This window comes from Kitasatospora sp. NPDC097605 (genome assembly GCF_040302725.1).
Taxonomy (GTDB): Bacteria; Actinomycetota; Actinomycetes; order Streptomycetales; family Streptomycetaceae; genus Kitasatospora.
The window spans coordinates 1-57,671 of record NZ_JBEOSF010000050.1 but is presented as its reverse complement, the minus strand read 5'-3'; the positions used below and the strand labels follow the sequence as shown (position 1 = coordinate 57,671).

Here is a 57,671-nt window from a genome sequence, read left to right as displayed (position 1 = left end):
GGAAGTGCTCGAGGCCCAGGGTGAGCCCCGGCGTCTCCACGACCTTGCGCACCCCGAGCAGGATGCCCGGCATGAAGCTGCTGTGGTGCAGCGAGTCGTGCCGGATGGTGAGGGTCTCGCCGGTGTCGCCGAACATCACCTGCTGATGGGCGAGCAGGCCGCGCAGCCGCACCGCGTGCACCGGCACCCCGTCGACGTCGGCGCCGCGGGCGCCGGGCAGGCTGTGGGTGGTCGGGTCCTGCTGCGGCGGGCGGCCGGCCTCCGCGCGGGCGGCGGCGATCAGCTGGGCGGTGCGGGTGGCGGTGCCGCTGGGGGCGTCCGCCTTGTGGTCGTGGTGCAGTTCGACGACCTCGACCGACTCGAAGTACCTGGCGGCGATCTGCGAGAACTTCATGCCGAGGATCGCGCCGATCGAGAAGTTCGGGGCGATCAGCAGGCCGAGCTCCGGTGCCTCGTCGAGCCAGCCGCGCACGGTGGCCAGCCGCTCGTCGGTCCAGCCGGTGGTGCCGGTGACCACGTGGATGCCGTGGTGCAGGCAGTAGTCGAGGTTGCCCATCACCGAGTCGGGGTGGGTCAGCTCGACGACGGCCTGGACCCCGGCGTCGGTCAGCTCGGAGAGCTTCGACTCCCGGCCCAGGGCGGCGACCAGCTCCAGGTCCGGGGCGGCCTCGACGGCCTTGACGGCCTCGGAGCCGATCCGGCCCCGGGCGCCGATCACGGCGACACGCAGCGTCATGGTGAGAAGTCCCTTCAGGCCAGCAGGTCGGCGAGCTTGGCGGCCCGCTTGTCGTTGATCGGGCCGATCAGCGCCAGCGACGGCCGGTACGCACCCAGCACATCACGGGCCACCTCGTGGACGTCGTCCAGGGTCACCGCCGCTATCTTCGCCAGCATGTCGTCGACCGACAGGTGGTGGCCGTAGCTCAGCTCGGCCTTGCCGATGCGGTTCATCAGCGAGCCGGTGTCCTCCATGCCGAGCACGGTGGAACCGGAGATCTGGCCGATCGCGCGCCGCAGCTCCTCCTCGGTGATGCCGTCGGCGACCACCTTGGCGAGCTCCTCGCGGCAGATCCGCAGCACCTCCTCGACCCGCTTGGGCTGGCAGCCGGCGTAGATGCCGAACAGGCCGCTGTCCGCGTAGGAGGAGGAGTACGAGTACACCGAGTACGCCAGGCCGCGCTTCTCCCGGACCTCCTGGAACAGCCGCGAGCTCATGCCGCCGCCGAGGGCCGCGTTGAGCACGCCCATCGCCCAGCGGCGCTCGTCGTGCCGGGGCACGCCGGGCACGCCCAGCACCAGGTGGGCCTGCTCGGTGGCGCGGTTGAGCACCTCGACCCTGCCCGCGGTGCGCAGCGCCTTCACGCCGCGCCGGGCCTCGGCGGGGGCGGCCTCGGACTTGGCGAGCAGCGGCGCGAAGGCCTTCTCGACCTGCCGGACGACCTTGCGGTGGTCCAGGTTGCCGGCCGCGGCGACGACCAGGTGCTCGGGCTTGTAGCGGCGGTGGAAGAAGTTCGCGATCTGGTCGCGGGTGAGCGCCCGGACGGTCTCCTGGGTGCCGAGGATCGGCCGGCCGAGCGGGCCGGTACCGAAGATCACCTTGGCGAAGAGGTCGTGGACGACGTCACCCGGGTCGTCCTCGGCCATCGCCATCTCCTCCAGGATGACGCCGCGCTCGGCCTCGACGTCCTCGGGGCGGATCAGCGAGCCGGTGAGCATGTCGCAGACCACGTCGATGGCCAGCGGCAGATCGGTGTCGAGCACCCGCGCGTAGTAGCAGGTGTTCTCCTTGGCGGTGAAGGCGTTCATCTCGCCGCCGACCGCGTCCAGGGCGGCCGAGATGTCCAGCGCGCTGCGCCGCTCGGTGCCCTTGAAGAGCAGGTGCTCCAGGTAGTGGGTGGCACCGTTGAGCTGCGGGGTCTCGTCCCGCGAGCCGACGCCGACCCAGATGCCGAAGGTCGCGGAGCGCACCGTCGGCAGGGTCTCGGTGACGACGCGCAGGCCGCCGGGGAGGACGGTGCGGCGCACGGTTCCGGCGCCGTCCGCGCCCTTCAGCAGGGTCCGGGTCGTGCCGGGGCGCTGCGTCGCCGCCGAGGCCTGGGCCACGGGGGTACCTCCGTAGATGAAGCGGTCCGTCGAGAAGCGGTGGGGACAACAGGGTGCGGCCCGCACGCCGCTGGGGGCGTGCGGGCCGCGGGGTTCAGCTAGCGGCGCTTCACTCGGAAGCGGCCTCGGCGTTCTCCTCGCCCTCGATGACCGGGATCAGCGAGAGCTTGCCGCGCGGGTCGATCTCGGCGATCTCGACCTGCACCTTGGCGCCGACGCCGAGGACGTCCTCGACGTTCTCCACGCGCTTTCCACCGGCCAGCTTGCGGATCTGCGAGATGTGCAGCAGACCGTCCTTGCCCGGCATGAGCGAGACGAAGGCGCCGAAGGTCGTGGTCTTGACCACGGTGCCCAGGTAGCGCTCGCCGACCTCCGGCATGGTCGGGTTGGCGATCTGGTTGATCGTGGTGCGGGCGGCCTCGGCGGCCGGGCCGTCGGCGGCACCGATGTAGATGGTGCCGTCGTCCTCGATCGTGATCTCGGCGCCGGTGTCCTCCTGGATCTGGTTGATCATCTTGCCCTTGGGGCCGATGACCTCGCCGATCTTGTCCACCGGGATCTTGATGGTGATGATGCGCGGCGCGTTCGGGGACATCTCGTCCGGGGAGTCGATGGCCTCGTTCATCACGTCGAGGATGTGCAGGCGGGCGTCGCGGGCCTGCTTCAGCGCGGCGGCGAGCACCGACGCCGGGATGCCGTTGAGCTTGGTGTCCAGCTGCAGGGCGGTGATGAAGTTGCGGGTACCGGCGACCTTGAAGTCCATGTCGCCGTACGCGTCCTCGGCGCCGAGGATGTCGGTGAGGGTCACGAAGTGGGTCTCACCGTCGATCTCCTGGGAGATCAGGCCCATGGCGATGCCGGCGACGGCGGCCTTCAGCGGCACACCGGCGTTCAGCAGCGACATGGTGGAGGCGCAGACCGAGCCCATCGAGGTGGAGCCGTTGGAGCCCAGCGCCTCGGAGACCTGGCGGATGGCGTACGGGAACTCCTCGCGGGTCGGCAGGACCGGGAGGATGGCCCGCTCGGCCAGCGCGCCGTGGCCGATCTCGCGGCGCTTCGGCGAACCGACGCGGCCGGTCTCGCCGACCGAGTACGGCGGGAAGTTGTAGTTGTGCATGTAGCGGCGGCGGGTCTCCGGGGAGAGCGTGTCCAGCTGCTGCTCCATGCGGAGCATGTTCAGCGTGGTGACACCCAGGATCTGGGTCTCGCCGCGCTCGAACAGGGCCGAGCCGTGCACCCGCGGGATGGCCTCGACCTCGGCGGCCAGGGTGCGGATGTCGGTGACGCCGCGGCCGTCGATGCGGACCTTGTCCTTGATGACGCGCTCGCGGACGATCTTCTTGGTCAGCGCGTTGTAGGCGGCGCTGATCTCCTTCTCGCGGCCCTCGAACTCGGGCAGCAGCTTCTCGGCGGCCAGCGCCTTGACGCGGTCCAGCTCGTTGTTGCGCTCCTGCTTGCCCGGGATGGTGAGGGCCTGGGCCAGCTCGTCCTTGACGGCGGCGCTCAGCGCGGCGAGCACGTCGTCCTGGTAGTCCAGGAAGACCGGGAACTCACCGGTGGGCTTGGCGGCCTGGGCGGCCAGCTGCGACTGCGCGGCGCACAGCACCTTGATGAACGGCTTGGCGGCCTCGAGGCCGGCCGCGACGACCTCCTCGGTCGGCGCGTCGGCGCCGCCCTCGACCAGCTTGATGGTCTTGTCGGTGGCCTCGGCCTCGACCATCATGATCGCGACATCGCCGTCCGGCAGGACGCGGCCGGCCACGACCATGTCGAAGACGGCCGACTCCAGCTCGCTGTGGGTCGGGAAGGCGACCCACTGGCCGTTGATCAGCGCGACGCGCACGCCGCCGATCGGGCCGGAGAACGGCAGGCCGGCCAGCTGGGTGGAGGCGGAGGCGGCGTTGATGGCCACCACGTCGTACAGGTGGTCCGGGTTGAGCGCCATCACGGTGACGACGACCTGGACCTCGTTGCGCAGGCCCTTGACGAAGGACGGGCGCAGCGGGCGGTCGATCAGGCGGCAGGTGAGGATCGCGTCCTCGGAGGGCCGGCCCTCACGACGGAAGAACGAGCCGGGGATGCGGCCGGCGGCGTACATCCGCTCCTCGACGTCCACGGTCAGCGGGAAGAAGTCGAAGTGCTCCTTCGGCTGCTTGGACGCGCTGGTGGCCGACAGCACCATGGTGTCGTCGTCCAGGTAGGCGACGGCGGAGCCGGCGGCCTGACGGGCCAGGCGGCCGGTCTCGAAGCGGATGGTACGGGTGCCGAAGGAACCGTTGTCGATCACGGCCTCGGCGTAGAACACGTTCTCTTCCACCTGGAAGATCTCCTCTTTCGTACGTCTCCGGGAGAGCGTCCCCGCGCATCGCCTGCGTGTACGACCCTGAACGGTCGGGCCGGTCTTCGATCGAAGCCTCCGGTGCGCCCCGCTTCGATGGGCGGGGCCTCCGGCGGCCACTACCGAGGACCGGCGCCTCTCGGCCGGCCGGGTCCGGACGGGGCGGTCCGCGTCTGGACGCTCTCTCGGATGCGGGCGGCTTCCGTTTGAAGCCTTCGTCCCGCGGGGGGTTGGGTCCTGCTGCCTGAGTGGCGCGCTTGCGGCGCCATCACCCGGCATGCCCACAACCCTACGGTGCAATCCTCGGCCACCTGGGGAGGTGCGCGCGAGTTGTTATGCCCGGTCGTTGCCTTCGGACGCCCCGGTGGGCGCCCCGGTCATTCGGCCGCGGCATACGCGCGAGGGGCGGCTCCCCGGTGTGGGGAGCCGCCCCGAGCGGCGTTCTCAGCGGGCGCCGCCGGCGGCACCGCGGCGGATGCCCAGGCGGTCGACGAGCGTACGGAAGCGCTCGATGTCCTTCTTGGCCAGGTACTGCAGCAGGCGGCGGCGCTGGCCGACCAGGATCAGCAGGCCGCGGCGCGAGTGGTGGTCGTGCTTGTGGGCCTTGAGGTGCTCGGTCAGGTCCGAGATGCGGCGGGAGAGCATGGCCACCTGGACCTCGGGGGAGCCGGTGTCGCCCTCCTTCTGGCCGAACTCGGCGATGATCTGCTTCTTGACGTCAGAGGCGAGAGCCACTGCAACTCCTTACGAGGTGATACCGAGCGGTCCTGGTCTACGGCACAGGACTCTGGGAGAACTCGGTGTCGTGACGGGCGCGGCCGCCGGTCGTCACCCCACCCAGGGGCGGACACACGGCTGCGCTCGGAGGCCAAGCGTACCAGTGCCGCCGGCACGGGTGGTCGGCGGCCCCGGCGGGCGGGTCAGCCGGTGGCGCCGCGGACCAGTCGGTAGACGTCGAGGACGGCCAGCACCAGCGGGACCAGCGCCATCAGGGTCAGGCTGTCGACCAGGTCCAGGATGCGCCCCCAGAACGGGGAGACGCCGAGCCGGGGCACCACCAGGGCGATCGCGGTGAGCACGGCGGCGCCGAAGGCGATCGAGGCGGCCAGCCAGATGGTGCGCAGGTCGGCGCCGGTGGAGCCGATGCCGGCCCGGAGCACGAACTGCGGGGTGCGCAGGGAGAGGCCGACGATCAGCAGCGACAGGCCGAGCAGGCCGGCGATGGTGAGGCTGAAGACCTGCGCGCTGTAGCGGAACAGCCGGGCGCGCAGCATGGCGGCCAGGCCGAGCAGGAGGGCGAGCAGCTCCGGGTAGGTCTCGTCGGTGAAGCCGAGCACCGCGCAGGCGCCGACGATCACCGCGGCGCAGCCGCCGACCAGACCGACCAGCACCTCGTGGCCGCGGCGGGCCTGGTGGGCGATCCGCTCGTACTGGACGAGTTCGGCGCGGGCGGCCTCCTCGTCGTGGTCGCGGCCGCGGGCGCGGGTCTGGCCGGGGGCGCTGTAGCCGACGGGCAGCCGGGCGAAGCGGGCGGACAGGCCGGGCAGGAAGCCGATCGCGGCGACGGCGGCGACACCGGTGACGGCGGCGATGTGGTTGGCCGGGGTGCCGGGCAGCAGGACGGCGGCGAAGGTGGCGAGCGCGCCGGCCGCGGCCAGGAAGGCGGCGGCGACGAACAGCGAGTCCCGCTCCGGCAGCAGGCCGACCAGCAGGACGGCGACCACCAGCACGGCGACGCAGCCGGTGAGGAACTGCAGCCGACCGGGGCCGTCCAGCGGGCCGCCGGTGGGGGCGAGCACGCCGCTGCCGGCGATCAGGGCGTGCGGCAGGGCGCCGAGGCCGAGCGCGAGGCCGGCCCAGGCGTCCCGGTAGACCCGGGCGCGCACTCCGGCGAAGGCGGTGAGCACGACGGCGACGACGCCGGAGAGCACGCCCGGCAGTCCGTGCATGTCGTGGCGCAGGTCGGAGAACCAGAGCGCGAAGCCGAGCAGGGTGAGCAGCACGCCGGTGCCGATGAGGCCGAAGGCGCGCATCAGCTCGGGGCTCCAGAACCGGCGGTCGCTCTCGCCGGCGGTGGCGATCGCGTCGGCGACGTCGTCGTAGACCGCGGGCGGCAGCGACTCGGCGAACGGGCGCAGGCTGAGCAGGTCGCCGTCGCGCACCTGCTGGGCGGCGAGCGAGCGGCCGCCGTCGAGCACGGTGCCGTCGCGGCGCACCAGGTGGAATCCGGTGGGGACGCCGTCGGGCTGGGTCTGGCCGGAGAGCCGCAGCACCTCGGGGTAGACGTCCGCGAGCGGGACGTCCTCGGGCAGGGCGACGTCGATCCGGCTGTCCGGCGCGACGACGGTGACCCGGCAGAAGCCGGTGGTGGCGGGCGTCGTCATGCCCGCACCTCGTTCGCTCGACGCACTGGGCGCTCCCCCTTGGTGACGGTGCCGCGGTACCGGCGGCTGGTCGGGCTGGCTGTCGCGCCGGCGCCGGCCGGGCGGAACCGGCCCGGCGGGGCCACGAGTTGGCGCGGCGTTACCCTACCCGCTCGGTTCGTGTCCGGCCCCGTGGAGGGCGGGCGGGTCCGCCGGGCCGGGGTCCCAGTAGGATCGGCCCCCTGCGCAAGGCGGCGGGGGCGGCGCGCGCCTCCCCTGGTGCCTGCGGTCGGCGGAGCGGGGGCGGCGTCACACGGGGCGCCCTCACCCGTACGTATCCAGTGGCGTGAGGGCTGATGCCGTGGTGATCGAGCGAAGCGTTCGTGGTCGGGGAGTGGGGCGCGCATGGGCGTGATCACCGTCAAGCGGCCGCCCCGGGCCTATCCGCCCGCGGTGCCGGACGAGCCGGTGGAGCTGGTCGCCCCGCCCGAGCTGCCCCGGTCGGGCGGCGAGGACTGGGTGATGAGCATCCTGCCGATGCTCGGCATGGGTGGATCGGCGGTGTTCTTCTTCTCGCCGGGCGCCCAGGCCCCAATGAAGATCATGGGCGGTCTGATGATCGTCTCGACGGTCGGCATGGCCCTCGCGCAGATCGTCCGGGCCCGCAAGGGCGGCTCCTCGGCCACCGCCGACGAGCGGCGCGACTACCTCAAGTACCTCCAGCAGATGCGCCGCCAGGTACGCCGGACCGCCGAGCGCCAGCGCGGCGCGCAGCTGTTCCTCAACCCCGAGCCGGACCAGCTCTGGTCGATCGTCGCGGACGGCCGCCGGCTGTGGGAACGGCGCTCCGGGGACGCCGACTTCGCGCAGATCCGGGTCGGCCGCGGACCGGTGCAGCTGTCCACCCCGCTGGTCGCGCCGCAGACCGCGCCGATGGACGAGCTGGAGCCGCTGTCGGCAGCCGCGATGCAGACCTTCCTGAAGGCCCACGGCACCCTGCAGGACCTGCCGTTGGCGATCTCGCTGCGCGCCTTCTACCACATCACGGTCTGCGGGGACCCGGACACCGTCTACGGCAACGTCCGGGCGATGATCGCCCAGTTGACCACCCTGCACTCGCCGGACGACCTGCTGATCACGGTGGCGGCCGCGCCCGGCGCGGTGGACGAGTGGGAGTGGACCAAGTGGCTCCCGCACAACCAGCACCGCAAGGAGAGCGACGGCGCGGGTTCGCGCCGGCTGATCGCCACCGGCCTCGGCGAGCTGGAGCTGCTGCTCCAGGACGAACTGGCCGGCCGTCAGCGGTTCGTCCGGGACGCCGCGCCGGCGCCCGACCAGCCGCACATCGTCGTCGTGATGGACGGCGCCTCGGTGCCGCACGAGTCGCTGCTGGCCGGCGCCGAGGGCGTGCACGGGGTGACCATCGTCGAGGTGGTCCCGGGCGACCTGGACGAGCCGTCCGGGCACCTGATCGTCACGGTCTCGCCGGACGAGCTGGTGCTGCGCTCGGCCTCCGGCGCCACCTACGCCGGCCTCCCGGACACCCTCTCCGCCTGGCAGTCCGAGGCGCTGGCCCGGCAGTTGGCGCCGTACCGGGCGTCGGCCGGCGGTGACGACGAGCCGCTGCTGTCCAACCTGGACTTCACCGACCTGATGAACTCCGGCGACCCGGGCTCCTTCGACGTGGCCCGCAGCTGGCGGCAGCGGGCGCAGCACGAGCGGCTGCGGGTGCCGATCGGCGTCGGGGCCGGCGGCGAGCACGTCCACCTGGACATCAAGGAGGCCGCGCTGGAGGGCATGGGCCCGCACGGCCTGTGCGTCGGCGCGACCGGCTCCGGCAAGTCCGAGCTGCTGCGCACCCTGGTGCTGGGCCTGGCGATGACGCACTCCTCGGAGACGCTGAACTTCGTGCTCGCCGACTTCAAGGGCGGCGCGACCTTCGCGGGCATGGCGGACATGCCGCACACCTCCGCGGTGATCACCAACCTGGAGGGGCAGCTCACCCTGGTCGACCGCATGCGGGACGCCATCGAGGGCGAGCTCAACCGGCGCCAGGAACTGCTGCACCGGGCCGGCAACTACGCGAACATCCACGAGTACGAGCGGGCCCGGGCGGCCGGCGCGGCGCTGGACCCGCTGCCCTCGCTGGTGCTGATCATCGACGAGTTCTCCGAACTCCTCACCGCCAAGCCCGACTTCATCGACATGTTCATCCAGATCGGCCGGATCGGCCGGTCCCTCGGGGTGCATCTGCTGCTGGCCTCGCAGCGCCTGGAGGAGGGCAAGCTGCGCGGTCTGGACACCTATCTCTCCTACCGGATCGGCCTGCGCACCTTCTCGGCGGCCGAGTCGCGGGCGGCGATCGGCGTCCCGGACGCCTACCACCTGCCGCCGGTGCCGGGTGTCGGCTACCTGAAGTTCGGCACCGACGTGATGGAGCGGTTCAAGGCGGCGTACGTCTCCGGGCCGTACCGGGCGCCGGGGCAGCAGCGGTCCACCGGCGGCCGGCTGGTGACCGCGCGGCCGGTGCGGTTCACCGCGGCCGAGGTGCCGGTGACCGAGCCGCTGGTGCAGGAGGTCGAGCCGATCGTCGAGGAGCCGGACGACGCGCTGGCGGACACCGTGCTGGACGTGTTCGTGCAGCGGATGGCGGGCCAGGGCCCGGCCGCGCACCAGGTGTGGCTGCCGCCGCTGGACGCCCCGCCGAGCGTGGACCAGCTGCTGCCGCCGCTCCAGGCGACCGCCGAGCGCGGGCTCACCGCGCCGCAGTACGGGGCGCTGGGCCGGCTGCGGGTGCCGGTCGGCATCGTCGACAAGCCGCGCGACCAGAAGCGCGACATCCTCGACCACGACTACGCGGGGGCGGCCGGCCACGGCCTGGTGGTCGGCGGGCCGCGCTCCGGAAAGTCGACGGTGATCCGCACCACGGTGGCCTCGTTCGCGCTCACCCACACCCCGCTGGAGGTGCAGTTCTACCTGCTGGACTTCGGCGGCGGCGGCTTCCAGTCGCTGCAGGACCTGCCGCAGGTCGGCGGGGTGGCCGGGCGGCTGGACGCCGAGAAGGTCCGCCGGATGGTCTCCGAGGTGCACGGCGTGCTGAACCGGCGCGAGGAGCTGTTCCGCTCCACCGGGATCGACTCGATCGGCACCTACCGGGCCCGCCGGGCCTCCGGCGCGCTGCCGGAGGAGCAGTTCGGCGACGTCTTCCTGGTGATCGACGGCTGGAACACCTTCAAGCAGGAGTTCGAGGCGCTGGAGCCGGTGATCGGCGACATCGCCCAGCGCGGCCTGGGCTACGGCGTGCACCTGATCGTCACCGCGGCCCGGTACGCCGAGGTCCGCCCGGCGCTCAAGGACCTGCTGCAGAACCGGACCGAGCTGAAGCTCGGCGACTCCATGGAGTCCGAGGTGGACCGCCGGGTGGCGCAGAACGTGCCGGCCGTCCCGGGGCGCGGCGTCACCGCGGACCGGCTGCACTTCCTCACCGGCCTGCCCCGCCTCGACGGCTCCGGCTCGGTGGAGGACCTGCAGAACGGCGTGGCCGGGCTGGTCTCGGCGGTCGCCGGGGCGTGGACCGGCCCGCGCGCGCCGCAGGTGCGGATGCTGCCGGCGGTGCTGGACGGGCACGCGCTGCCGAAGGGCTTCGAGCACCCGGAGCGGGGCGTCGCGTTCGGCGTGGACGAGGCGGAGCTGGCGCCGGCCTTCGTGAACTTCGAGACCGACCCGCTGTTCATCGTCTTCGGCGACACCGAGTCCGGGAAGTCCGCGCTGCTGCGGATGCTGGTCAAGCAGATCACCGAGCGGTACACCCCGGACCAGGCCGGCATCGTGGTCGGCGACTACCGGCGCGCGCTGCTCGGCGTCGTCCCGCCGGAGCACCTGGTGGAGTACGCCGCCGCGCAGCCGGCCATGTCGAGCGTGGTCGAGATGCTGCGCGGGGCCTGCGCGCGCCGGCTGCCCGGGCCGGACGTGACCGCCGAGCAGCTGCGCAACCGCAGCTGGTACAGCGGCAAGGACATGTTCGTGGTGGTCGACGACTACGAGCTGGTGGCGACCTCCTCGGGCAATCCGCTGGCGGCGCTCGCGGAGTTCCTGCCGTTCGCGCGGGACATCGGCCTGCGGGTGATCGTCGCGCGCAGCGCGGGCGGCGCCGGGCGCTCGCTGTACGAGCCGTTCATGCAGCGGATGCGCGAGCTGGGCGGCCAGGGCGTGCTGCTCTCCGGCAACCGCGACGAGGGCCCGCTGCTGGGCAACGTCAAGCCGCAGGCGCTGCCACAGGGCCGGGGCGTGTACGTCTCGCGCCGGGTGACCAGCGGGCAGATGGTGCAGACGGGCTGGCTGCCGGCGCCGTAGGCCGACTCTCGTCACGGAGCGTGACCGAAGGGGTCGGGTCCTCGGATCCGGCCCCTTCCGGCGTCCCAGGTGCCGAAACGTTACCTAGATCTTTCCGCCGCGGGGCTGCGGTTCCCGTACCCGGCCCACGGCTTGGCGGGCGGTGCCGGGGTGTTCGGTCGACCTGCCCCCGCATCCGGGCGAAGCCTTTGAATGGATGCGTGAAACACGGCGTTCACCTTGGATTCAAGCGCGGTGCAGCGAAAGTAACAAGTCGGACATGCATAGTGATGACGGTTAGTGATCATCAGATCGCATGCCTATGCGGTGCTTGACAACGGATTCCGAAGCCCTTCCGCGATTGACTCGATCAATCCGGCCAAGGTTCCATGGCGGCCCGGGAGCGACAGGACCAGAAACCGAGCCAGTCAGCCAGCGGAGGCGATACCGCTCCCTCTCCAGGACCAGCACAGAGCCGATCGGATGCCTCATGACCGACACGCTTCGCCCGCCCGCCCCCGTGGCCCCCGCCACGGCCGTCGCAGGCGCGCCCGACGCCCAGCAGAAGACGCTCAAGCGCTCGATCGGTGTCGTCGGCGGCACGCTGCTCACGCTCTCCTGCGTCACCCCGGCCTCCACGCTCTTCGTGATCGTCCCGGAGCTGTTCTCCAGCATCGGCAGCGCCACCGCGCTGGCCATCGCGATCGGCTCGATCCTCTGCATCGCCGTCGCCTTCTGCTACTCCGAGCTCGGCACCCTGATCCCCAGCGCCGGCGGCGAGTACGCGATGGTCGGCACCCTGGCCGGACGGCTGGCCGGCTGGCTGGTCTTCGTGCTCTCGCTGATCGTGGTGATGATCGTCCCCTCGGTCATCGCCCTCGGCACCGCCGACTACCTCGCCCCCGTGCTGCACGTCGACAAGCCGCTGGCCGGCGCCGCGGTGATGCTCGCCGCCACCCTGGCCGGCCTGCTGGACCTGCGCGCCAACGCCTGGATCACCGGCATCTTCCTGGTCCTGGAGGTCATCGCGGCCGGCGTCGTGTCGGTGCTCGGCTTCGCCCACGCCAACAACGGCGCGCCCAGCATGCTGCACGGCGTGGTCACCGGCGAGGACGGCGTCACCACCACGGTGAGCATCGGCGCCATCATCGGCGCCCTCGGCATCGCGCTCTTCATCACCCAGGGCTTCTCCACCGCCGTCTACCTCTCCGAGGAGCTGGAGAACCCGCGCCGCAACGTCTCCCGCACCGTGCTGTGGACGCTGGGCATCTCCGCCGCGATCCTGCTGGTCCCGGTCGCCGCCATCACCATGGGCGCCCCCGACCTGGCGACGCTGAGCTCCGGCGACATCTCCGGCATGGTCACCGCCTGGAGCAACTCCGCGGTCGGCACCTTCATCAGCCTCTGCGTCGCGCTGGCCATCATCAACGCCGGCATCGTCATGGTCATCCAGAACTCCCGGGTGCTGTTCGCCTCGGCCCGCGACAAGGCCTGGCCCGGCCCGGTCAACAAGGCCTTCGGCACCCTGGGCCGGTTCGGCTCCCCGTGGATCGCCACCCTGGCCGTCGGCCTGCCGGGCGCCGCGCTCTGCTACGTCAAGGGCGAGCTGCTCAGCGAGATCACCGGCGTCGCCGTCACCGGGATGTACCTGCTGGTCGCGGTCGCCGCGCTGCTCTCCCGCCGCAAGCACCACAAGCACGCCGCCGCCTGGCGGATGCCGCTGTGGCCGGCCGTCCCGGTGCTGCTGATCGTGGTGCTCGGCTACGTCATCACCCAGCTGGACACCGTGCCGCTGCTGTGGACCGGCGGCATCACCGCCGTGGCCACCCTCTACTGGCTGTTCTACCTGCGCCCCCGCCAGGACACCCACTGGGTGATCAGCCTCCCCGAGGACCAGCAGGCCTGATCCCCAGGACCCCCACCCCTCCCCCACACGGCAGTGCCCCGGGCTCCCCCTGGCCCGGGGCACTGCCGCGTCCGCGTGGACGCCGGCCGGCTAGGACTGGCGGCGGTGGTCCCGGAGCACCACGCCGCCGCCGATCAGCAGCGCGACCAGCAGGGCGCCGATGCCCAGGACGTAGGTCGCGGTCCGGCCGTCGCGGTCGGCCTGGGTCTCGCCGAGGCCGAGCGGGCGCGGCGAGATCGGGGCGGAGGCCAGCTCGACCGGCGGGTCCTCCACCGGGCGCTCGGCCGGCGCGGCGGGCGCGGTGGTCACCGCCTTCACCGGGTCGACCACGCCCCAGCCGATGTACTCGTTCGCCTTGTGGTCGGTGCGCTGCGCGGTCTGCTCGATCCAGGCCCGCACCTGGCTGGGCTTCCAGTCCTTGTGCGCGCCGACCAGCAGCGCCGCCAGGCCGGAGACGTACGGGGCGGCGAAGCTGGTGCCGTTGTCCACGCACTGCCCGCCGTGCGGGACGGTGGAGAGCATGTCGACCCCGGGGGCCGCGACGTCCACGAAGTCGCCGTACTGGGAGAAGTAGGTGCGCTCGTTGTTGCGGTCGGAGGCGCCCACGGCGAGCACCGTGCGGAACGCCGCCGGATAGGTGTCGCCCTTCTTGCCGTCGTTGCCGGAGGAGGCCACCACCACCACGCCGTGGCTCTCCGCGTTGTCGATCGCGGCCTTCAGCTCGTCGTAGCCGACGAACCGGGTGTCGCCCGCGCCGCGCACGTCCTGCGAGATGTTGATGACCTTGGCGCCCTGCTGGACGGCCGAGTTGATCGCCGCGACCAGCGAGTGCACATCGCCGTTGCCCTCGGCGTCGTTCTGCCGGATCGACAGGATGGCGGCGCCCGGGGCGATGCCGACGAAGCCGGTCCGCTCGCTGCGGGCGGCCGCGATGATGCCGGCCACCTTGGTGCCGTGGCCGACCCGGTCGTCCCTGCCGCCGCCCTCGACCTGCTTGCCCTCCTTGTCCTTGAGCAGCGAGCCGCCGTCCAGGACCTTGCCGGCGAGCTGCGGGTTCTGGTCGTCCACCCCGGTGTCGATGACCGCGACCAGCACCCCGGCGCCGGTGACCGCACCGCCCTGCCAGAGCTCGTCCAGCACCATCCGCTGGAGCGACCACGGCACGGCCTGCACGTCCTGGGCGTTCTTGCCGCACTCCCCCGCGGCCGAGATGCCCGGTCCGTCCGCTGCCGCCGGCACCGTCGACGGGCCGCCGAGCAGTGCGAGTACGGCCGCCGCCGCGGCCGCCGTCCGGTACCTGACCACCGGCACCCTGCCACCCCTCATGTCGTCCACCTGGTTGCACGCTCGCGCGCCAAAGGCGGGCGCCCGCGAGGGGGGCACCCGCCCATCGGCACGCCGGGTCCGGCGGTGAGCCGTCAACCGGTCCAGAGAGTGGCGTTGCGGTTCTCGGTGTTCCGGTAGCTCTCGGCCGCGCTGTCCAGCGACTTGGCGATCTGCTCCAGCACCTGCTGCAGGTGGGCGGCGCGCTGGTCCCACTTGGCCTGGTGGCCCTGGTAACCCTGCTGGGCGGCGCCCTCCCAGCTCGCGGCGATCTTGGTGACGCCGGCCTTCAGCTCCTCCAGCTGGTGCTGGATGGTCTGCGCGGTCCGACGGACCTCCGAGCTGGCGTTCTTGATGGTCTCGAAGTTGACCAGAATGTGTTCGGCCACGATGTCTCCTAGTCGAGGCTGCGAGGCACCCCGTCACCCGGGGTGCGCGTCGCGGGGTGAACGGACAGAGCCAGGATCAGGCGCCGGCGGCGGCGGACCCGAAGATCGCCTGCTGGTCGGCGTCGGCCTGCGAGTACTTCTGGGTCGTGAGCTCGATCGCGTCCTTGATGGCCCGCAGCGACTTGTTCAGCTCCTGGGCGTCCCCGTTGAACTGACCCTGGAGGCTGGTGTACGCCTGCGCGGCCTGGCCCTGCCAGCCACTGGTGATCGAACCCACCAGGGTGTTGAGGCCGTTGATCTCGGTGTTGATCTTGCCGATGACCTCGTCCATGTGCTTGGCGAACGCCAGCATCTCCTGAGCGGTCGTCTTGAACTGACCCATGCTCCACCGTCCCCCATGAGACAGACCTCGTGGCCGGGGTCCGTTTCCGGCCCCGGGCATCACCGGTGTGATGTCCTGCAGCACTGTAGTCGGCACACGCAGCTCACCCAACACCGGGCGACGGACAGTTACCAAGCCATGACATCGTGGCCAATTCCTTTGCGCCACGCGGACAGAGGCTCCCCGGACGTCCCGTCGGTCAGGCGTTCTGCTGCTGCGCCGCGCTCTTCGCGTTGAGCGCCGGACCGGCCGGCACCAGGTTCGACCACTGCTGCGGCACCAGCGCCGGCTGCAGGCCCTGGTAGCCGAGCCGGGCCTGGTTGCCGCCCGCCTCCTCGGGCTGCGGCGGACCGGACGGCGTCGCCGACGGCGCGGCGGGCGCCTTCGACGCGGCGCCCTGGCCGGCCGGCTGGCCCGGCGTGGCCGGCGCGGTGGTCTGGCCGCCCTTGCCGCCCTCGCTGCTGGCCGGCACCGCGTAGCGCAGCCCGGTCTCGGTGATGAGGAAGTCGGTGCCGGAGCCCTCCGCCGCGTTGTCCAGCGCCCGGTAGAACAAACCGTGACCCGGCGTCACATGCGCGGTGGCCGCGCCGTTGCTGTAGCGCACCGGGTAGTCGGGGCCGGCCCAGACACTGCGCTTCGGCGTCCGGCCGTCCTCCGCCACCCCCTCGAAGGTGCTGCAGACCACCGGGCGCGCGTCCTTCGGCGCCTTCCAGTTGTTGGCCGGCGCGCCCGTGCCGGCGGGCCAGTCGGCGGCGCCCTCGGCCATCAGCGGCACATTGCTGTTGACGACGGCGTGCTCGGCCGGGGTCAGCTCGTCGACCCGCGGGGTCCGGTTGGCGTCCTGGTTGTACAGCGGCTGCAACTGCGGGTTCTGCCGGATGAGTTCCGCCTGGAACGGGGTGATCAGCAGCAGCCGGTCCTTGCCCACCACGTAGTACTTGTCGCCGAACTTGACCAGCCGGCCGACCTTGCGGTCCTCCGGGTTCTGCAGCGGCACCGAGGAGTTGGCCGCCTTGGTGTCCGGGACCAGCCCGTCGATCCTCGGGAAGACGATGTCGCTGCCCGGCGCCAGGGTCTCCAGCCAGTCCTTCTTCACCTTCTGCGGGACGGCGGTCGGCCCGAAGATCGCGCCCATCAGCTGGGTCCGGGTGGCGTCCGAGTCCTCCGGGCCGCCGATCGCGTGCTTGCGGCCCTTGTCGTCCACCAGGAACAGCCGCTGCTTCCCCTGGCCCGCGCCCTGGCCGGAGGCGGCCACCTGCGGGTCGTCCGCCTGCTGCACCAGCAGCGTCTGACCGACGTCCAGCCTGCGGTCCTTCGCGCCGAGCGCGTCCGCGTCCGCGCCGCCCGCCACGAACACCGCCTGGTCGACGGTGCTGCCCTGCTCGTCGCCCGGGCGGTCGCAGACCGACCACTTCATCGGCCGGCTCGCGTTCTCCTTGCTCGGCAGCTTGTCCGGCGCGTAGGGGATGCCGATCGTCGGACCGTGGTTGGGGTAGCGGTCCAGCACGCCGTCGTCGACCACCACGACCTTGGAGTCCACCGGCAGCACCAGCCGCGCCGAGGCCATGTTCAGCACCTGGTGCAGCCGCTTGGTCCTGCCGTCCGGGTCGGTCAGCACCACGTAGCGGGTGGTGCTCTGCTTGCCCTGGACGATGAACTTGCCCTCGTCCCAGCCCACCGGGGCGCTCGGCTTGAACACCCCCCAGAGGCCGAAGCCGCCGACCACCAGCGCGCCGACTATGACGCTCGGCAGCACCGCCTTGACCGGCCGCGGCGCGTCCTCGTCGCTCCCCCCGCCACCGGGCAGCAGAAAGGCCGCGACCGTGCGCTTGCGGGCGAAGGTGTAGGCGTTCAGCTCGTCGCGGCGCGATGCCATCCTCGTCGTCTCCCCTGTCGGACCGTCCTGCCCCGTGTCCCGCACCCCCCGGGCGAGAACGCGCTCGAACCCTCTACGATGCGGCAGCAGACGGTGAGTACGGTACGGGTACGGTTCACGCACCGGCCAGCCGGGCCGCGACAACCGAACCAGAGAGGGGCACTCGGGGGATGCCAAGCCAGACCGCTCCAGAGCGCCGGAGCACGGCACGGGGCAGCGGTTCACGCCGCTCCGCACGACGCGGCGGGACCGACCCCGGCGGCTCCCCCGCCCCGGACCACGCCGCGCGCCCGGCCCGCTCCGGCCGCGCCGACGGCCCCGTCCCGGTCCGCGTCCACCCCCGGCCCGGGCTGCTCGGCGGGCGGCTGAGGCTCCAACAGCTCGTGCTGGTCGAGGTCGCGGTGGCCCTGGTCGCGGTCGGCTGGACGATCAGCCGGCCGGTCGCCGCCGGCTTCGGCGCGGTCGCCCTCGTGCTGGTCGCCCTCGCGATCGTGCCGTTGCGCGGGCGCACGATCCCCGAGGCACTGCGGGTGCGCGCCGCGCTCAGGGCCCGCCGCAAGCGCGCCCGCACGCACGTCCCGCCGGCCGGCACCGACCCGGCGCTCGCCCCCGCCCTGGAACTCGAACCCGCCCTGCGCACCTGCACCCACGCCACCGAGACCGACTTCGGCGGCCGGCCGGTGCGCCGGGAGACCGGCATGGTCGGCGACGGCACCTTCCTCAGCGCCGTCCTGCTCGTCCAGGCCAAGGACCTGCCGCTGCGGCCGGCCCGCACCGCCCGCCCGCTGCCGCTGGACGTGCTCTGCTCCGCGCTGCGGGTTGACGACATCGCCCTGGAATCGGTCCAACTCGTCCAGCACACCCAGCCGGCGCCCGCGCCGCACCTGCCCGAGCAGTCGCTGGCCGCCCGCGCCTACCGGGAGCTCGCGGACGGCACCGCCACCCCCGCGCTGCGGCTCACCTGGGTGGCGCTCAAGCTCGACCCCGAGCGGGCGGCCACCGCGGTGCGCGCCCGCGGCGGCGGCGAGCAGGGCGCCCGCAAGGCGCTCCAGCGGGTCACCGACCAGCTGGCCGGACGGCTGAACAGCGCCGGCTTCAACGTCACCGTGCTCGACGAGCGCGAGCTGATCGCCGCCCTCGCCATCTCCAGCTGCGTCAACCCGCTGGCCACCGCCGGCCGCCAGGGCACCGGCAGCGGCGGCGGCAGCGGGCGGCGCACCCAGGAGACCAACCGGTTCTGGCGGGTCGACGACCGCTGGCACAGCACCTACTGGATCTCCCGCTGGCCCCAGCTCGGCCGCCCCGGTGGCGCCTCCGGCCGGATCGCCGTCCCCGACCTGGTCAACCTGGTCACCGGCGCCCCCGCGCTGGCGAGCACCTTCAGCCTGACGGCCGGTCACGGCACCGGCGGCTCGGTGGCGCTCAGCGGCCACGTCCGGGTGACCGGGCGCAGCGAGAGCGAGGCCGTCGACCTCGGCCGGCAGGTGGAGGCGCGGGCCCAGAGCACCGGGCTCGGCCTGACCCGGCTCGACCTGGAGCAGGCCCCCGGTGTGCTCGCCACGCTTCCCCTGGGAGGTGCTTCCTGATGGCGTACCAGGCCTACCCCGCCGCCGCCCAGCAGAGCAGTGCGGAGCCGCGGCCGCGGGTCCGGCCCCGGCTGCTGCCCGGCTTCGGGCTGCGCGGTCCGCGCCGGGAGAAGCACGTGCTGACCGTCGCGGACCTGGACGCGCTCTCCTTCCCGGTCGGCGACGACGGTGTGCTGATCGGCGAGGACATCCACCAGTCGCGCCCCGCCGTGCTCGGCCTGTTCCGGCCCAGCGCCTACGAGCTGGTGCTGGTGGGCGGCCTCTGGACGGCGCAGGTCATCGCACTGCGGGCGGCCGCCACCGGCGCGCGGATCGCCGTCGAGACCGCCCGCGCCCATCTGTGGGGCCCGATGGCGCAGGCCGCGGGCGGCGGGCAGCCGTGCGTGACGGTCCACCAGCCCGGCCGGCTCGGTCCGCAGGGCGCCTCGGTCGGCTCGCCGGTGCTCGTGGTGCGCGACCTCGGCGCCCGCCCGCCGCGCAGCCGGCTCTCCGCCACGCCCTGGCAGACCGTGCTGACGCTGGTGCCGCACCTGGGGCCGAACGCCGTCCGGGTGCTCAACTCGGCCGACCTGGTCGGGGTGCAGCGGGTGATGCCGGAGGAGGCCGAGCTGATCGGGCGGGTGCTCTCGCTCGGAGCGGGCGAGGTGGCCGCGCTGCCGTCCCTGTCGGACGACCTGACGCTGTGGACGACCCGGATGAACCGTCAGTACGTCCGGATCGTGGCCGGGCAGGCGGAACAGCAGGTCCTGGGCGGTCCGCGCCGCCTGGACTGACCCGCGGAGAGCCGGCCGGGGGCCGTGCGCGGCCCGTCCGCGGCCCGTCCGGAGTTGCGGCACCGCCTTCAGCCGGGGGTGGCCCACGGCCTAGGCTGTGAGGCGGCAACGGCACCGCGAACGTGCGGCGGCGAACACGAGGGAGCCTAGGTGAGCAGCGATCGGGACGGCGTCTACGTCGGCGACAACGCGGCGGAGGACGACGACGACTGGTCCGACGCACCCGACTACACTCCCCCGTCCTGGTACGTGCAGACGGAGGCGGGTGCTCCGGCGCCGGCCGCGGGGGCGGCCGTGCCGGGTGCCGAGGTGACGCCGCCTCCGGGCGGCGCGCCCGCTCCGGCCACCACGCCCGCTCCGGCACCCGCGCCGGCCCCTGCGGCGGCGCCGGCACCGGCCGTGGCGCCGCCGGCCGTTCAGGCCCAGGCCCAGGTGCCCGCCCAGGCCGTGCCGCAGCCGCCGGTCCAGCCGCAGCCGGTCGAGGCCGTCGCTCCCGCGCCCGTTCCCGCCCCCGCCCCCGCCCCGGCGCCCGTTCCCGCCCCCGGTCCGGGCGTCCCCGGGGAGACGCCCCACGCACCGGCCGAGGCGTCCGCCGTGCCGCCGGCCGGTCCGGCCGCGCACGCCGTCCCGGCGGCGGAGCCCGCACCTGCTCCCGCACCTGCGCCCGAACCTGCTCCCGCTCCGGCGGTGGCCCACGGCTGGCCGCCGGCCGACCCCTCGGCGCCGGTGCAGCCCGGGCCCGCCCAGCCGCAGGCCGCCGTCCCGACGCCCCAGCCGTACCCGGCCCCCGGGCAGCCGCAGCCCTACGGACCGACGCCGGGCCAGCCGCAGCCCTACCCGCAGGACCCGGCCGCCTGGGCCGCCCAGCAGGCCCCGCCGGCCCAGCCCCAGCCCGGCCAGCCGCAGCCGGGCCAGGCCGTGCCGCCCGCCGCCGACCCGCGCGCGGGCGGCTGGCCGCAGCCCCACACCTACCAGCAACCCGCGCAGCCCCAGCCCGGCGCCGCGCCCTGGGGCCAGCCGCCCGCCGCCCCCGCCGCGTTCCAGCAGGCCGGCGCCCCGCAGCAGACCGCGCACGGCGCTCCGCTCGGCTACACCGCCGCCGTCGAACTGTCCTCGGACCGGCTGCTGCGCAGCCAGCCGAAGCAGCAGCGCCAGCAGCCGCGCTTCCAGTTCGGCGGCAAGGCGGCGGCCGCGGAGAAGGCCCGCAAGCTGGAGATCATCCGCACCCCCGTGCTCAGCTGCTACCGGATCGCGGTGATCAGCCTCAAGGGCGGCGTCGGCAAGACCACGACCACCACCGCCCTCGGCGCCACGCTGGCCAGCGAGCGCCAGGACAAGGTGATCGCGATCGACGCCAACCCGGACGCCGGCACCCTCGGCCGCCGGGTCAAGCGGCAGACCGGCGCCACCATCCGCGACCTGGTGACGGCCATCCCGCACCTGCGCAGCTACATGGACATCCGTCAGTTCACCTCGCAGGACCTGCACTCCGGCCTGGAGATCCTGGCGAACGACGTCGACCCGGCCGTGTCGACCACCTTCAACGACTCGGACTACCGCCAGGTCATCGACGTGCTGGGCCGCCAGTACCCGATCATCCTGACCGACTCCGGCACCGGTCTGCTCTACAGCGCGATGCGCGGGGTGCTGGACCTCGCCGACCAGCTGATCATCGTCTCCACGCCCAGCGTGGACGGCGCCTCGTCCGCCTCCACCACCCTGGACTGGCTCTCCGCGCACGGCTACGCCGACCTGGTGCAGCGGTCCATCACGGTGGTCTCCGGGGTCCGCGAGACGGCCAAGATGATCAAGGTCGAGGACATCGTCGCGCACTTCCAGACCCGCTGCCGCGGCGTGGTCGTGGTGCCGTTCGACGAGAGCCTGGCGGCCGGCGCCGAGGTCAACCTCGACATGATGCGGCCCAAGGTCCGCGAGGCGTACTTCGACCTGGCCACCCTGGTCGGCGAGGACATCATCCGGGCCCAGCAGGCCGCCGCCCAGCAGGCGAGCTGGCAGCAGCCCCACCAGACGGCGCAGCAGCAGGCTCCCCAGCCGCAGCCCCCGGCGCCGCCCTACCAGCAGCCGCAGACCGGCCTGCAGCCCCAGCCGCCGTACGGCCAGCCGTACCCGTACGGCTACCCGCAGCAGCCCGGCCAGCCGGGCGCCCAGCCCGCACCGGGCGCGCCCTGGGCCCAGCAGCCCGGCCAGGCCCCGCCGCCCCCGCCCGGCTACGGCTACCCGCCGCCGCAGGGCGCCCAGCCGCAGCAGCCCGGCCCGGCACCCGCCCCGGCACCGGCACCGGCCCCGGCACCGGCCCCGGCCCCGGCACCGGCCCCGGAGTGGCAGCAGCCGCCCGCCCCGCCGGCCCCCGGCTACGGCTACGCCCAGCCCGAGGACGCCCCCCAGCCGCCGCCCGGCTACGGCTACCCGCCGCCCGCCCCGCCGCAGCAGTAGCGGCCCGCGCGACGAACGCCGAGGGCCCGCCGACCTTCCCGGTCGGCGGGCCCTCGTGCGTCACGGCGACGCGCCGGTCAGCCGGCGTCGGTCAGCTCGCGGGCGCGCTTCACGTCGTCGGCCATCCGGTCCAGCAGCGCCTCGATGGAGTCGAACTTCTCCATCCCGCGCAGGTAGACCAGGAACTCCACCGCCACGTGCAGCCCGTAGAGGTCCAGGCCGACCCGGTCGATGGCGTACGCCTCGACGGTGCGCGCGGTGCCGTCGAAGGTCGGGTTGGTGCCCACCGAGATCGCGGCCGGCATGCGCTCGCCGTCGGCCGTCAGCCAGCCCGCGTACACGCCGTCCGCCGGGATCGCGCTGTGCGGCACGGTCTCCACGTTGGCGGTCGGGTAGCCCAGTTCGCGGCCGCGCTGCGCGCCGCGCACCACCACGCCCTCCACCCGGTGCGGGCGGCCCAGCACCTCCGCCGCCCCGGCCACGTCGCCGGAGCCGACCAGCCGGCGGGTCAGCGTCGAGGAGAACGGCTCGCCGTCCCCCGCCGAGCCGCGCACCTGGAGGTCGACCACCTCGACGCCGCAGTCCGCGGCCCGGCCCAGCTCGGCCAGCAGCGCGACGTCGCCCGCCGCCCGGTGCCCGAAGCGGAAGTTCGGCCCCTCGACGACCAGGCAGGCGTGCAGCGCGTCCACCAGCACCTGCCGGAAGAACTCCTCCGGCGACTCCTTGGAGAACTCGGTGGTGAACGGCAGCACCAGCACCGCGTCCACACCCAGCTCCTCGATGAGCTCCGCGCGGCGCGGCTGCGGGGCGAGCAGCGGCGGGTGGCTCCCCGGGCGGACCACCTCGCTCGGATGCGGGTCGAACGTGACCACCACCGAGCGGACGCCCCGCTCGCGGGCGCGCTCGACCACCCGGTTGATGATCAGCTGGTGTCCGCGGTGGACCCCGTCGAACGAGCCGATGGTGACGACGCTGCGCCCCCAGTCATCGGGGATCTCCTCCAGGCCACGCCAGCGCTGCACCTGACCGCTCCTTGTTCCCTACGGCGCGTACCGTCCGTACGCTCAAACGCTCAAAACCCGAACCCCTATAGCGTGCCATGCGCCTGTCCCGAGTTCGGCACCGGAAGGCAGGTTGGGCGCACCACCGGGTTCCGGGGCCCGGCGACGGGGGGCCGGAGCGCCCCGGAGCCGCCCGTGCGCTCGGCCTCCGCCGCCGCGTACTGCGGGTCCCGGCCGGCCGCCACCAGGGCGCGCAGCCGGTCCAGCCGCGGCCCCACCGGGCGGGCCGGGCGCTCGTCCCCGGGCCAGTGCGCCAGCAGCGCGGCGAACGCCGCCGAGCGGCCGGCGCAGCGCACCAGCAGCCCGTCGGCGTCCGGCAGCCCGGCCGCCGCCCGCACCAGCACCGCGCGGGCCCGGGCCGGCCGCTCGGCCGCGCAGTGCTCGGCCAGCCCGGCGACGGCGGCGGCCAGCACCTCGGGGTCGCCCTCGGCGGCCAGCAGGGTGTCCAGCAGCTCGCAGCGCAGGGCGTCCGCCACCGGGTCGGGCACCGGGCGGGACAGCACCTCGGCGAACGGCCGGCGGACGGCCACCGCGCGGGCCGCCAGGGCGCTGCCCAGCAGCACCCGCAGCTCCAGCCGGGCCACCGCCCCCTCCACCGCGCCGCGCGCCAGCCGGCGGCCCAGGTAGTCGACGGCGACCGGCCCGGCCAGGACCGGCCGCTCGCGCAGCAGCCGGGCCACCAGTTCGGCGCCGCGCCGGGTGGCCGGCGGCGTCCGGGCGTCGGCCAGCACCCGCAGCGTCCCGGCCACCGGCGCGTCCGCCGCGACCGTACCGGGCGGCCCGGCCAGCCGGTCCGCCAGCGCGGCGAGGACCGGCTCCGGGTCGCTCTCCAGCGCCGGGGCCAGCGCCCGCGCGGTCAGGAACCGGTCCTCGCCGCGCCGGTAGGCGGCCAGCGCCGCCGGCAGGTGCCCGGCCCGGCTCCGCCCGTCCCGCAGCAGCAGGGCCAGCGCGGCGCCGTGCAGGGCCGGCTCGTCCTCCCGGGCCAGCAGGGCCAGCGCGGTGAACCGCAGCAGCTCGGGCCCGGCGCCGCGCGCGTACGGGGCGGTGCGCAGCGCGTGCACCGCGGCGGCGACGTGCCGTTCGGGCCGGGGGTCGTGGCTCCAGCGGTCCACCGCCCGGCAGAGCGCCGACGGCTCCTCGACGGCCAGCACCGCCAGCAGCGCGTCCGCCCGGGGGTGCGCGGCCCCGGCCAGCGCCTCGGTCAACTCGTCCAGGCCCAGCGCCCGGTGGGCGAACAGCAGATCGTGCGCGAGGTCGGCGACGGTGACCCCGGGACGGCCGGGCAGCCCGCGCGGATCGTCGAACCAGGCGCACAGCAGCGGCAGCACGCCCGCCGGATCGGCGCGCAGCCGCCCGGCCACCGCGGCCAGGAACCGGCGGTCCGGCCCGTCGGCGGCCACCAGCCGCCGGTACAGGGCGAGTTCGTGCTCCACGGGCAGTCCCAGCCCGGCCCAGAAGGCCGGACCGAACGCGCCGGTCCCCGGCACCGGCAGCCGCTCGAACCCGCCCGCGGCGACGGCCCGTTCGACGATCCGCTCGGCCAGCCGCGTCAGCAGCGCCCGGTGTTCGCCGGGGTCGGGGCTCTCCGCCAGGCCCGCGGTGAGCAGGGCGCCGGCCCACCAGCCGGGCTCGCTGCCCGGCGGGCGCAGGTCCACGGCCCGCCAGAGCCGGTGCAGCCAGGGATCCAGCGCCGGCGCGCCCCAGGTCTCGCCGATCCGCCGGAGCGCGGCGAGCACCGGCCCGATCCGGTGCCGCGGTACGGTGGCGCACGCGCCGGGTGGCCGGGTGTCCTCGGCCTCGCCGAGCAGCAGCCGCAGCGCCGCGTCCAGGTCCAGGTGCAGGCCCTGCAGCCAGTCGGCGAACTCCCCGTGCGCGAAGCGGTGGCCGCCCCCGGCCGGGACGAACAGCCCCTCCGCCAGCACGGCCGCCGCCCACCCGCCGGCCGCCGGGAACAGTTCCTCGAACGCGGCCCGGCCCAGGCCGCCCTCCCCGGCGCCGAGCATCCGCCGCGCCGCCTCGTGCACCCGGCCGGCCACCGCCGCGGCCGTCCGCCGGACCTGCCCGGCTCCCGCCCCGGACGGCCGGACGGCGCCCCGCCGGTGGGCCCCGGGCCGCCGGGTGCGGCCGTCCTCGGCGAGCCGCCGGGCAACCCGCAGACAGCACAGGTCGAGGTGGGCGGCGAACAGCTCGCCGCGCCGCACCGGCTCCCCGCGCACCCCCTCCGCCCAGAGCTCGCCCGCCAGCCGCAGCGCCAACGGGTGCCGGGCGTCCGCCTCCGCCGGCCACCCCGGCGGCAGCCCGTACCGCCGGCGCACCCGCTCCGCCGCCTCGGCGGGCAGCGGGCCGAGCCGCCGGACCACCACCCGCACCACGCCCGCCCGCGCCGTCCCGCCGAGCGGCACCGGGAAACCGTCCGCCGCCGCGCCCGGCGCCAGCCCCGCCCAGCCCTCCTCCCCACAGACGGTCAGCAGCCGGGCGCCGCCCGCCGCCAGCCACCCCGCCGACGCCCGCAGCCAGTCCGCGTCGAGCGGCAGCGGCGACTCCTCCGGCCCGTCCAGCACCACCAGCAGCGGCCGCCCGGCCGCCGCGCAGAGTTCCGCCACCGCCGCGGGTGAGGGCGCCGGCACCTCCAGCGCGGCCGCCGCCGAGGCGAGCACCCGCTCCACCGCCCCCGCCAGCGAGAGGTCCCCGGCCGCCAGATCGGCCCCGCGCAACCAGAGCGTGGGCCGCGGACGCTCCCCGCCGCCGCGCCGCGCGGCCACCGCCGCCGCCTCGGTGCTCCGCCCGGAACCGGCCGCCCCCACCAGCGCCACCACCCCGACGGGAGCGCCGGGCTCCGCGCCCCCGCGGGCCCCCCACGACCCGGCGTGCGGCTCCGGCGGCGCGCCCCCGTCCCGCGCCCCGTCCGGTTCCTCCCCCGTCGCCAACAGGCCGGCCCACTCCGCCAGACCGTCGGGGCGGTCCACCCGGTCGGCCGCCAGGGCGGCCACCCGTCCCGGTCCCGCGCCCGCCGCCGCGACCTGGGCGGCGGTCAGCCGCAGCACCCCGGCCAGGTTGAGCGCGCGCCCGTAGCCGGGCACCTCGGCCGCGTTGCGCGCCAGCGCCTCGGTGAGCGCGGGCCCGACCGCCCCGGCCGCCCGCACCGGGACGGCGGTCGGCGGCCCCGGCCGTCCGGCGGCCCGCAGACCGGGCGCCACCACGGCGACCACCGCACCGCTGCCGGCGTCCAGCACCGGCGTCCCGGCCGGGACGGCCGCCGCGTCGGCCGCCGAGGGCATGTCGAGCAGCAGCACGCCGCCGATCAGATGGAAGCGGTCGTCCTGCGGGTACACCGCCCCGGTGATCGCGGCGGCGGCGCACCGCAGCAGCACCGTCCGCCCGTCCGCGCGCCCCTCGCCCCGCACCGGGACGGGCAGCAGCAGCCCCTCGGCGCTCCCGGCCTCCGGCGGGTCCGCGAGGGGCAGCGGCGGGAGGGGCACCCCGCCGGCCGGGGCGGTGCGCAGCAGGGCGAGCCCGTGCTCGGGCAGCGGCCGGACGTGCTCCGGGCCGACCGCGCGGGTCAGGCCGCCGGGGAGCCGCAGGACGACCTCGTCGAGACCCGCGACGGCCTCGTGGGCGGTGAGGACGGTGCCCTGCCGGTCGACCACGAAGCCGAGCCCGCGCGGACGCCCGTCCCGGTCGTGGATCCGCAGCAGCGAGCGGCCCCCGGCGCCCGCCGCGGCGGCGTCGTCCTCCCCCGAAGCGCCCCTGAAGCCCCGCAGTCCCGGCATGCCCGCAGCCCTCCCCGCAGGGCCGGGCGGCCCGGGAGTGGACTCGTCGCGGCGACCTGCTCGCCGCCGGGGAGCCTGCCCGGCGCGAGCGCGGACCGACCGCGCCCGCGCCGGTCACGACCGCCGTTCACCTCGCGCGCTCCCCCGCGCGGGTGAACGTCCCGGGGGCGGGCTTCGGGTGGGTGCCGGTCAGCCGACGAAGACGGCGACCGGCCGGGCCTGGCCGCCCTTCTCCTCCACCAGGGCCAGGAACGTTCCGTCCGGCGCGAAGACCGCGATCGGCCCGTCCACGCCCAGCCCGGGCGCCTTCAGCCGGGCACCGTGCGAGAGCTGCTTCGCCTGGTCGGCGTCGAGGTCCCAGCGCGGGAACGCGGCCGCCGCGGCCTCGCCGATCGGCAGCACCTCCAGCCCCGCGCCGGAGCCGCCGGTGACCGCTGCCTCCAGCTGCTCCAGGGAGCGCGCCGACTCCACCCCGTACGGCCCGACCTTGGTGCGCCGCAGCGCCGTGAGGTGGCCGCCGACGCCGAGCCCGGCACCGAGGTCCCGGGCGAGCGCCCGGATGTAGGTGCCGGAGGAGCACTCCACGGTGACGTCGAGGTCGATCACCGGCGTGCCGTCCTCCGCGACCGCCGCGCGCTGGTCGTGCACGGTGAACGCGTGGATGGTGGTCGGCCGGGCGGCGAGCTCGAAGTCCTCGCCCTCGCGCACCCGCGCGTACGACCGCTTGCCGTCGATCTTGATCGCGCTGACCTTGGAGGGCACCTGCATGATCGCGCCGGTGAGCGCGGCGATCCCGGCGTCGATCGCCTCCCGGCGCACCGCGTCGGCCGGGGTCGAGGAGGTGACCTCGCCCTCCCGGTCGTCGGTCACGGTGGTCTGGCCGAGCCGGATGGTCGCCTCGTAGGTCTTGGCGGTGAGCATCAGATGGCCGAGCAGCCGGGTGGCCCGCTCGACCCCGATCACCAGCACGCCGGTGGCCATCGGGTCGAGGGTGCCGGCGTGGCCGACCTTCCGTGTCCCGGCCAGCCACCTCAGCTTGGCGACCACCCCGTGCGAGGTGATGCCCTCCGGCTTGTCGACGATGACCAGGCCGTCCGGACCGGTGCCTTTGCGCTTCATCAAGTTCTCTCTGTCAAAGCCCTACACACATCAACCGCACCGCAAAGCTACCGAACCCGCAGCGCGGCCCGGAAACGCTCCACCACCTCGGCGACGTCCTCCCGGGCGGAGAAGCCGGCCGCGTAGACGTGCCCGCCACCGCCCAGTTCGGCGCAGGCGGCCGCGACGTCCACCGCGCCCTTGGAGCGCGAGGAGCCGCGCAGCGTGCCGTCCGGGTCCTGCTTGAGCACCAGCGCCACCTCGGCCTCGGCCGGGCGGCGCAGGATGTCGATCAGGCCCTCGATCTCCTCGACCGTCACGCTGAACAGCACCAGGTCCTGGTACGGCACCCAGGTCCACACCAGGCCGAGCCCGTCCGCCGCCTCCGGCTCGTAGACGGCCCGGTCGAGCGCGCCGGCCAGCACCTTCAGGTAGCCGAAGGAGGAGGTGTCCCACAGCTGCCGGGAGATGAGGTCCTGCCGGATGCCGGTGGCCAGCAGCCGCGCGGCGAGCTCGTGCGTCGCCGGGGTGGTGGCCCGGTACTTGAACGAGCCGGTGTCGGTGGCAACCCCGGTGTAGAGGCAGGTGGCCAGGTCCTGGTCCAGCTCCACGCCGAGCCGGCGCAGCAGTTCGTCCACCAGGACGGCGGTGGCCGGGGCGCCCGGGTCGATCAGCTGGTGGGTGCCGAAGCCGGGGTTGGAGGCATGGTGGTCGAGGACCGCCAGCACCGGCGCGGCGAAGGCCTTGTCGTGCAGCAGGCCCAGCCGGCTCTCCGCCGCGACGTCGAAGCAGAGCACCAGCTCGGGGGTGTCGGGCACCGCCGCGGCCGGCACGATCAGCTCCTGGCCGGGCAGGAAGGCCAGCGACTCGGGGACGATCTGCGGGTCGTCGCCGAAGGAGACCCGGACCTCTTTGCCCAGCCCGCGCAGGGCCAGCGCGGCCGCCAGCGCGGAGCCGAGCGCGTCGCCGTCCGGGCAGATGTGGCAGATCAGGTCGACCGAGCGGGCCCGCCCGATCTCCGCGACCACCTGCTGCCAGACCAGTTCGGCCCCGCTCTCCTCGGCCCGCGGTCCGGGAAGCACCGCGAGGGCACCCTCCACCGTGTCGGTGGAGGACGCCCCCGTGGTCGAACCGGAACCGGCCGCCGAACCGGCCGCCGCCGGCTCACCCGCCATGACTACTCGTCCTCGTCGTCACGCTCGGACGCCGGAACCTTGTACGGGTCCGCGTCGCCGGCGTAGGTCGCGCCCGCGGCGCTGGTGCGCACCGCGGCGTCGATGGCCCGGGCCCGGTCGAGCAGGTCGTCGATGTTCCGGGCGTTCTCGGGCAGGGCGTCCGCGACGAAGGTCAGCGTCGGGGTGAAGCGCACCCCGGTCTGCTTGCCGACCTCGGAGCGGAGCACGCCCTTGGCGCTCTCCAGCGCGGCGGCCGTGGCCTCACGCTCGGTGTCGTCGCCGAAGACGGTGTAGAAGACGGTGGCCTCGCGCAGGTCCCCGGTCACCCGTGCGTCGGTGATGGTCACGAACCCGAGCCGCGGGTCCTTGATCCGGCGCTCCAGGGTCTGGGCGACGACCACCTGGATGCGGTCGGCGAGCTTGCGCGCCCTTGCGGTGTCGGTCACGTTGCCTCCTCGTGCAGTGGGCCGGGTACTCGGGCGTGCTGCGCGCCCGTCGGGGCCCCTGCCCCAAAGTACCGGCCCGCGCCCAGCCTTGTGGGCGCTCTCGGTCCTGATCTGTGTGAGAACGGCGACTCGCGTCGCCCGGCTCCACAGCCCTCATTCGTCGTCGTCGTTGTGGTAGCGCCTCCTCGCGGAGAGCAGCTGAACCTCGGGGCGGCCGGCGACCAACCGCTCACAGCTGTCCAGGACCTCGGTGACGTACCCGGCCTCGCCGGACACCACTGCCAGACCGATCTCGGCCCGGCGGTGCAGATCCTGGTTCCCGGTCTCGGCAGCGCACACGCTGTACTTGCGCTGCAGTTCGGCCACGATGGGCCGCACGATCGACCGCTTCTCCTTGAGCGACCGGACGTCGCCCAACAGCAGGTCGAAGGTGAGTGTTCCCACGAACATGTGTGACAGGTCAAGCCGACCTGAAGGCCTCGGGGAGCGGCCCTGAACCGGACCGCTCCCCGGACCCTACACAGCAGGACCGGGGCCGGTCGACGGAAATTCCACCCGTCGACCGGCCCCGGCAGCCACCCGCTTACGCGCGCGGCTTCTCGCGCATCTCGTAGGTCTCGATGATGTCCTCGACCTTGATGTCGTTGAACGAGCCCAGGGTCACACCGGCCTCGAAGCCCTCGCGGACCTCGGTCGCGTCGTCCTTGAAGCGGCGCAGACCCTCGATGGTGAGGCTCTCCGCCACGACCTTGCCGTCGCGCAGCAGGCGGGCCTTGGCGTTGCGGCGGATGATGCCGTCGCGGACCAGGACACCGGCGATGTTGCCGAACTTGGAGGAGCGGAAGACCTCGCGGATCTCCGCGGCGCCGAGGCGCACCTCCTCGTACTCCGGCTTGAGCATGCCCTTGAGGGCGTTCTCGATCTCCTCGATCGCCTGGTAGATGACCGAGTAGTACCGGACGTCCACGCCTTCCTTGTCGGCCGCGGCGCGCGCACGGCCTTCGGCGCGCACGTTGAAGCCGATGATGATGGCGTCCGAGCCCATCGCCAGGTCCACGTCGGACTCGGTGATGGCACCCACACCGCGGTGCAGGACCCGGAGCTCGACCTCCTCGCCCACGTCCAGCTTGACGAGGGCGTCCTCGAGGGCTTCCACCGAACCGGAGACGTCACCCTTGATGATGAGGTTGAGCTGCTCGATGGAGCCGGCGGCGATGGCCTTGTCCAGGTCCTCCAGGGACACCCGGACCCGACGCTGCGCGAAGGCGGCGTTGCGGTCGCGGGCCGAGCGCTTCTCGGCGATCTGGCGGGCGGTGCGGTCCTCGTCGACGACGATGAAGCTGTCGCCGGCACGGGGCACCGAGGTCAGACCGAGCAGCAGCACCGGGCGGGACGGGCCGGCCTCGGAGAGGCTGTTGCCGTTCTCGTCCAGCATCGCGCGGACGCGGCCGTAGGCGTCGCCGACCACGATCGAGTCGCCGACGCGGAGGGTACCGCGCTGCACGAGGACGGTCGCCATGGCACCGCGGCCCTTGTCGAGGTGGGCCTCGATGGCGATACCCTGCGCGTCCTGCTCGGGGTTGGCCCGCAGGTCCAGCGAGGCGTCCGCGGTCAGGACCACGGCCTCCAGCAGCTGGTCGATGTTCAGGCCCTGGCGCGCGGAGATGTCGACGAACATGGTGTCGCCGCCGTACTCCTCGGCCACCAGGCCGAACTCGGTCAGCTGGCCGCGGACCTTGGTCGGGTCGGCGCCCTCGACGTCGATCTTGTTGACGGCGACCACGATCGGCACACCGGCGGCCTTGGCGTGGTTGAGCGCCTCGACCGTCTGCGGCATGACACCGTCGTTGGCCGCGACCACCAGGATCGCGATGTCGGTGGACTTGGCACCACGGGCACGCATGGCGGAGAACGCCTCGTGACCCGGGGTGTCCAGGAAGGTGATCGGGCGCTCTTCGCCGTTCACCATCGTGGCCACCTGGTAGGCGCCGATGTGCTGGGTGATGCCACCGGCCTCGCCGGCCACCACGTTGGACTTGCGGATGGCGTCCAGCAGGCGGGTCTTACCGTGGTCGACGTGACCCATGACGGTGACGACCGGCGGGCGCGGGGCCAGCTGGTCCTCGTCGCCCTCGTCGGCGCCGAAGTCGATGTCGAACGACTCCAGCAGCTCGCGGTCCTCGTCGTCCCGGCTGACGATCTCGAGCTGGAAGCCCATCTCGTCGGCCAGCAGCTGCAGCGTCGCGTCGGAGACCGACTGCGTCGCGGTGACCATCTCACCGAGGTTGAACATGACGGAGACGAGCGCGGCCGGGTTGGCGTTGATCTTCTCCGCGAAGTCCATCAGCGAGGCGCCGCTCGACAGGCGAACGGTCTGGCCGTTGCCGCGAGGCAGCATCACACCGCCGACGGACGGGGCCTGCATGGCCTCGTACTCCTGGCGCTTCGCCCGCTTCGACTTGCGACCACGGGCCGGACGGCCACCGGGGCCACGGCCGAAGGCACCCTGCGTGCCACCACGGGCACCCGGGCCACCGGGACGGCCGCCGAAGCCACCGGGACGGGGACCGAAGCCACCGCCACCGCCGGGAGCGCCGCCACCCGGACGCGGGCCGCCGAAGCCGCCACCGGCCGGACGCGAGCCCGGACCGGCCGGACGGCCCTGGAAGCCGGGACGCGCGCCGCCCGGAGCACCCGGACGACCGCCGGGGCCACCCGGACCACGGCCACCCGGGCCGGGACGCGGGCCCGGACCGGCCGGACGCTGCGGCATCATGCCCGGGTTCGGACGCGGCATGCCCGACGGGGTCGGACGCGGGCCGGCCGGACGCGGCATGCCGTCGGGACGCGGGGCACCGGCACCCGGGGCACCCGGAGCGGCCGGACGCGGCGCGCCACCGGGACGCGGGGCACCACCCGGACGGGGGGCGCCGGCGCCGGGGGCACCCTGGCCACCCGGACGCGGACGGTCGCCACCGGGACGGGGGGCACCGGCACCGGGGGCACCCTGGCCACCCGGACGCGGACGGTCGCCACCCGGACGGGGACGGTCGCCACCCTGGCCGGCCGGAGCACCCGGACGCGCACCCGGCGCGCCCGGACGGCGGTCACCGGGACGGGCCATGCCGGTGGCACTGCCCGAGGTGAACGGGTTGTTGCCCGGACGCGGACCGGCCGGACGCGGGCCCGGACGGGCACCGCCGGCGGCGGGGCCGGCCGGACGCGCGGCCTGCGAGGCCGGACGCGCGGCCGGGGTCTCACCGGTCACGGGGGCCGGCGAGGAGAACTCGGCCGCGGGGGCGGCCGGCGCCGCGGGGCGCGGAGCCGGGCGCGGGCCCGGCGTCGGGCCGGAGGCCTTGGGCGCGGCGGGGGCGGCCGGCGCCGGAGCGGCGGCCGCGGGGGTCGGACGGGGACCAGGGGTCGCGCTCGGGCGCGGACCCGGGGCCGGGGCACCCGGCTTGGGTGCACCCGCGGCCGAACCGGCCGCGGGCTGGGGCGCCGCGGGCTTCCGCGGGCCCGGCTTGGCAGCGGAACCACCACCGGTGGGGGCCACACCAAGCGCGTCAGTCAACTTGCGTACGACCGGCGCCTCGATCGTCGAGGACGCCGAACGGACGAACTCACCGAGCTCGGTGAGCTTGGCCATGACGGCCTTGCTCTCCAAGCCAAGCTCCTTGGCGAGTTCGTAAACCCGGACCTTAGCCACTTCACTCCTGTCTATGAGTCCGGGGGTCTCGTCCGCCGGACTGTCGCTACTTCATGGGCGTACCCATCGCGTACTCATCGCGTACTCATCGAGTGCTCATCGCAATCTCGACCTACTTCCACATCGCGAGGTACCTGACTGGTGGCACGGCGTACGGCTGCCCGTGTGCCGTGCTTGTTGCGGTGGTTCTCCGCCGCGCGAGCGGCGAGCCGTCACGGGGAGCTGACGCTCACCCGCTGCTCGATGTACTCGCGGAGCCGCCCGGTGTCGAGCGCGCCCTGGAGCCGGAAGGCCCGGGGGAACGCCCGTCGGCGGACCGCGAGGTCGAGGCAGGCCGGATCGGGGTGCAGGTGTGCGCCCCGGCCCGGCAGTGCGCCACGGGGATCAGGGACGCAGACGCCCTCGACCGCCGTGACACGCAACAGCTGGTGCTTGGCCGCGCGCTTGCGGCAGCCCACGCAGGTGCGTTCCGGGCGTGCTCGGACATGCGTCCGGCCAGACGAAGGCAAGTCTACCCCTCCGAAGGGACATGGCGCCGCCCCGCCGACCCCGGAGGGACCGGCGGGGACACTCGGACAACAACGACTACGGGGCCGAGGATTCCTGCTCGGTGCCCTCGGTGTCCGGCCGGATGTCGATCCGCCACCCGGTGAGACGGGCGGCGAGGCGGGCGTTCTGGCCCTCCTTGCCGATCGCCAGCGACAGCTGGTAGTCCGGCACGATCACCCGCGCGGAGCGCTGGGCGGCGTCGACGATCTCCACGCTGGTCACCCGGGCGGGGGACAGCGCGGCGGCGACCATCTCGCGCGGGTCCTCCGACCAGTCGACGATGTCGATCTTCTCGCCGTGCAGCTCGCCCATCACCGCGCGCACCCGGGCGCCCATCGGACCGATGCAGGCGCCCTTGGCGTTCAGCCCCTGGCGGCGCGACCAGACCGCGATCTTGGTCCGGTGGCCGGCCTCACGGGCGATCGCCGCGATCTCCACGCTGCCGTCCGCGATCTCCGGGACCTCCAGCGCGAACAGCTTCTTCACCAGGTTCGGGTGGGTCCGCGACAGCGTCACCGACGCCCCGCGCACACCCCGGCGCACGGCCACGACGTAGCACTTCAGCCGGGTGCCGTGCCGGTAGTCCTCGCCCGGGACCTGCTCCTGCGGCGGGAGGATGGCCTCCAGCTTGCCGATGTCGACCAGCACGTTCTTCGGGTCGTTGCCCTGCTGGACGACACCGGTGACGATGTCGCCCTCCTTGCCCGCGTACTCGCCGAAGGTCTGGTCGTCGGCCGCGTCACGCAGCCGCTGCATCATCACCTGCATGCCGATGCTGGAGGCGATCCGGCCGAAGCCGCTCGGGGTGTCGTCGAACTCCTTCGGCTCGACGCCCTCCTCCAGCTCCGACGCGTCCTCGGTGGCCCAGACCGTCACATGACCGGTCTTGCGGTCCAGCTCGACCCGGGCCCGGCGGCGCGAGCCCTCGGTGCGGTGGTACGCGGTGAGGAGGGCCGACTCGATCGACTCGACCACGAGGCCGAAGGGGATGTTCTTCTCGCTGACCAGCGTGCGCAGGGCACTCATGTCGATGTCCACGGCTACGCCTCCTCGTCTTTCGTCACGTTCTCGTCGAGCAGCAGCTCGTCGTCCTTGCGGTTGAACTCCACCTGGACCCGGGCCCGGGCGACCTCGCCGTACTCCAGCCGGCGCTCCTTGGGCCGGCCGCGGCCCTTCACCGGCTGCACCTCGACCAGCGCGCCGTCCTCGTCCGCCGCCAGCACCCGCGCGACGATCTCCCCGCCGTCGACCAGGTGGATCTTGGCCAGCCGGCCCTCGGCACGAACCCAGTGCCGCGGCACGGTCAGCGGACGCTCCGCGCCCGGCGAACCGACCTCCAGGACGTACGCCCCGGAACCCATCACATCCGACTCGTCCAGGGCCTCGCCGACCACCCGGCTGAACTCGGCGATGGCGTCCAGGTCCACGCCGCCGTCGGCGTCCACGTCGATCTGCACCTGGCGGCGACTGCCCGCCTGGGTGACCTTGACGTCCTCCAGATCCAGGCCCGCCTGTGCGGCCAGCGGCTCCAGCAACGCGCGCAGCCGGTCGGTGTGGGTGGTGCTCATCCGGGTGGACTCCTCGGCCGCGTCTGCTGTTGTCGGAAGGTCGCCCCGCACCCCCGGCGCCGGTGCGGCGCGCGGCCGGGTCGCGGCAGCTCGGCCCAAAGCCTAGCCGGTGAACCCCCCAACCACCGATTCCGGCCCCGCGCCCGCCTCACCCGGTGCGAGCAAGCTCACACTCCCCGCGCGCCCCCGCCGCGAACGCAATCCATGCCCACAGACGTAAGGATTCTGTAATCATTCACGCCAACGAGGGCAGGCGGGCAGGCCGTCCTCCCGTACACGCCCCGGAGTGACACCCATGCAGCCGCCCAGCCGACGGACCCTCCTCACCCTCGGGCTGCTCCTCACCGCCGGCGCGACCCTCACCGCCTGCACCGACGGGCACGCCGACGACCCCACCGCCCCGGCCGGCGACCACCGCCGCCCCGACCCCGACGAGCCGGTCCGCCTGCGCGCCGTCGCCGCCACCGACACCCTCCTCGCCGGCTACGACGCCCTCCTCCCCCAGGCCCCCCAGCTCCAGCCCCTGCGCGCCGAGGTCGCCCAGCACCGCGCCGCCCTCCAGCCCACCACCACGACACCCCCCACCACCCCGGCGGCCTCCCCCAGCACCCCTCCCCCCACCCTGGCCGCGCTGGCCGCCCTCGAACGCCAGACCGCCCAGTCCCGCCTCGCCGACCTCGGCGCCGCCTCCCCCCAACTGGCCCGCCTGCTGGCCTCCGTCTCCGCGGCCGGCGTCCTGCACGCCGTCACCCTCGGCGACCCCGCCCCCGGCGCCACCCCCACCCCCACCCCGACCCCCGGCGAGCCGGCCACCGCCTTCCAGGACGCCCTCGGCGCCGAACACGCCGCCATCTACGGCTACGGCGTGGTCGGCGCCCGCCTCACCGACGACCAGCAGCGCACCGACGCCCGCACCACCCTGGCCGCCCACCAGTCCCGCCGCGACGCCTGGCAACGCCTCCTCACCAGCACCGGCGCCACCCCCACCGCCGCCGCCCCCGGCTACCAGCTCCCCTTCCCGGTCACCGACGCCCCCACCGCCACCCGCCTCGCCGCCCACCTGGAAACCCGCCTCACCACCGTCTACGCCGACCTGGTCGCCGCCGCCCCCGCCCCCCACCGCCCCCTCGCCGCCGACGCCCTCCGCGACTCCGCCCTCCGCGCCCACCACTGGGGCGCCACCCCCACCCCCTTCCCCGGATTCCCCACCACCCCCACCCCCAGCACCACCTGACGGGCACGCAGGCCAAAGCCGCGCGCCCACCCCACCCGCACCCACCCACGCCCACCACGCCCACCACCCCTCCACCCACCCCCCAACCCCCCACCAGGCGAGAGGGACGCGCTGCGGGAGGGGGCGGCGTAGGGGGTGGCCGCGGAGAGGGGCGTTGCGGGTGATTTTCAGACTGCCAACGGCGCGCACCCCCTCCCCCACAGCGTCGGCAGTCGGAAAATCATCCAGCCCCCGGAGCGGCCACCCCCGGAGCCGACCCCGCACCCACCCTCCCGAGAGCCGCGCTGCACACACCCACCCCGCACTGCCACCCCACCCCATTCCCTCCCATAACCGACAATGGACCCGTACCACCCCAGGGCCCCGCTACCGAAAGGCCGGCATGTCGGCAGCAACACCCGGAGAGATCACCGTCCCCGACTGGCTCACCCGAAGCCTCACCGCCGCCCACCCCGCCGAGGCACCCACCTGGCTGGCCGACCTGCCCGCCCTCGTCGCCACCCAGCTCACCCGTCTGGGCGTCACCCTGGACCGCGTCCTCGACCCCGGCGGCACCCATGGTCTCGTCGCCTACGTCCACCGCGACGACGACCTCACCCCCGCCACCCTCAAGGTCTCCCTCGGAACCCCCGAAACCGCCCACGAGCCCGACGCCCTCACCGCCTGGGCCGGCCGCGGCGCCGTCCTCCTCCTCGACGCCCACCGGACCCCCACCGCCGGCGTCCTCCTCCTGGAACGCCTCCACGGCGAGATCCCCCTCCGCTCCCTCGCCGAGCCCAAGGCCATGCTGGAAGCCACCAGCCTCCTCCACCGCCTCTGGCTCCCCCTCCCCCTGCCCTCCTCACCCGTCCCGCCCTCACCCGTCCCGCCCTCCCCCTTCCCCACCCTCCCCCAAGCCGCCCCCACCCTCCCCGGCGAAGCCATCCCCGGCCTCCCCGGCGAAGCCACCCCGCTCCTCGCCGAGGCAGCCGAGACCGCCACCGCCCTCACCACCTCCGCCACCGAACAGTTCCTCCTGCACGGCGACTTCCACCACGGCAACGTCCTGGCCGCCGACCGCGCCCCCTGGCTGGCGATCGCCCCCCGCCCCCTGGCCGGCGAACGCGCCTACGACCTGGCCCGCCTCGCCCTCGACCGCGCGGACACCCTGGTCGGCTCCCCCGGCCTCGCCGCCGCCGTCCGCCGCCGTCTGCACCAGCTCGCCGAAGCCCTGGACGTCGACCGCGACCGCCTCCGCGGCTGGACCCTGGTCCGCGCCGTCGACCTCGCCCTGACCGCCCTCGCCGCGGGCCGCCGCCCCGAGGCCGAGCTCTACCTCGAGTTCGCCGGCGCGCTCTGAGCCGCCCCGGACCCTCCGGCCCCCCGCAACGGCAGCGACGCCCCCATCACCGCGTACCGCCGCTCCGTGTTCGGAAAGTGCACCGCCCGCGCGAGATCCCGGTACCCCAGCGCCCGGTAGAGCCGCCGGGCCGGCGTCTCGGCGTCGATCGCCGAAAGAATGCTCCGCTCCATCCCGGACCGCTCCGTCAGCGTGCGGATCAGCGCCGAGCCGACCCCCCGCCCCTGGAACTCCGGCAGCACATGCAGTTCGGTCACGGCGAAGACGTCGTCCAACCAGTCCCCGTGCCCCCGCGCGACCAGATAGGGCTCGATCACCGTGCTCCACCAGTGCTCCCGGTGGTTGGGCATCCCGTACCCGAACCCGACCAGCCGCCCCCCGCTGAACGCCCCGAACGCGATCACCCCGGGCTGCTGCGCGTGCCGCCCGACGATGTGCAGCCGGACCATGACCTCCTCCGGGGTCAGCCCGAACGCCACCGCCTGCACATCGAGCGCCTGCGGAGCCCACGCCGCCAGATCAATGGCCTCGACAACCACCCCGCCCCGCCCCGCCTGAGCACCCCACTCACCCTGCGCGCCCTGCTCACCCGCGCCCTGCCGCTCCATGTCCCGGCCCATGTCCCCGCCCCACCCCTCAGAACAACACGCTCATGAACGCCCCGACCTCCCGGAACCCCACCCGCCGGTACGCGGCCCTGGCCCGCAGGTTGTAGTCGTTGACGTACAGCGAGACCACCGGCGCCACCTCCCGCAGCGCGATGTCCAGCACCGCCGCCATCCCGGTCTCGGAGAGCCCCCGCCCCCGGTGCTCCGGCGCCACCCAGACCCCCTGGATCTGGCAGGCCCCCGCCGTGACGGCCCCGATCTCCGCCTTGAACACGACCTCCCCGTCCTCCCCGAACCGGGCGAACGACCGCCCCGTGGAGACGAGTTCGGCGACCCGGGCCTGGTACAGCAGCCCCCCGTCACCCGCCAACGGCGAAACCCCGACCTCCTCGGTGAACATCGCCACACAGGCCGGCATCAGCGTGTCGATCTCATTGCGCCGCACCCTCCGCACCAGCGGATCCACCGCGATCTCCGCGGACGGCACGCTCGTCGACAGCAACGGCTGATGCGCCCGGACCTCCCGCGCCGGCCCCCAACTGCGCTCCAGCAGCGCCCACAACGCCGCCGTGGGCCCCGCCGGGCCCACGATGGAGGAGCAGCGGCGCCCCTGCCGCCTGGCGCGCTCCGCGAACGCCTGGACGGCCTGCGGCCCGGCGTCGACCAGCACCAGGTTGGCCCCCGCGTAGCAGAGCGCGTCGAGTGCGCCGTTCTCGTCGTACCAGCCCCACATCTCGCCGCCGAGCCGCCAGGGGTCGAGGCCGACGGCCTCCACCCGGGTGGCGACGAAGGCGTTGGCGACCGGGTCCCGGTGGAGGACGGCGAGGGCGTCGGCGAGGTCCGGGGGTTCCAGCACGCGGGTGGTCGCCAGGGCGCGGGCGGCCTGGAACGAGCTGGGGAGCATCACACCTCGATCGAGCATCGAGACAGCACCTTACTGAGACGACTCTGGCCGCACCCTACTCCGTGGCCCCACCCGGATACGGCCGCGGGGCCGTCCGCGCACGGACGGCCCCGCTTCCGGAAGACTTGCGCGGACCTACCCGACACCGGGGTGGGTCACTCGCCGGCGGTGACGGTCGGCGCGCCGGACTCGGCGCCCTCGGCCTCCATCTGCTCGGCGATCTTGAACGCCTCCTCGATCAGGGTCTCCACGATCTTGGACTCGGGGACGGTCTTGATGACCTCGCCCTTGACGAAGATCTGGCCCTTGCCGTTGCCGGAGGCCACCCCGAGGTCGGCCTCGCGAGCCTCGCCCGGGCCGTTGACGACGCAGCCCATGACCGCGACGCGCAGCGGCACGTTCATGCCCTCCAGACCGGCCGTGACCTCCTCGGCGAGCTTGTAGACGTCGACCTGGGCGCGGCCGCAGGACGGGCAGGAGACGATCTCCAGGCCGCGCTGGCGCAGGCCGAGCGACTCCAGGATCTGGTTGCCGACCTTGATCTCCTCGGCCGGCGGGGCGGAGAGCGAGACCCGGATGGTGTCGCCGATGCCCTCGGCGAGCAGCGCGCCGAAGGCGACCGCGGACTTGATGGTGCCCTGGAAGGCGGGGCCGGCCTCGGTGACGCCGAGGTGCAGCGGGTAGTCGCAGGCGGCGGCGAGCTGGCGGTAGGCGTTGATCATCACGACCGGGTCGTTGTGCTTGACCGAGATCTTGATGTCGCGGAAGTCGTGCTCCTCGAAGAGCGAGCACTCCCAGAGCGCGGACTCGACCAGCGCCTCGGGGGTGGCCCGGCCGTACTTCTCCAGCAGGCGCTTGTCGAGCGAGCCGGCGTTGACGCCGATCCGGATCGGCACCCCGGCGTCCTTGGCGGCCTTGGCGATCTCGCCGACCTTGTCGTCGAAGGCCTTGATGTTGCCCGGGTTGACGCGGACCGCGGCGCAGCCGGCGTCGATGGCCGCGAAGACGTACTTCGGCTGGAAGTGGATGTCGGCGATCACCGGGATCTGCGACTTCCTGGCGATGATCGGCAGCGCGTCGGCGTCGTCCTGGGAGGGGACGGCCACCCGCACGATCTGGCAGCCGGACGCGGTGAGCTCCGCGATCTGCTGCAGCGTGGCATTGATGTCCGAGGTCACCGTGGTGGTCATGGACTGCACCGAGACGGGGGCGTCGCCGCCGACCGGCACATTGCCGACCATGATCTGACGGGAGACACGGCGCTTGGCGAGCGGCTTGAGCGGCAGAGACGGAATACCGAGCGAGATCGCGGTCATGTGCGCAGGGTTCCCCGGGGTTGAGGTGTGGTCGGTCCGGCCGCTGGGACGGCGGAGCCCGGGCGCGCCGACGATCGCGCGCCCGGGCTCCAACGGTACGGCACGGGAACGGGCGCCCGCGCACGCACCGGCCCGCCGGTCTAACTGATCTTGACGGGGTTCACCAGGTCGGCCACCAGCACCAGCAGCGTGAAGCCGATGAACACACTGGCCACCACGTAGGCGAGCGGCATCAGCCGGGCCACGTCGAACGGGCCGGGGTCGGGCCGGCGGAACAGCCGGGCGAAGCGGCGGCGCACCGACTCCCAGACCGCGCCCGCGATGTGGCCGCCGTCCAGCGGCAGCAGCGGCAGCATGTTGAAGAGGAACAGCGACAGGTTGATCCCGGCGAGCAGGTTCACGAAGTAGGCGACCCGCTGGCTGCCCGGGATGTCCAGCGCGAACACCTCGCCGCTGACCCGGGCCGCGCCGACCATGCCGATCGGCGAGTCGGCCTCGCGCGGGGCGCCGTCGACCACCGAGTGCCAGAGGCCGGGGATCTTGCCGGGCAGCGCGGCGAGCGACTTCACGCCGTTCTCCGCCATGTCGTACATCCGGTCGACGGACTGCCCGAGGCCGAGCTGGACCACGCCGCTGGCCGGGGTGAAGCCGAGGAAGCCGGCCCGCACCGTCTCGCCCTTGACCGGCACGCCGTCGGCGTCGTACTTCTGCACGTCGTTGACGGCGAGCTCCGGGGTGAGGGTGAGCCGCTGCCCGTCGCGCTCGACCACCAGCTCGACCTTCTTGCCGGCCGACTTGCGGATGTCGCCCTGGAGCTGCTCGTAGGTCGTGATCCGGTCGCCGTCGAAGGAGACCACCTTGTCGCCCGGCTTCAGCCCGGCCTGGAAGGCGGGCGCCACGGGCGCGTCCGCCGGGCAGTTGTCGGTCGGCTGGCCGGCCTTGACCACGCACTCCGAGACGGTGCCGATGGTCGGCACCGACATGGGGACGCCGAAGCCCATCATCACCGTCAGGAAGAGCCCGAAGGAGAGGATCAGGTTCATGAACGGCCCGGCGAACATGACGATCACGCGCTTCCACGGCTTGCGTGTGTAGAAGAGCCGGGTCTCGTCGCCCTCCTTGACCTCCTCGTAGGAGGCCTCCCGGGCGTCCTCGATCATGGTCCGCCAGGGCGAGGTGGAGCGCTGGGTGATCCGCCCGTCCGCCCCGGGCGGGAACATCCCGATCATCCGGATGTACCCGCCCAGCGGGATGGCCTTGAGGCCGTACTCGGTCTCGCCCTTCTTCCGCGACCAGACCGTCGGGCCGAAGCCGACCATGTACTGCGGCACCCGGATGCCGAACAGCTTGGCCGTGGAGAGGTGGCCGAGCTCGTGCCAGGCGATCGAGAAGAGCAGTCCCAGTACGAAGACCAGGATGCCGACCACCGTCATCACCGTTGCCACCGCTGCTCCTCCGTCATGCCACTCCGCTCATCCTGTCGTCGTACCGGTCGTCCGGCGGTGCCGTCCGGGCGGACCCGGATCAGCCCGCGGCCAGCTCGCGGGCCCGGGCGCGCGCCCAGTCCTCCGCGTGCAGGACGTCCTCCACCGTCAACGAAGTTCCCGCCGCGGGAGCGCCGTGCTCCGCCACGACCTTCGCCACAGTGTCCACGATCCCGGTGAAGGCGAGGCGGCCGGCCAGGAAGGCCTCCACACACTCCTCGTTGGCCGCGTTGAACACCGCCGGGGCGGTGCCGCCCAGCGTGCCGACCTCGCGGGCCAGCTCGACCGCGGGGAAGGCGTCGTTGTCGAGCGGGAAGAACTCCCAGGTCGCCGCCTTGGTCCAGTCGCAGCCCGGGGCCGCGTCCGGCACCCGGTCCGGCCAGCCCAGGCCCAGCGCGATCGGCATCCGCATGTCCGGCGGGCTCGCCTGCGCCAGCGTGGAGCCGTCGGTGAACTCCACCATCGAGTGGACGACCGACTGCGGATGGACCACCACCTCGATCCGCTCGAACGGCACGTCGTACAGCAGGTGCGCCTCGATCACCTCCAGGCCCTTGTTCACCAGGGTGGCCGAGTTGATCGTGACGACCGGGCCCATCGCCCAGGTCGGGTGGGCCAGCGCGTCCGCCGGGGTCACGCCCGCCAGCTCGGCGCGGCCGCGGTTGCGGAACGGGCCGCCGCTCGCGGTCACCACCAGCTTGCGGACCTCGGCCCGGGTGCCGCCCGCCAGCGCCTGGAACAGCGCGGCGTGCTCGGAGTCCACCGGCACGATCTGCCCCGGCTTCGCGACCGCCTTCACCAGCGGGCCGCCGACGATCAGCGACTCCTTGTTGGCCAGCACCAGCACCCGGCCGGCCCGCAGCGCCGCCAGCGTCGGGCGCAGGCCGATCGAGCCGGTGATGCCGTTCAGCACCGAGTGGCACTCCATCGCCGCCAGCTCGGCCGCCGCGTCCGGACCGGCCAGCACGGCCGGCAGCGCCCGGCCCGCCGCCTTCGCCGCCAGCGCCTCGCGCAGCGCCGGCTCGGCCGCCGGATCGGCCACCGCCACGGTGTGCACGCCCAGCCGCAGCGCCTGCTCGGCGAGCAGCTCCACCCGGCCGCCGGCCGCCGACAGGGCCACCACCCGGAAGCGGTCCGGGTTGCGCAGGACCACGTCGATGGCCTGGGTGCCGATCGAGCCGGTGGAACCGAGGATCACCAGCTCCCGGGGGCCGGAGGGGTTGTTCACCTCGGGGGTGAACCGCAGCTGCGGGTGGGCGAGCGAAGTCATGCGCCCATTGTGTCCTGCCCGGATCCCCCTCCGGCACCACGGGACCGTTACCCGTACGCCGGGCGCGCCCCCGGCGTACCGTCGGACCATGCGCACCGTCATCGCCGGGGGCCACGGACAGATCGCCCTCCTCCTGGAACGCCTGCTCGCCGATCGCGGCGACCGCCCCGCCGGGATCATCCGCCGCCCCGAACAGGCCGGCGACCTCGTCGCCGCCGGGGCCGAGCCGCTGCTGCTCGACCTGGAGGCCGCCGCCCCGGCCGAACTCGCCCGGCTGCTCGACGGCGCCGACGCCGTGGTGTTCGCGGCCGGCGCCGGACCGGGCAGCGGCGCCGCCCGCAAGCTCACCGTCGACCGGGACGCCGCCGTGCTGCTCGCCGACGCCGCCGAGCTGGCCGGGGTCCGCCGCTACCTCATGGTCTCCGCGATGGGCGCCGACGCCGGGGCCCGGTACCCCGCCGACGAGGTCTTCGAGACCTATCTGCGGGCCAAGGGCGCCGCCGACGACGCCGTCCGGTCCCGCACCGGACTGGACTGGACGGTGCTGCGCCCCGGCCGCCTCACCGACGGCCCGGGCACCGGCCTGGTCCGGCTCGCACCGAGCGTGCCGCGCGGCTCCGTCGACCGGCAGGACGTCGCCGCCGTGCTCGCCGCGCTGCTGCACGAGCCGGGCAGCGCCGGGCAGACCCTGGACCTGGTGGCCGGCGACGCCACTGTGGCCGAGGCCGTCGCGGCCGCCGCCGGCCACCTCTGACCCCGGGCACGCGCGAGGGCCCGGCCGCACGCGGCGGCCGGGCCCTCGGTCACGTCACCCTCAGAGGTCGAGGCCGCTCAGGACCAGGACCTTCTCGACGGTGTAGTCGTCCATCGCGTAGCGGACGCCCTCGCGGCCGACGCCGGAGTCCTTGACGCCGCCGTACGGCATCTGGTCGGCGCGGTAGGACGGCGCATCGCCGATGATCACACCGCCGACCTCCAGCTCCCGGTGGGCGCGGAAGGCGGTCTGCAGGTCGTGCGTGAACACACCCGCCTGCAGGCCGAACAGCGAGTCGTTGACGGCGGCGAAGGCCTCGTCCACGCCGTCCACCTTGTGCAGCGACAGGACCGGGCCGAACACCTCGGAGGTGGCCAGGATCGCGTCGGCCGGCAGCTCGGCCAGCACGGTCGGGGCGTAGGTCGCGCCCTCGCGGGTGCCGCCGGTGAGCAGCTTCGCGCCCTTGGCAACCGCGTCGTCCACCCAGGACTCCACGCGCTTGGCGGCGTTCTCGTCGACCAGCGGGCCGACGTCCGTCGCGTCGTCGTTCGGGTCACCGGTGACCTGGGCCCGCACCTTGGCGACGACCTTCTCCACCAGCGCGTCGTACACCGACGCGTCGGCGATGACCCGCTGCACGGAGATGCAGGACTGGCCGCCCTGGTAGTTGGCGAACATCGCGATCCGGGTGGCCGCCCAGTCCAGGTCCGCCTCGGAGGACCAGTCGGCGAGCACCACGGCCGCCGCGTTGCCGCCCAGCTCCAGGGTGGTGTGCTTGCGCGGCACCGAGTCCATGATCTGGTAGCCGACCTTGTCCGAACCGGTGAAGGAGATCACCGGCAGGCGCGGGTCCTGCACCAGGGCCGGCATCCGGTCGTTCGGCACCGGCAGGACGCTCCAGGAGCCGACCGGCAGGTCGGTCTCGGCCAGGATCTCGCCCAGCACCATCGCCGACAGCGGGGTTGCCGGGGCCGGCTTGAGGATGATCGGCGCGCCGACCGCGATCGCCGGGGCGATCTTGTGGGCGACCAGGTTCAGCGGGAAGTTGAAGGGGGCGATGCCCAGCACCACGCCGCGCGGGAAGCGGCGCACCACCGCGAAGCGGCCCGTGCCGCCCGGGTCGGTGTCCAGCCGCATGGTCTCGCCGTTGGTCCGGCGGGCCTCCTCGGCAGCCCAGCGGAACACCGAGACGGCGCGGCCGACCTCGCCGCGGGCCCACTTGATCGGCTTGCCGTTCTCGGCGGTGATCAGCTGGGCGATCTCCTCGGTGCGCTCGGTCAGCCGCCGGGCCACGTGGTCCAGGGCGGCGGAGCGCACGTGCGCGGGGGTCGCGGCGAACACCGGCAGCGCGGCGACGGCGGCCTCCAGGGCCTCCTCGACCTGCGCCTCGGTGGGGATGCTCACCTTGCCGACCAGGCGGCCGTCCCAGCTGTTGTGCACCTCGAAGTCGGCGTCGCCGCTCGCCCGGCGGCCGGCCAGCCAGAAATCGTACGTGGTGGTCACCGTGGTACCGGCCCTCTCCTCGTCGTCCTCACGACCCCACGGACGTGGAGCCAGAACCGAGGGTAGGGCGGGCGACGCGCCGACCGGATTGGACACCGAGTAGCGTTCGCCACCGCGGTCACTCCACGGCGTCCAGCGCCGCCACGACGCCTTCCTTCCGCTGCGCGCCGTTCACTCCTCGCCGGAGCGCAGCGCCAGCCAGAGCTCCATCCGGACGTCCGTGTCGTCCAGCGACCGCCCCAGCAGTTCCTCCACGCGCCGCATCCGGTACCGCAGGGTGTGCCGGTGCACCCCGAGGTCGGCCGCCGCCGCGTCCCACTGCCCGTGCCGCGACAGCCACGCCCGCAGCGAGGCCACCAGATCGCCGCGCGCCGTCCGGTCGTGCTCCCGCAGCGGCCGCAGCAGGCCCTCCGCGAAGGCCGTCACGGCGTCCTCGCCGAGCAGCGGCAGCAGCGAGCCGGCGCCGACCTCCTCGTGGTCCACCGAACGCCGGCCGCCGCGCAGCGCCACCGCCAGCGCCCGCTCGGCCTGCGCGTGCGCCGTCCCGGCGTCCTCCAGCGCGGCCGGCGCCGACACGCCCAGCGACAGGCCCTCGTGCTCCTCCACCGCCCCCAGGCACGCCCGGTGCACCGCGCCGTTGTCCAGCGCCAGCACCATCAGCCGTGCCCCGTGCGCGCCGTCCTCCCGCGCCACCAGTAGCTTCTCGCCGACCCGCGACCCGGCCTGCTCGGCCCGGTCGCCCAGCTCGCCCAGCGCCTCCCCGGCGTCCGTCCCCTGGGCCGCCCCGGCCACCAGCACCCGGACGGTCCCCTCCGGCAGCCCTCCGAACAGCCCCGCCGCCACCTGCCGGGCGGTGCCCACCTCACCGGCCAGCACCATCCGCAGCAGGGCGGCGCCCATCTTCTCCTCGGCCTGCCGCAGCTCCCGCGACCGCTCCAGGGTCAGCGTGAGCAGCGCCACCGCCGCGTTCAGCACGTACCGCTCGGTCGGCGTGATCCGGTCCTCGGTGCCCACCGCCAGGAAGCCCCGGGCCCGCCGGTCCGCCCCCAGCGACTGGACCACCACGTAGTCCTCGTCCGCCGTGTCTATCCCCGGCGCCCGGCCCTGCAGCGCGGCACTCGACGGCGCCGGCCGCCGACGCAGCCGGTCCACCTCCGCCGCCAGCCGCCCGGCCCGGCGCGCCGCCCAGTCCGGCGCCACCACCGACAGCGCGCCCGAGCCGTCGTACAGCGCCGCCCAGCCGCCCAGCCGGGCCGCCAGCCGCCGCACCACCGCCGTCGTCCCGTCCTTGCCCAGCGCGGCCCGGGTCAGCTCCTCCTGCGCCTCGAAGCTGGTCGTCACCGCCTCGTACTGCTCGGCCGCCAGCGCCGCCGACACCACCTTGCTGATCGCGATGAACGGCGTCGGCTCCGGCACCCGCAGCAGCGGCAGCCCGCGCTGCGCCGCCGCGTCCACCAGCGGCTGCGGCACCTCGGTGTGCGACAGGCCCACCCCCAGCCCGAGCCCGACCACCCCCGCGTCGGCCAGCCGGTGCACATACGCCTGCAACTGGGCGGCGGTACGGCCCAGCTTGATCCCGGTGGTGAGCAGCAGCTCGCCACCCTCCAGGAACGGCGTCGGGTCGTCCAGCTCACTGGTGTGCACCCAACGGACCGGCCGCTCCAAGTGGTCCGCACCGGCGAGGACCGTCAGATGGAGCGAGGTGTTGCGGACGACGGAGGCAAGTGTGGGGGGCATGGCACCTTCGAGGGAACGACCCGACCGCGCCGTTGCGGCCGGGCGAGAGAGGGCTGGGGGTCCTGGGGGGATTCCCACTTCTCATTATGGACGCTCCGGACAACCGGCACTGCCGAATCCACCTCGAAGGCGAGCTTCGTCTCCCGGAGCCCGGTTAGTCCCTGAGATCGACCAGCAGCGGCGGCACCTGCTCCCCCGACACCGCCGTCAGCGACAGCACCACGTGCCCGGCCGGCAGCGCGTGCGCCAGGTCCGACGGGGACCACCGCAGCCGCTCCACCTCCCGCGTGGTCACCGACTCCGTCTGCGCGGTCGTCCCCGACAGCGCCTTGCGCCCCAGCCGCCCGGCCCGGCGCACGATCCCGCCCGAGGTGTCCGGGGCCAGCGTCACCGCGGTCTCCCGCACCAGATGGGTGCCCCAGGCCTCCGAGAACAGCCGGCCGTCCCACGGCGCGATGCCCGGGAACGCCGCCCGGCAGCCCACCGCCCCGAACAGCGGCGCCCGCAGCGCCTCCGGCAGGTCGACCAGCGTCCGCAGCAGCAGCACCACCCCGGCGTTCGCCCCGCGCAGCCGCTGCAGCCCGCGCACGATCCCGGCGTCCAGCGCCGCCGAGGCGTCGTCCACCACCAGCCCGGCGAACAGCGACCGGTCCCCGCGGGCCCCCGCCGCCTGCACGAACTGGCCCACCAGCAGCCGCGACAGCATCCGCGCCGCCTCCGGGTGGCTGCGCTCCGGCAGCTTCACCCGCACCCGCAGCGGATGGTCCAGCACCCGCATCGCGAACGGCGGGCGGCCTGTGCCGTCGGTCGCGAACACCCCCTCGAAGGCCGGCCGGTCCAGCAGCGCCAGCCGGTCCGCCAGCAGCGCCCCCGGATCGTCCGCCCGGCCGCGCTGACGCTCCCGGTGCTCCAGGTCCCGCTCGTACGAGCCCAGCCGGCCCGCCGCCCGCAGCCCCTTCACCAGCGACTCCAGCGCCTCCGGCTCCCCGGCGAGCAGCGCCCGCAGCTCGCGCACGCCCGGGTAGCGGCCGAACGCGGCGTGGAACGGGCCGACCATCTGCTGCAGGGCCGTCCGGGCCGTCTCGGCGCGCGCCGTCAGCTCGTCCGGCAGCAGCGCCTCCGCCAGCCGGGCCGCCGCCTCGTCCGGATCCTGCGCCGCGCCGTACAGGTCCAGCCCGTAGCGGGACGCGGCGTGGCCCGGGGCGATCACCACGTCGTACCAGTCGTCCGGCCCCAGGTCCGCCTCCGCCGACCCGATCACCACCGCGCACGCCGTCCCGGCCAGCGCCTGCAGGCACAGCGCCTCCGCCACCGGCCGGGCCAGCCGCGCCGTCTTCCCCGTCCCCGCCGGACCCACCGCCAGCAGCGAGGTGCCCAGCACCGACGGGTCCAGCGCGAAGCCCGCGGCCCGGTGGGCCGGCGGGTTCTTCGGCACGTCCTGCGCGGTGCCGAGCCGCACCTGGGCCAGCAGCAGGTCGTGCCGCTCCGCCCGCCCCGGCAGCTCGCGCGCCTCCGAGGGGTGCGCGAACGCGGCCGCGCCGCGCAGCGACACCTGCTCGACGAAGGCCGGCAGGAACGCCCGGTCCGCCTGGGCCGACTCCCACGCCCGCTGGATCCGCACGTAGTCGACGTCCCCGACCACCTCGCCGTCCAGCCGCCCGGCCGCGACCGCCGCCCCGCCCTGTCGCAGCACCGCCCACGGATCCCGCTGCCGCACCGCCTCCGCCTTCTCCTCCACGGACGCGGGCTCCGCCTCCGTCACCGTCCGCGACAGCAACGGCACCGCGTACCGCCGCCACACCTCCGGCCACCGCCCCATCCGCCCGAAGACCTTGATGACCACGGCGAGCACGACGGCGTTGACCACCAGGAGCGTGAACATGGCCCCGGCCTCCGAGGGCTCGGCGAGGGGGCCGATCCCCGTCTGACGGCCGAACCACACCAGCAGGTACATCAGCAGCTGGGTGCCGTACAGATAGGCGAACCACCCCACCACCGCGTTCAGCCCCGCGCGCAGCAGGAGGGGCCAGGTGGGGACCTTGGCGGCCTCGGCGCGGTCGGGGTCGAGCCGGCGGTAGCCCTGGCGGAAGACGCCCGGGGCGGCCTCCGGCCGGTCGGCGGCGGCCCAGGCGGCGAGGTCGAAGGGCGCGCGGGCCGGGGGGCGCGGGTGCGGCATCGGGGTGGGCGGGGTGTGGGGGGTGGCGGTGGTCCGCTCGCTGTGGCTCCGTGCCCCGTCCAGTCCCATGTACGGCCCCGCTCCCTCGCCCGCCGGCCCGACCGCCGTCGGTGCCGCCCATACCCATGCCGCCGCCCCGGCGACACGCCCGCGCTCAATGTAGTGGAGCGCGGCCCGCCGGTCGTGGCGCCGACCGCGCTGGCCGCCCCGGACAAGTCGGACGGCCCACTGCTACCGAGTGGCGCATGCCTGCCTGGAGAACGCCGCCGTAGCCTGCGAACTACCGAGCCGAGAAGTCTGGAGAAACCCATGAGCGCCGCAACGCCGCTCCCGCAGGAGCGCCGCCTGGCCACCGCGATCCCCGGTCCGAAGTCGCAGGAGCTGCACGCCCGCAAGCTGGGTGCGGTGGCGGCCGGCGTCGGCACCACCCTGCCGGTGTACGTGTCCCGCGCCAACGGCGGCGTGCTGGAGGACGTGGACGGCAACTCGCTGATCGACTTCGGCTCCGGCATCGCCGTGACCAACGTCGGCAACAGCGCCGAGGCCGTGGTGGCGAAGACGACCGAGCAGCTGGCCGCCTTCACCCACACCTGCTTCATGGTGACCCCGTACGAGGGTTACGTGGCCGTGGCCGAGCAGCTGAACGAGCTGACCCCGGGCGACCACGAGAAGCGCACCGCGCTGTTCAACTCGGGCTCCGAGGCCGTCGAGAACGCGGTGAAGATCGCCCGCGCCTACACCAAGCGCCAGGCCGTCGTGGTGTTCGACCACGGCTACCACGGCCGCACGAACCTCACCCTGGCGCTGACGGCGAAGAACATGCCGTACAAGCAGGGCTTCGGTCCGTTCGCCCCCGAGGTCTACCGGGTGCCGGTGGCCTACCCCTACCGCTGGCTGACCGGCCCGGAGAACTGCGCCGCCGAGGCCGCCGCCCAGGCGATCGACACGATCAACAAGCAGATCGGCGCCGAGAACGTCGCCGCGATCATCATCGAGCCGCTCCAGGGCGAGGGCGGCTTCATCGAGCCGGCCAAGGGCTTCCTGCCGGCGATCGTGGAGTTCGCGAAGGCCAACGGCATCGTCTTCGTCGCGGACGAGATCCAGACCGGCTTCTGCCGCACCGGCCAGTGGTTCGCCTGTGAGGACGAGGGCATCGTCCCGGACCTCATCACCACCGCCAAGGGCATCGCCGGCGGTCTGCCGCTGTCCGCGCTGACCGGCCGCGCCGAGATCATGGACGCCGCGCAGACCGGCGGCCTCGGCGGCACCTACGGCGGCAACCCGGTGGCCTGCGCCGCCGCGCTGGGCGCCATCGAAACCATGAAGGAGCAGGACCTCGTCGGCAAGGCGCAGCGGATCGGCGAGATCATGCTGGGCCGCCTGCGGGCGATGCAGGAGAAGTTCGACATCATCGGCGAGGTCCGCGGCCGCGGCGCGATGATCGCCGTCGAGCTGGTGAAGCCGGGCGGCAAGGAGCCGAACACCGAGGCCACCGCCGCCATCGCCAAGGCCTGCCACGCCGAGGGCCTGGTCGTGCTGACCGCCGGCACCTACGGCAACGTGCTGCGCTTCCTGCCGCCGCTGGTGATGCCGGAGCACCTGCTGAACGAGGGCCTGGACATCCTCGAGGGCGCGTTCGCCGCCCTCTGATCCGGCCCGCGGCCCCGACGCCGCGCCCAAGACCCGCCGGAGGGATGTCCGGACAGCGCTGAACGGCCCGCGGGGACCTCGTCCCCGCGGGCCGTTCGGTTCGAACCCGGCGTGACGCCACCGGCGCGGACGGTGAAGATGGTGTGCGGAATCGCTGAAGCTCCACTACCCCGCACGGACCTTGACGTAGTGTCATCACAGATGGACAGCAAGCCCCAGCCATGGGCGGATCCGTCCGCGGCACCGTCCTCCGGGACGGCTCCGCGCGAGGGCCGCGAGGACAACCAGGCCGTCCCGCCCGGGGCGGTGCACACCGAAAGCCGATCGACCGGCCGTCCGACCCACACCCCCCGGGGCGCACGGAGCGGCGATCATCAGGGCCGCCCCGGAGCTCTCCCCCCTGCTCCGGGGCGGCTGCCTCGTGTCCTCGTCCACCCCGCGGTGCCGGTGGTCCTCGGGGTGCTGCTGGTACTGCTGTCCTGGCAGGTCGCGGTGGACGGGCCGCTGCTGGGACTGGACCGCTGGGCCCGGCACACCGTCCGGGAGGCCCGGCACACCCTGCACAACGCCCTGCTCGACCGCCTCGGCGAGGCGTTCGCCGACCTGGGCGCGGGCTCGGTGGCGGTGCCGGTCCTGCTCCTCGGCGCGGTGGTGGCGGCCGGGCGGGAGTTCCGGGCGGGCTTCACCCGCTGGTGGCTGCCGGTCCCGGTGGCGGTGCTGACGGCCGGGCTGATCCCGCTGCTGGTGGTGCCGGCGAAGGCGTGGTTCGCGCGCCCGGGCCCGCTCGGGCTGCCGCTGACGGCGGACCAGTGGGGCTGGTACCCGTCCGGCCACACCGCGACCGCCACGCTCGGGTACGGCGTGGCGGCGCTGCTGCTGGCCCGCACGGCCGGCCCCGGGGCGCGGCGGGCGCTCGCCGCCGGGGCGGCGCTGCTGGCGGCGGGCGTCGGGCTCGGGCTGGTGTGGAGCGACTACCACTGGCTGCTGGACGTGGTGGCCAGCTGGTGCCTGGGCGGCCTGGTCCTGTGGGCCCTCGCCCGCCGGCCGCTCACCGGCCGGCCCGGCAAGGACCCGGGAACGAGCCCTTAGCCCTCGGCGGGGTCCTCGTCGTTGCGGTGGACGTGGCCGGGCTCGCCGTTGTCGCGGTGCCACTCGACGACCAGCTCGTCGCGGGCGCCGAAGCGGACCAGGTGGCGGCCGACGACGTCCTCCAGGCCGGGCAGGTTCTCGGTCGCGCCCTCGACGGCGAGCAGCAGGGCCTCGGGGGTGGCCTCCAGGGTGGCGGTGCCGGTGCTGAAGACGAAGGTGCCGTGGCCGGTCTCCTCGGACCAGTCGGCCTGGATCTTGCGGCCCATGTGGGCGGCGAGCTGCTTGGCGTAGCGGGCGGAGCGGTCGGTGGCGACGCGGGCTTCGGAGCGGGGCACGGGTCCTCCAGGGTCGGGGGAGGGAACTTAGGGTGCCCTCACTCACGGCCTACGCTAACGCAGATACTGAGCCTTGCTCAACATATTTCCGATCGCCTCGGGACCGGCCGATACCCTGGGTCGGACACCTGCCGAGGAGAGCCGCCCATGACCACCACGCCGACCGACGACGCGGCGAGCTCCTCCTCCGTTCCGGACCCGGCGGCCGCCCCGGACACCACCCCGGACACCGCCGCCGAGCTGGCCGACGCGATGACCCGGGCGATCAAGCGGATCCGCCGCCGCACCAGCGAGCGGCTGGAGCCCTACGGCATCACCCCCGGCCAGGGCCGCGCCCTGCGGACGCTCGCGCACGCCCCCGGCTGCGAGCTGCCCGACCGGGCGATGCGGCTGAGCGACCTGGCCGACCGGCTGCACATCGCCCCGCGCTCGGCCACCACGGTGGTCGACGCCCTGGAGGAGGCCGGCCTGGTCGAGCGGGCCCCGGACCCGGCCGACCGCCGCGCCGTGCGGATCCTGCTGACCGCGGCCGGCCGGTCGGCGGTGGAGCGGATCGGCCAGGTCCGGCACGAGGTCGCCCAGGAGTACTTCGGCCCGGTCAGCCCCGCCGAGCAGGACGCGCTGCTGCGAGCGCTGCGGACCGCCGAGTCCGCGTACGCGGCGACCGCCGGGCCCGCCGGCGCGCCGCGCCGGGCAGTGCCCCCGGGCGCAGCGCGGTGATCCCGATGCCGACGACCACCAGCACCGCGGCGACGGCGCCCAGCGGGCCGACCGACTCGCCGAGCAGCAGCCACGCCGAGGACATCCCGAACACCGGCACCAGCAGCGAGTAGGGCGCGACGGCGGTGGCGTCGTAGCTGCGCAGCAGGTAGCTCCAGGCGACGAAGCCGAACAGGGTGGAGACCAGCCCGACGTAGCCGATCGCGCCGAGCCCGGCGAGGCCGATCCCGCGCAGCGCCCGCAGATCGGCCGCCGGGCCCTCGACCAGCAGCGAGAGGCCGAGCAGCGGCAGCGGCGGCACCGCGCTGACCCAGACCATCCAGCGCAGCGCGTCCGGCGGGGCGGCCTTGCGGGTCAGCACGTTGGACAGGCCCCAGGCGGCCGCGGCGAGGACGACCAGGGCGAAGGCGCCAAGCGGTCCGCCGAGGCCGCGGTCGACGGCGCTCAGTCCGATCCCGGCGAACGCCACGGCCAGGCCGAGCAGCCGCTGCCCGCCGGGCCGCTCGCCCAGCAGGACGCCGGCGAACAGCGCGGTGAAGACGGCCTGCCCCTGGAGCACCAGGGAGGAGAGGCCGGCCGGCATCCCGGCGTGCATGCCGAGGAAGAGCAGGCCGAACTTGACCACCCCGAGCACCACGCCGACCGCGAGCACCCACCGCCAGGCGACCTTCGGCGGGCCGACGAAGAAGACCGCCGGGACGGCCACCACCGCGAACCGCAGGGCGCAGAAGAGCAGCGGGGGGAAGTTCTCCAGGCCGACGTGGATGAGGACGAAGTTGAGGCCCCAGACGGCGGCCACCAGGACGGCCAGGGCGATGTGACGCGGACTCATGCCGCCGGTGGTACCGCCCGGGGCGGCCTGCGGGGATGCGCTCATGGGACGAGGATGGCCGCCGGGCATCGTGTAGCACCAGCGATGAGTTCTGAAGGAAACGCTTTAGCATGGCTGCATGATGGATTTGGGGCGCCTGCGGGCGCTGCACGCGGTGGCCGTGCACGGCTCGGTCGGCGGGGCGGCCGCTGCCCTCGGCTTCACGCCGTCCGCCGTCTCCCAGCAGATCGCCAAGCTGGAGCGGGAGACCAGGACGGTGCTGCTGGAGCGCCAGGGCCGCGGGGTGGTGCTGACCGACGCGGCGCGCGAACTGGCCGCCACCGCGCAGGCGGTGCTGGGCCTGGTGGAGCGGGCCGAGGTGCGGCTGGAGGAGCAGCGCGGCCGGGCGGTCGGACGGCTGCTGGTGGCCGCCTTCGCGACCGGCGCGCGCGGGCTGATGCCGGGTGTGCTGGCCGATCTGCGCGAGCGCTGTCCGGACCTGGACGTGCGGCTGCTGGAGAGCGACCCCTACCCGGCGGCCGAGCTGGTGGCGCGCGGGGAGGTCGACCTGGCGCTCGTCCAGGACTGGCCGACGGTGCCGCTGCCGGTCCAGGACGGCCTGTCCCGGCTGGACCTCGGCGAGGACCCGGTGGACCTGCTGCTGCCGGCCGGCCACCCGCTGGCCGGGCTCGCGGCGGTGCCGGAGGAGCGGCTGCGCGGGCAGCGGTGGACCAGCGTGCCGCCGGGCAACATCTGCCACGACTGGCTGGTCCGGACGCTGCGCGAGGCCGGCGAGGAACCGGACGTGCGCTACCAGGTCGGCGAGTTCGAGACGCAGATCGCGCTGATCGCGGCGGGGCTGGGCGTCGGGCTGGTGCCGAGGCTGGGCCGGTCCGCGCTGCCGCCGGGGGTGGTGGCCCGGCCGGTGGTCCCGGAGCCGGCCCGGCGGGTGTTCGCGCTCTGGCGCTCCCAGGCCTCGCGGCGCCCCGCGATCACCGAGGCGCTGGCCGCGATGCGGGCCCGCTGGGACGCGCGGGGCGGCTGATGCCGGCCCGGCGCCGCCCGCCGGGCGCGGCGTCAGCCGGCGAGGCCGATCACCAGCCACATGAAGCCCACCCCGCCGAGGGTGCAGAGCAGCGTGGTCCGCGAGGGGTGCGGGCTGTGCGCCTCGGGCAGGATGTCCGAGGTCGCCAGGTAGAGCAGGAATCCGGCGAAGAACCCCAGGTAGAGGCCGAGCAGGTGCTCGGAGATGGTGAACAGCAGGGTGATCGCGGCCCCGGTGACTGGCGCGAGCGCGTCCGCCGCGAGCAGGGTCAGCGCCCGCCGCCGGTTGTTCCCGTAGAGCCGGGTGATCGTGTACGTGTTGAACCCGTCGGCGAAGTCGTGCGCGACCACGGCGATCGCCACCACCGTGCCGACCGTCGTCCCGGCCTGGAAGGCCGCGCCGATCGCGAAGCCGTCCATCACGCTGTGGCCGACCAGGGCGAGGGCGGCGGTCAGACCGACGCCCTGGTGGCCGTCGACGCCGGAGCGGGCGCGGCCGTGCGCGTGTCCGTGGGCCTGGCCCTGCGCGGGCCGCTGGCCGTGGGTGTGCTCGGCGTACTCCGCCTCGTGGCCGCGGTGGATCGCCACCGCCCGCTCGACGATGTGGATGGCCAGGAAGCCGGCCGCGAACATCAGCAGCGCCTGCGGCACCCCGTGGACCTCCTCGGGCGCCTGGTGCAGCGCCTCCGGAAGGAGGTCGAAGGCGACCACCCCGAGCATCAGCCCGGCGGCGAAGCCGAGCACCAGGTGGCGGCGGTCGCCGGTGCGCTGCGCGACCCAGCCGCCGATCAGCGTCATAAGGAACGCGCCGGCGGCGACCAGGACCGCGGTCACCGCCGTTCCCCCGTGACGAAGCGTCTACTCACTCGTCTCCCCCGTGTTCCGCCGTACCGCCTCCCCGGGCCGACCGTCGACCGGAGCCGGACGGCCGTGTCCCCCAGCGTCGTGCAGCCCGCCCACCGGCGCCCGCCGGACGGTCCGTCGGGGTGAGCCCGCGGACCGACGGCCCGTCCGGCGCCCGGCTCAGCGCCCGGCGGCGAGCGGCAGACCGAGGTGGGTGCGCGCCAGCTCGCGCACCCCGTCCCCGTCGACCAGGTGGATGTGCCGGTGCCCGTCCTCGCCGGTGAGGTCGAGCGCCCCTTCGGTGAAGTGACCGGTGGTCAGCCGCAGGCCGCGCTCGGCGGACTCCTCGCGGACCGCCTCCGCCAGCGTGCGGATCTCCTCCTCGCCCACCGGTCCGGCGCCCCGCGAGGCCCAGACCACCCAGCGGCCGGGCAGCGCGCTGCCGGCCGGCCCCTCACCGGTGGCCACCAGCCCGGCCTGGCCGCGCAGCCGCACGCTCCACTGGCCGAGACCGCCCCGGGTGAGCAGTTCGCGGACCAGCTGGGCGAACTCGTTCGCCGACAGGTCCGGCGCGGCCGGGACGGCGGCCGCCGTCCGCGCGGCCGGCTCGACGCCCGCCCGTCCGTACGGGTCGGGGCTGACGGCGGCGCCGAGCCGGCGCAGCCGGACCAGCGCCTCGTCCTGCTCGGCGTCCGCGTAGACGCCCTCGCCGTCGGGCTGCTCGTCGGGGTCGGCGGGCGGCAGCAGCCTGGTGCGGGCCAGCGCGTCGCGGTCCGCGTCCACGCTGACCAGGCAGAGCGGCTCGGCCCCGCCGGGCTCGCGCAGCCAGCCGTTGAGCACGACCCCGGCGAGGATCTCGTCGGTGTCGACGGCGTCGGCGGCCTGCAGCGCGCGCAGGGCCAGCCGGGCGACCAGCCGCAGGTAGTCGGCGGACCGGTCGGCCGGCGGACGCGGCACCGGGAGGATCTCGCCGTCCGCGCCGAGCCGGTAGCCGGTCAGCGAGGGGACCACGTCGAGGGCGGGCAGGTCGAGGTCGAGCACGGCGGTGCGGGTCAGCGGCCGGTAGACGGCCCGGCAGGGCGCCGGCAGGTCCTGGGTGCGGGTCTCGGCGGCGGCGAGGGCGCGCTCCAGCAGCGACTCGACGGCTGCCGGCTCGGCCTGCCGGTAGGCCCGGCGGCACTCCTCCAGGGACTCGTTGTACTCGCGCACCGCGCGCGCCCGGGCCTCCTCGGCCTCGTGGTGGGCGCGCCGGGACTCGTCGACGACCGGGTCGACGGCGTCGGCCTGCCGGGTGCGCCACTCCCGCAGGGCACGCTGGTGGGCGAGCCGGGCCTGCGCCAGCTCGCGCTGGTAGCCGGAGTCGAGCAGCCGGCGGGCCGGGCCCTCGTCGGGGTCGGCGGCGGGCGGCTCGGCGGGCGCGAAGTCCTCCCAGCGCGGCTCCGGGTCCTCGCCGGCCTCCGCGGCCGGCCCGTCGGCCGGGTAGGGGCGGGGCTCGTAGCGGCGCAGCTGGCTCTCGAAGTCCATGGCCGACACCGGCAGCGCGGCGCGCCGGAGCAGGTCGGCCAGCCGCTCCTGCTCGGCCTGGACGGTGAGCGTGCGGTGGTGGGTGAGCGCGGCGGCCCGGGCGTGGGCGGCGACGGCCTCGTCGCCGCCCAC

At 74.5% G+C, this 57,671-nt stretch carries 42 protein-coding genes and 1 pseudogene (1 of these 43 running past the window's edge); 12 read left to right on the top strand and 31 right to left on the bottom strand.

Annotation, left to right across the window (positions count from 1 at the left end):
- The 5 genes from dapB to eccD all read right to left on the bottom strand — a co-directional run.
- A protein-coding gene (gene dapB / locus ABTX81_RS35645) for a 4-hydroxy-tetrahydrodipicolinate reductase (RefSeq protein WP_350554337.1) crosses the window boundary here: on the bottom strand, positions 1 to 736 show its 5' portion. 11 nt of this gene lie to the left of the window's left edge; only the first 736 of its 747 coding nucleotides appear in the window; the start codon lies at positions 734 to 736; the stop codon falls past the left edge of the window.
- Between the two features lie 14 nt (positions 737 to 750).
- Positions 751 to 2,103, bottom strand: coding sequence for a M16 family metallopeptidase (locus ABTX81_RS35640; RefSeq protein ID WP_350554335.1), 1,353 nt, complete (start codon positions 2,101 to 2,103; stop codon positions 751 to 753).
- Between the two features lie 109 nt (positions 2,104 to 2,212).
- Positions 2,213 to 4,420, bottom strand: a complete 2,208-nt coding sequence (locus ABTX81_RS35635; RefSeq protein WP_350554333.1) for a polyribonucleotide nucleotidyltransferase — start codon at positions 4,418 to 4,420, stop codon at positions 2,213 to 2,215.
- A gap of 465 nt (positions 4,421 to 4,885) precedes the next feature.
- Positions 4,886 to 5,176, bottom strand: a complete 291-nt coding sequence (rpsO, locus tag ABTX81_RS35630; protein ID WP_148645116.1) for a 30S ribosomal protein S15 — start codon at positions 5,174 to 5,176, stop codon at positions 4,886 to 4,888.
- Between the two features lie 185 nt (positions 5,177 to 5,361).
- Positions 5,362 to 6,825 (bottom strand): type VII secretion integral membrane protein EccD, encoded by a 1,464-nt coding sequence (gene eccD / locus ABTX81_RS35625; RefSeq protein WP_350554331.1) that lies wholly within the window; start codon positions 6,823 to 6,825, stop codon positions 5,362 to 5,364.
- Positions 6,826 to 7,209: 384 nt separating this feature from the next.
- On the opposite strand from eccD, the gene eccCa reads away from it, so the two are divergent.
- Together eccCa and ABTX81_RS35615 are read left to right on the top strand one after the other, a co-directional pair.
- Positions 7,210 to 11,157 (top strand): type VII secretion protein EccCa, encoded by a 3,948-nt coding sequence (gene eccCa / locus ABTX81_RS35620; RefSeq protein ID WP_350554329.1) that lies wholly within the window; start codon positions 7,210 to 7,212, stop codon positions 11,155 to 11,157.
- A 469-nt stretch (positions 11,158 to 11,626) separates the two neighbouring features.
- Entirely contained in the window at positions 11,627 to 13,042 is a 1,416-nt protein-coding gene (locus ABTX81_RS35615; RefSeq protein ID WP_350554327.1) for an APC family permease, read from the top strand.
- 90 nt (positions 13,043 to 13,132) lie between these two features.
- On the opposite strand, the gene mycP is transcribed toward ABTX81_RS35615, so the two are convergent.
- The 4 genes from mycP to ABTX81_RS35595 all read right to left on the bottom strand — a co-directional run bounded on the left by mycP (position 13,133) and on the right by ABTX81_RS35595 (position 17,012).
- Positions 13,133 to 14,368, bottom strand: a complete 1,236-nt coding sequence (gene mycP / locus ABTX81_RS35610) for a type VII secretion-associated serine protease mycosin (protein ID WP_350554325.1) — start codon at positions 14,366 to 14,368, stop codon at positions 13,133 to 13,135.
- Between the two features lie 92 nt (positions 14,369 to 14,460).
- Positions 14,461 to 14,754, bottom strand: a complete 294-nt coding sequence (locus ABTX81_RS35605) for a WXG100 family type VII secretion target (RefSeq protein ID WP_350554323.1) — start codon at positions 14,752 to 14,754, stop codon at positions 14,461 to 14,463.
- A gap of 76 nt (positions 14,755 to 14,830) precedes the next feature.
- Positions 14,831 to 15,136 carry a WXG100 family type VII secretion target gene (locus tag ABTX81_RS35600; RefSeq protein ID WP_350554321.1) on the bottom strand — a complete coding sequence of 102 codons (306 nt, stop codon included), beginning with the start codon at positions 15,134 to 15,136 and terminating at the stop codon, positions 14,831 to 14,833.
- 199 nt (positions 15,137 to 15,335) lie between these two features.
- Positions 15,336 to 17,012, bottom strand: coding sequence for a type VII secretion protein EccB (locus tag ABTX81_RS35595; RefSeq protein ID WP_350554319.1), 1,677 nt, complete (start codon positions 17,010 to 17,012; stop codon positions 15,336 to 15,338).
- A 170-nt stretch (positions 17,013 to 17,182) separates the two neighbouring features.
- On the opposite strand from ABTX81_RS35595, the gene eccE reads away from it, so the two are divergent.
- From eccE to ABTX81_RS35580, 3 genes are all read left to right on the top strand, one after another.
- Positions 17,183 to 18,598 carry a type VII secretion protein EccE gene (eccE, locus tag ABTX81_RS35590; RefSeq protein WP_350554317.1) on the top strand — a complete coding sequence of 472 codons (1,416 nt, stop codon included), beginning with the start codon at positions 17,183 to 17,185 and terminating at the stop codon, positions 18,596 to 18,598.
- The gene (locus ABTX81_RS35585) at positions 18,598 to 19,371 is read left to right on the top strand and encodes a hypothetical protein (RefSeq protein WP_350554315.1); all 774 of its coding nucleotides are present in this window, start codon (positions 18,598 to 18,600) and stop codon (positions 19,369 to 19,371) included. Before eccE ends, ABTX81_RS35585 begins: the two co-directional genes overlap by 1 nt.
- A 150-nt stretch (positions 19,372 to 19,521) precedes the next feature.
- Entirely contained in the window at positions 19,522 to 21,825 is a 2,304-nt protein-coding gene (locus ABTX81_RS35580; RefSeq protein WP_350554313.1) for a MinD/ParA family ATP-binding protein, read from the top strand.
- Positions 21,826 to 21,902: 77 nt separating this feature from the next.
- Here the strand turns inward: ABTX81_RS35580 and ABTX81_RS35575 are convergent, their stop codons facing one another.
- The 10 genes from ABTX81_RS35575 to rimP all read right to left on the bottom strand — a co-directional run bounded on the left by ABTX81_RS35575 (position 21,903) and on the right by rimP (position 35,198).
- A complete protein-coding gene (locus tag ABTX81_RS35575) occupies positions 21,903 to 22,847 on the bottom strand; it encodes a bifunctional riboflavin kinase/FAD synthetase (protein WP_350554311.1) in 945 nt (314 codons plus the stop codon).
- 65 nt (positions 22,848 to 22,912) lie between these two features.
- A complete protein-coding gene (locus ABTX81_RS35570; RefSeq protein WP_350554309.1) occupies positions 22,913 to 26,656 on the bottom strand; it encodes a trypsin-like peptidase domain-containing protein in 3,744 nt (1,247 codons plus the stop codon).
- Positions 26,657 to 26,845: 189 nt separating this feature from the next.
- The gene (truB, locus tag ABTX81_RS35565; RefSeq protein ID WP_350554307.1) at positions 26,846 to 27,775 is read right to left on the bottom strand and encodes a tRNA pseudouridine(55) synthase TruB; all 930 of its coding nucleotides are present in this window, start codon (positions 27,773 to 27,775) and stop codon (positions 26,846 to 26,848) included.
- A 47-nt stretch (positions 27,776 to 27,822) separates the two neighbouring features.
- Positions 27,823 to 28,929, bottom strand: a complete 1,107-nt coding sequence (locus ABTX81_RS35560; RefSeq protein ID WP_350554305.1) for a DHH family phosphoesterase — start codon at positions 28,927 to 28,929, stop codon at positions 27,823 to 27,825.
- A gap of 2 nt (positions 28,930 to 28,931) precedes the next feature.
- A complete protein-coding gene (gene rbfA, locus ABTX81_RS35555; protein ID WP_350554303.1) occupies positions 28,932 to 29,375 on the bottom strand; it encodes a 30S ribosome-binding factor RbfA in 444 nt (147 codons plus the stop codon).
- 153 nt (positions 29,376 to 29,528) lie between these two features.
- A complete protein-coding gene (locus ABTX81_RS35550) occupies positions 29,529 to 29,825 on the bottom strand; it encodes a DUF503 domain-containing protein (protein WP_350554301.1) in 297 nt (98 codons plus the stop codon).
- Between the two features lie 133 nt (positions 29,826 to 29,958).
- Entirely contained in the window at positions 29,959 to 33,081 is a 3,123-nt protein-coding gene (gene infB / locus ABTX81_RS35545; protein ID WP_350554299.1) for a translation initiation factor IF-2, read from the bottom strand.
- A 212-nt stretch (positions 33,082 to 33,293) separates the two neighbouring features.
- Positions 33,294 to 33,539, bottom strand: a complete 246-nt coding sequence (locus ABTX81_RS35540; RefSeq protein WP_350554297.1) for a YlxR family protein — start codon at positions 33,537 to 33,539, stop codon at positions 33,294 to 33,296.
- Positions 33,540 to 33,666: 127 nt separating this feature from the next.
- Positions 33,667 to 34,668: a transcription termination factor NusA gene (gene nusA, locus ABTX81_RS35535; RefSeq protein WP_350554295.1), complete on the bottom strand. Its 1,002-nt coding sequence runs from the start codon at positions 34,666 to 34,668 to the stop codon at positions 33,667 to 33,669.
- Between the two features lie 2 nt (positions 34,669 to 34,670).
- Positions 34,671 to 35,198 carry a ribosome maturation factor RimP gene (gene rimP, locus ABTX81_RS35530; RefSeq protein ID WP_350554293.1) on the bottom strand — a complete coding sequence of 176 codons (528 nt, stop codon included), beginning with the start codon at positions 35,196 to 35,198 and terminating at the stop codon, positions 34,671 to 34,673.
- A gap of 295 nt (positions 35,199 to 35,493) precedes the next feature.
- Between rimP and ABTX81_RS35525 the strand changes: the two genes are divergently transcribed.
- Both ABTX81_RS35525 and ABTX81_RS35520 read left to right on the top strand, forming a co-directional pair.
- A complete protein-coding gene (locus ABTX81_RS35525) occupies positions 35,494 to 36,432 on the top strand; it encodes a ferritin-like domain-containing protein (RefSeq protein WP_350554291.1) in 939 nt (312 codons plus the stop codon).
- A 382-nt stretch (positions 36,433 to 36,814) separates the two neighbouring features.
- Complete coding sequence (locus ABTX81_RS35520) at positions 36,815 to 37,771, top strand: aminoglycoside phosphotransferase family protein (protein ID WP_350554289.1); 957 nt, start codon at positions 36,815 to 36,817, stop codon at positions 37,769 to 37,771.
- Here ABTX81_RS35520 and ABTX81_RS35515 read toward each other — a convergent pair.
- From ABTX81_RS35515 to dxr, 5 genes are all read right to left on the bottom strand, one after another.
- Positions 37,744 to 38,391 carry a GNAT family N-acetyltransferase gene (locus ABTX81_RS35515; RefSeq protein WP_350554287.1) on the bottom strand — a complete coding sequence of 216 codons (648 nt, stop codon included), beginning with the start codon at positions 38,389 to 38,391 and terminating at the stop codon, positions 37,744 to 37,746. The genes ABTX81_RS35520 and ABTX81_RS35515 overlap by 28 nt on opposite strands.
- A 16-nt stretch (positions 38,392 to 38,407) precedes the next feature.
- Complete coding sequence (locus tag ABTX81_RS35510) at positions 38,408 to 39,283, bottom strand: GNAT family N-acetyltransferase (protein WP_350554349.1); 876 nt, start codon at positions 39,281 to 39,283, stop codon at positions 38,408 to 38,410.
- A gap of 155 nt (positions 39,284 to 39,438) precedes the next feature.
- Positions 39,439 to 40,599, bottom strand: coding sequence for a flavodoxin-dependent (E)-4-hydroxy-3-methylbut-2-enyl-diphosphate synthase (gene ispG / locus ABTX81_RS35505; RefSeq protein WP_350554285.1), 1,161 nt, complete (start codon positions 40,597 to 40,599; stop codon positions 39,439 to 39,441).
- A 140-nt stretch (positions 40,600 to 40,739) separates the two neighbouring features.
- Positions 40,740 to 42,044, bottom strand: a complete 1,305-nt coding sequence (locus tag ABTX81_RS35500) for a M50 family metallopeptidase (RefSeq protein WP_350554283.1) — start codon at positions 42,042 to 42,044, stop codon at positions 40,740 to 40,742.
- Between the two features lie 79 nt (positions 42,045 to 42,123).
- Positions 42,124 to 43,353 (bottom strand): 1-deoxy-D-xylulose-5-phosphate reductoisomerase, encoded by a 1,230-nt coding sequence (gene dxr / locus ABTX81_RS35495; RefSeq protein WP_350554281.1) that lies wholly within the window; start codon positions 43,351 to 43,353, stop codon positions 42,124 to 42,126.
- An 88-nt stretch (positions 43,354 to 43,441) separates the two neighbouring features.
- On the opposite strand from dxr, the gene ABTX81_RS35490 reads away from it, so the two are divergent.
- A complete protein-coding gene (locus ABTX81_RS35490; protein ID WP_350554279.1) occupies positions 43,442 to 44,107 on the top strand; it encodes an NAD(P)H-binding protein in 666 nt (221 codons plus the stop codon).
- Positions 44,108 to 44,167: 60 nt separating this feature from the next.
- Here ABTX81_RS35490 and ABTX81_RS35485 read toward each other — a convergent pair whose 3' ends face one another.
- The 3 genes from ABTX81_RS35485 to ABTX81_RS35475 all read right to left on the bottom strand — a co-directional run bounded on the left by ABTX81_RS35485 (position 44,168) and on the right by ABTX81_RS35475 (position 49,592).
- Complete coding sequence (locus ABTX81_RS35485; protein WP_350554277.1) at positions 44,168 to 45,610, bottom strand: aldehyde dehydrogenase family protein; 1,443 nt, start codon at positions 45,608 to 45,610, stop codon at positions 44,168 to 44,170.
- A gap of 171 nt (positions 45,611 to 45,781) precedes the next feature.
- Positions 45,782 to 47,347 (bottom strand): PucR family transcriptional regulator, encoded by a 1,566-nt coding sequence (locus ABTX81_RS35480; protein WP_350554275.1) that lies wholly within the window; start codon positions 47,345 to 47,347, stop codon positions 45,782 to 45,784.
- A 154-nt stretch (positions 47,348 to 47,501) separates the two neighbouring features.
- Complete coding sequence (locus tag ABTX81_RS35475) at positions 47,502 to 49,592, bottom strand: ATP-binding protein (RefSeq protein WP_350554273.1); 2,091 nt, start codon at positions 49,590 to 49,592, stop codon at positions 47,502 to 47,504.
- A 240-nt stretch (positions 49,593 to 49,832) separates the two neighbouring features.
- On the opposite strand from ABTX81_RS35475, the gene gabT reads away from it, so the two are divergent.
- On the top strand, positions 49,833 to 51,173 hold the full coding sequence (gene gabT, locus ABTX81_RS35470) for a 4-aminobutyrate--2-oxoglutarate transaminase (RefSeq protein WP_350554271.1): 1,341 nt from the start codon (positions 49,833 to 49,835) through the stop codon (positions 51,171 to 51,173).
- A 441-nt stretch (positions 51,174 to 51,614) separates the two neighbouring features.
- A complete protein-coding gene (locus ABTX81_RS35465) occupies positions 51,615 to 52,262 on the top strand; it encodes a phosphatase PAP2 family protein (protein WP_350554269.1) in 648 nt (215 codons plus the stop codon).
- Here the strand turns inward: ABTX81_RS35465 and ABTX81_RS35460 are convergent.
- On the bottom strand, positions 52,259 to 52,597 hold the full coding sequence (locus ABTX81_RS35460) for a DUF2218 domain-containing protein (RefSeq protein WP_350554267.1): 339 nt from the start codon (positions 52,595 to 52,597) through the stop codon (positions 52,259 to 52,261). The two genes, ABTX81_RS35465 and ABTX81_RS35460, sit on opposite strands and share 4 nt — an antisense overlap.
- 147 nt (positions 52,598 to 52,744) lie before the next feature.
- Between ABTX81_RS35460 and ABTX81_RS35455 the strand changes: the two are divergent.
- Positions 52,745 to 53,071, top strand: a pseudogene (locus tag ABTX81_RS35455) (MarR family winged helix-turn-helix transcriptional regulator); the annotation flags it as partial.
- Positions 53,072 to 53,195: 124 nt separating this feature from the next.
- Here the strand turns inward: ABTX81_RS35455 and ABTX81_RS35450 are convergent.
- On the bottom strand, positions 53,196 to 54,149 hold the full coding sequence (locus ABTX81_RS35450; protein ID WP_350554347.1) for an EamA family transporter: 954 nt from the start codon (positions 54,147 to 54,149) through the stop codon (positions 53,196 to 53,198).
- A 118-nt stretch (positions 54,150 to 54,267) separates the two neighbouring features.
- Between ABTX81_RS35450 and ABTX81_RS35445 the strand changes: the two genes are divergently transcribed.
- Positions 54,268 to 55,173: a LysR family transcriptional regulator gene (locus tag ABTX81_RS35445; protein ID WP_350554265.1), complete on the top strand. Its 906-nt coding sequence runs from the start codon at positions 54,268 to 54,270 to the stop codon at positions 55,171 to 55,173.
- Positions 55,174 to 55,205: 32 nt separating this feature from the next.
- Here the strand turns inward: ABTX81_RS35445 and ABTX81_RS35440 are convergent, their stop codons facing one another.
- Together ABTX81_RS35440 and ABTX81_RS35435 are read right to left on the bottom strand one after the other, a co-directional pair.
- Positions 55,206 to 55,970, bottom strand: a complete 765-nt coding sequence (locus tag ABTX81_RS35440; protein WP_502892928.1) for a ZIP family metal transporter — start codon at positions 55,968 to 55,970, stop codon at positions 55,206 to 55,208.
- Positions 55,971 to 56,195: 225 nt separating this feature from the next.
- Positions 56,196 to 57,671, bottom strand: a 1,476-nt coding sequence (locus ABTX81_RS35435) for a restriction endonuclease (protein ID WP_350554261.1), incomplete at its 5' end; no start/stop codon positions are given.

Excerpts from the sequence above, each read along its gene's own strand:
- eccD (WP_350554331.1), bottom strand. The coding sequence starts at position 6,825 with ATGACGACGCCCGCCACCACCGGCTTCTGCCGGGTCACCGTCGTCGCG.
- eccCa (WP_350554329.1), top strand. The coding sequence starts at position 7,210 with ATGGGCGTGATCACCGTCAAGCGGCCGCCCCGGGCCTATCCGCCCGCG.
- ABTX81_RS35615 (WP_350554327.1), top strand. The coding sequence starts at position 11,627 with ATGACCGACACGCTTCGCCCGCCCGCCCCCGTGGCCCCCGCCACGGCC.
- mycP (WP_350554325.1), bottom strand. The coding sequence starts at position 14,368 with ATGAGGGGTGGCAGGGTGCCGGTGGTCAGGTACCGGACGGCGGCCGCG.
- ABTX81_RS35600 (WP_350554321.1), bottom strand. The coding sequence starts at position 15,136 with ATGGGTCAGTTCAAGACGACCGCTCAGGAGATGCTGGCGTTCGCCAAG.
- ABTX81_RS35595 (WP_350554319.1), bottom strand. The coding sequence starts at position 17,012 with ATGGCATCGCGCCGCGACGAGCTGAACGCCTACACCTTCGCCCGCAAG.
- eccE (WP_350554317.1), top strand. The coding sequence starts at position 17,183 with ATGCCAAGCCAGACCGCTCCAGAGCGCCGGAGCACGGCACGGGGCAGC.
- ABTX81_RS35585 (WP_350554315.1), top strand. The coding sequence starts at position 18,598 with ATGGCGTACCAGGCCTACCCCGCCGCCGCCCAGCAGAGCAGTGCGGAG.
- ABTX81_RS35570 (WP_350554309.1), bottom strand. The coding sequence starts at position 26,656 with ATGCCGGGACTGCGGGGCTTCAGGGGCGCTTCGGGGGAGGACGACGCC.
- truB (WP_350554307.1), bottom strand. The coding sequence starts at position 27,775 with ATGAAGCGCAAAGGCACCGGTCCGGACGGCCTGGTCATCGTCGACAAG.
- ABTX81_RS35560 (WP_350554305.1), bottom strand. The coding sequence starts at position 28,929 with ATGGCGGGTGAGCCGGCGGCGGCCGGTTCGGCGGCCGGTTCCGGTTCG.
- ABTX81_RS35550 (WP_350554301.1), bottom strand. The coding sequence starts at position 29,825 with ATGTTCGTGGGAACACTCACCTTCGACCTGCTGTTGGGCGACGTCCGG.
- rimP (WP_350554293.1), bottom strand. The coding sequence starts at position 35,198 with ATGAGCACCACCCACACCGACCGGCTGCGCGCGTTGCTGGAGCCGCTG.
- ABTX81_RS35525 (WP_350554291.1), top strand. The coding sequence starts at position 35,494 with ATGCAGCCGCCCAGCCGACGGACCCTCCTCACCCTCGGGCTGCTCCTC.
- ABTX81_RS35520 (WP_350554289.1), top strand. The coding sequence starts at position 36,815 with ATGTCGGCAGCAACACCCGGAGAGATCACCGTCCCCGACTGGCTCACC.
- ABTX81_RS35515 (WP_350554287.1), bottom strand. The coding sequence starts at position 38,391 with ATGGGCCGGGACATGGAGCGGCAGGGCGCGGGTGAGCAGGGCGCGCAG.
- ABTX81_RS35510 (WP_350554349.1), bottom strand. The coding sequence starts at position 39,283 with ATGCTCCCCAGCTCGTTCCAGGCCGCCCGCGCCCTGGCGACCACCCGC.
- ispG (WP_350554285.1), bottom strand. The coding sequence starts at position 40,599 with ATGACCGCGATCTCGCTCGGTATTCCGTCTCTGCCGCTCAAGCCGCTC.
- dxr (WP_350554281.1), bottom strand. The coding sequence starts at position 43,353 with ATGACTTCGCTCGCCCACCCGCAGCTGCGGTTCACCCCCGAGGTGAAC.
- ABTX81_RS35490 (WP_350554279.1), top strand. The coding sequence starts at position 43,442 with ATGCGCACCGTCATCGCCGGGGGCCACGGACAGATCGCCCTCCTCCTG.
- ABTX81_RS35480 (WP_350554275.1), bottom strand. The coding sequence starts at position 47,347 with ATGCCCCCCACACTTGCCTCCGTCGTCCGCAACACCTCGCTCCATCTG.
- ABTX81_RS35475 (WP_350554273.1), bottom strand. The coding sequence starts at position 49,592 with ATGGGACTGGACGGGGCACGGAGCCACAGCGAGCGGACCACCGCCACC.
- gabT (WP_350554271.1), top strand. The coding sequence starts at position 49,833 with ATGAGCGCCGCAACGCCGCTCCCGCAGGAGCGCCGCCTGGCCACCGCG.
- ABTX81_RS35450 (WP_350554347.1), bottom strand. The coding sequence starts at position 54,149 with ATGAGTCCGCGTCACATCGCCCTGGCCGTCCTGGTGGCCGCCGTCTGG.
- ABTX81_RS35445 (WP_350554265.1), top strand. The coding sequence starts at position 54,268 with ATGATGGATTTGGGGCGCCTGCGGGCGCTGCACGCGGTGGCCGTGCAC.
- ABTX81_RS35440 (WP_502892928.1), bottom strand. The coding sequence starts at position 55,970 with ATGACGCTGATCGGCGGCTGGGTCGCGCAGCGCACCGGCGACCGCCGC.